Raw genomic sequence first — 56245 nt, 5'->3', positions numbered from 1 at the left:
GCGATCCGCGAAGCGCTGGGCATCATCCGCGCCGCTGGTGGCACGCCGGCCGGCATCGTGGTGGCGCTGGACCGCCAGGAGATCGCCTCGGAATCCGACCGCCGCTCCGCCGCGCAGTCGGTGGCCGAAGAAGCCGGCATTCCGGTGATCGCCGTGGCGTCGCTGGCCGACCTGCTTGATTTCGCCTCCAGCAACCCGGAACTTGTGGGTTACCGGCAGCCGCTGGAAGCCTACCGGGCCCAGTACGGCGTCCGTTCGACCCGCTGACCGACCCAGGGGAAAGGTCATGTCCCGAGTTCCTGCTGTGCTCTTTGCCGGCCTGCTGCTGGCCGTGCCGTTCACCGTTCCGGCGCAGCCGCGGGGCGGTGGCAAGGTGGAGAAGAAGCTGTACTGCTGGAACGAGGGCAAGGAGCGGATCTGCAGCGATGCGCTGCCGGCCGACGCGGTCAACCATGCCCGCGACGAGTTCAACGCAAAAAGTGGCCTGCGCAATGCGCAGGTCCAGCGCGCGTTGACCGACGAGGAACGCGCCGCCGCCAGCACGGAAGCGGCGCAGCGGCAGCTGGACCTGATGGCCGCGCAGACTCGCCAGCGCACCGAGCAGGCGATGCTGACCACCTATGGCAGCGAGGACGACCTGCGCCGGGTGTTCGCCGAACGCCAGGAAGTGCTGGACAACAACCTCAAGACCGCCGAGTACAACGTCACCAGCCTGCGTGAATCGCTGGTGGCGCTGCTGGCGGCTGCCGGCGATCGCGAACTGGCCGGCGGCAAGGTGGCCGGCAAGCAGGCCGAAGCGATCCGCCAGCGGCATGTGCAGCTGCAGGCGCAGCAGCGGCTGCAGGCCGGGTTCGTGCAACAGCAGCAGGCCCTGAAGGCCGAGATCGACAGCAGCCTGCAGCGCTATCGCGAGCTGAAGGGGCTGGCGCCGGCGGCAGCGCCGGCCGGCTGACGACGCTCCCACTGCCGGGCGTGGCCCGGCGGCTATCCGGGGGCTGGTTACGGATTGGCCCACCGAATTTATGCACTCTTTACGCGCCGGCCCGGTCCGGCGCGTAGTGCGTTTATGGGGGGCAGGACGACGATGGCGGCCTGAGGTGGAGGGGTTCCACCAGGACGCTATTGCAATGTCCCCCTGGCTGTCGTTGTTGTGTGGCGTGCTGGTGCTGGTCGCCGCCGCCTATCTTCTCTATGTCGTGCTTCGGCCCGAGTCGTTCTGACGGAGCCGGCCATGACTGAGATGCTTGTCATTATTGCCGCCAGCCTGCTGCTGGCGTGGCCGCTGGGCCTGTACCTGGCGCGGGTGATGCGCGGTGCGCCGATGAAGGTCGACGTGCTGTTCCATTGGATCGAGAAGCCGCTGTACAAGGTGTTCGGCGTCGATCCGTCGCGTTCGATGTCCTGGCGCGGCTATGCGCTGGCCTTCGTACTGAGCAACGTGGTGGTCGCGGTGCTGACCCAGGCGGTGTTCATGACCCAGGCCTGGTTGCCGTTGAATCCGGACCAGATCCCGAACATGCGCTGGGACACCGCGCTGCACACGATGATCTCGTTCCTCACCAACACCAACCAGCAGCATTACTCGGGCCAGGCGCAGTTGTCCTATCTCTCGCAGATGACCGGCATCACCGGCCTGCAGGTGGTGACGCCGATGATGGGCCTGGCGCTGGCGGTGGCGACGCTGCGCGCGTTGTTCGCGCGTGCGCCACAGGCTGCGGCTGCGACTGGTGCCGGCGATGACCGCCAAGTGGCGGTGGGCAACTACTATGTGGACGTGGTGCGCCTGTGCGTGCGCTTCCTGCTGCCGCTGTGCCTGGTCTGGACCCTGCTGCTGACCAGCCAGGGCGTACCGTCGACCCTGGCCGGCGGCCCGCAGGCCACGCCGATCGATGCCAGCGCCGGCATGGCCGGGCAGAAACTGCCGCTGGGCCCGGTCGCGGCGATGGTCGCGGCCAAGCAGCTGGGCGCCAACGGTGGCGGCTGGTATGGACCGAACAGCAGCTTCCCACTGGAAAACCCGACCCCGCTGTCGAACGCGCTGGAGGTTGTCGGCATCCTGCTGATACCGATGGCGGTGATCTTCATGATCGGTGCCTTCACCGGCCGCCGCCGCTTCGGCGCCCTGGTGTTCAGCTGCATGCTGGGCATGTCGCTGCTGTCGACCGGCGCGATGATGTGGAGCGAAGGACATAGCGCCAGCGCCGCCACTCCGCTGCTGATGGAAGGCAAGGAGGTGCGCTTCGGCGCCGATGGCACCGCGCTGTGGGCGGCGGTGACCACCCAGGTCTCCAACGGCTCGGTGAACGGCATGCACGACTCGCTGGCACCGCTGAGTGGCGGCATCGCGATGGTCAACATGCTGGTCAGCGCGATCTGGGGCGGCATCGGCTGCGGCCTGCAGCAGTTCATCGTGTACCTGCTGCTGGGCGTGTTCCTGGCCGGGTTGATGACCGGGCGTACGCCGGAACTGTTCGGCCGCAAGCTGGAGACACCGCAGGTGCGCCTGCTGGCCCTGCTGGTGCTGCTGCAGCCGATCACCCTGCTGGTGTTCACCGCGATCACCCTGGCTGTGCCCGGCCTGGCCGGCACCTCCAACCCCGGCTTCCATGGCATCAGCCAGGTCTTCTACGAGTACGTGTCGGCCTATGCCAACAACGGTTCCGGCTTCGAAGGCCTGGGTGACGCCACGCTGTGGTGGAACCTGAGCTGCTCGCTGGTACTGCTGCTGGGCCGCTTCCCGCTGCTGATCATTCCGCTGGTGGTGGCCGCACAGCTGGCTGCCAAGCGCCAGGCGCCGGAATCTGCCGGCAGCCTGCAGATCGAAACCCCGACCTTCGCCCTGACCCTGGTCTCGGTGATCGTCATCCTGACCGTGCTGCAGTTCATGCCGGCGCTGGTACTCGGCCCGATCGCCGACCACCTGAGCCTGGGACTGCACTGAGGACACCCCCATGAGTAGTCATGCAAGTTCAACCCGTAGTACCCATGCACCGCGCCCTGCCCTGCTTGATGGCGCCGGCCTGCGCCGCGCGCTGATCGAAGCGGTGCGCAAGCTGTCGCCGATGCATCTGGTGCGCAGCCCGGTGATGGCGGTGGTCATGGCCGGCACGATCGTGGCCGCCATCGTCACCCTGACCGGCAATGCGCCGCTGGGCTTCGGCCTGGCGGTGACCGCGATCCTGCTGGTGACCGTGCTGTTCGGCAATTTCGCCGAGGCCGTGGCCGAGGCACGTGGCCGCGGCCAGGCCGCCTCGCTGCGCCGGGCCCGCCAGGACCTGGTGGCGCGCCGGCGGGCGGCGCCGCAGCCGGGCGCCGCAGAAGCCCAGGTGCCGGCCGCCGAGCTGCGCCCCGGCGACCATGTGATCGTCAGTGCCGGTGAACTGGTGCCGGCCGATGGCGAGATCGTGCAGGGCCTGGCCACCATCAACGAAGCGGCGGTGACCGGCGAATCGGCACCGGTGCTGCGCGAGGCCGGCACCGACCGCTCCGGCGTGATCGGCGGTACCAAGGTGCTGTCCGACCAGATCATCGTGCGGGTGACCGCCGAGCCGGGCCACAGCTTTCTGGACCGGATGATCGCGCTGGTGGAAGGCGCCAACCGGCAGAAGACCCCGAACGAGGTCGCACTGACCCTGCTGCTGGCGGCGATGACGCTGACCTTCCTGGTGGTGGTGGCGACGCTGCCGGCGATCGGTGCTGCAGTCGGCGTCAAGGTCGATCCGCTGTTGCTGATCGCGCTGCTGGTGTGCCTGATCCCGACCACCATCGGCGGCCTGCTGCCGGCCATTGGCATCGCCGGCATGAACCGTGCGCTGGCCGCCAACGTGCTGGCCAAGTCGGGCAAGGCGGTGGAAGTGGCCGGCGACGTCGACGTGCTGCTGCTGGACAAGACCGGCACCATCACCTACGGCGACCGCCAGGCCAGCCATTTCCATCCGTTGGCCGGCATCGACGCCAGCCAGCTGCGTGAAGCGGCACTGCTGTCCTCGCTGGCCGACCCGACCCCGGAAGGCAAGTCGATCGTGCGCCTGGCCCGTGAGCAGGGTTGCGCCACCGCCGAGCCGGACCATGCCGACTACTTGGCCTTCAGTGCGCAGACCCGCATGTCCGGCGTGGACCTGGAGCATGGCCGGCAGATCCGCAAGGGCGCACTGGATGCGATCCGCAACCATGTGCAGGCGCTGGGCGGCACGGTGCCGGCCGAGCTGGCCGGCCGCGTCGAGCAGGTGGCACGCAACGGCGCCACCCCGCTGGTGGTGGCCGAGGGCCGCCACGTACTGGGCGTGATCGAGCTGTCGGACGTGGTCAAGCACGGCATGCGCGAGAAGTTCGCGCAGCTGCGCGCGATGGGCATCCGCACGGTGATGATCACCGGCGACAATCCGCTGACTGCCGCGGCCATTGCTGCCGAGGCCGGCGTGGATGACTACATCGCCGAAGCACGCCCGGAAGACAAGCTGGCACGCATCCGCCAGGAGCAGGCCGGCGGCCGCCTGGTGGCGATGGTCGGCGATGGCACCAATGACGCGCCCGCACTGGCCCAGGCCGACATCGGGCTGGCGATGAACTCCGGCACGCAGGCAGCGAAGGAGGCCGGCAACATGGTCGACCTCGATTCGGACCCGGCCAAGCTGCTGGCGGTGGTGGAAGTGGGCAAGCAGCAGCTGATCACCCGCGGCGCGCTGACCACCTTCTCGCTGGCCAACGACGTCTCCAAGTACTTCGCGATCCTGCCGGCGCTGTTCGCCGCTGCGGTGCCGACCATGGCCGCCTTGAACGTGATGCAGCTGTCGAGCCCGCGCAACGCGGTGCTGGCGGCGCTGATCTTCAACGCGCTGGTGATTCCTGCGCTGATCCCGCTCGCCCTGCGCGGCGTGCGCTTCCGCCCGGCCACGGCCACCGCGCTGCTGCGCCGGAACATGCTGGTGTACGGCCTCGGCGGCGTGCTGCTGCCGTTCGCGGCGATCAAGCTGATCGACCTCCTTCTTGTCCTGGTATTCGGCGCATGAACCGTTCTGCTTCCACTTCGTCTTCCCTTTCCCGCGAACCCAAGGCCGAGGCCCGCGTGGCCGGCCTGCAGGATGGCGCCAGCGGGCGCCCGGCCATCGGCCTGGGCCTGGCCACGCTGTTGCTGGCCGGCGCGGTCTACGCCGGCATCGCCACCGGTTTCGCCGGCCTGGCCTACCCGACCCAGGCCGAAGGCAGCCTGCTGCGTGATGGCAACGGCCAGGTACGCGGCTCGGCGTGGCTGTCGCAGCCGTTCACCGGTGACGGCTACTTCCAGGCACGCCCGTCGGCCGCCAACTACGATCCGATGGCCGCAGCGGGCTCCAACATGGCACGCAGCAACCCGGCGCTGGCCGAGCGCGTAGCCGCCAGCACCGCGGCGGTGGCCGCACGCGAAGGCGTAGCGCCGGCACAGGTGCCGGCGGACCTGGTCACCCAGTCCGCAGGTGGCCTGGACCCGCAACTGTCGCCAGAGGCGGCACAACTGCAGGTGGCGCGCGTGGCACGTGCCCGTGGCCTGCCGGTGCAGCGCGTGCAGGCGCTGGTGCAGGCGCATACCGAAGGTCGCCAGTGGGGCCTGTTCGGCCAGCCACGGGTGAACGTGGTGACGCTGAACTTCGCACTGGACCACGCCGCCAAGGCGCCGTGATGCCGGCCCGCACCCGCTGCGCGCACAATGGCGGCCATGACAGCGGCACCCATGACTGATGCACGTACCCGCCAGGCCGATGCCCTGGTCGAAGGCCTGCAACGCGAAGCCGGCGGCAAGCTGACGGTGTTCCTCGGCGCGGCGCCGGGCGTGGGCAAGACCTACACCATGCTGACCCGCGCGCAGGAGCAGCTGCGTCGCGGCGTAGATCTGGTGGTGGGCCTGGTGGAAACCCATGGCCGCGCCGATACCCAGGCGTTGCTGGAAGGCCTGCCGCAGCTGCCGCTGAAGGAAGTGGCCTACCACGGCCACACCCTGCAGGAGATGGACCTGGATGCCGTGCTGGCCCGGCATCCGGCACTGGTGCTGGTGGACGAACTGGCCCATCGCAACGCGCCGGGCAGCCGCCACGAGCGGCGCTGGCAGGATGTGATGGAACTGCTGGACGCCGGCATCGACGTCTGGACCACGGTCAACATCCAGCACCTGGAAAGCCTCAACGATGTGGTGATGCGCATCACCGGCGTGCGTGTGAGCGAGACCGTGCCGGACGGCGTGCTCGACCGCCTGCATGACATCGTGCTGGTCGACCTGCCGCCGCGCGAACTGATCGCGCGCCTGCAGCAGGGCAAGGTCTATGTGTCCGAGCAGGCCACGCAGGCGCTGCAGGCGTTCTTCTCGCCGGCCAACCTGACCGCCCTGCGCGAACTGGCAATGCAGGAAGCCGCCGACCGCGTCGACAGCAGCCTGCGCGAGACCCGCGCCGCACGCGGTGAAGGCAACCTGCCACTGCGCCGCGGCGTGCTGGTGGCCATCGATGGCGGCGGCCAGAGCGAGTACCTGGTGCGGGTGGCACGGCGCATCGCCGAACGCCGCGATGCGCCATGGACGGTGGTGACCGTGCAGGGGCGTCGCCAGGATGATGCGACCCGCCGCGAGATCGATGCGGCCTTCGCACTGGCGCGGCGCCTGGGCGGTGATGCTGAACTGCTGCATGGATCGAGCATCGCCGATGCCCTGCTCGACCATGCCGCACACAATGGCGTGTCGACCCTGGTGCTGGGCCGCACCCGCGAGCGACCGCTGGCGCGGATGTTCAACCGCACCCTGACCCAGCAGTTGATCCAGCGCGGCGCGCACTACGAGATCACCATCATCAGCACGCCGCAGGCACGTGCACGCTCGCGCCGCGAGGGGCTGATGGCACCGGTGCGTGGCTTCAGCCACGAGCCGGTGCAAGCACTGATCGCCACGGCGCTGGCATGCGTGGTGGCCTGGCTGGCCGAGCGTTGGGTGGGCATGGCCGACCTGTCGATGGTGTTCATCGTCGCGGTGGTGCTGGTCGCCGCACGCACGCGTGCCAGCGTGGCGGTGATGGCGGCGATCCTGTGCTTCCTCGCCTACAACTTCCTGTTCATCGCGCCGCGCTTCACCTTTGCCATCGGTGCGCGCCAGGGTGTGATCACCGTGTTCCTGTTCCTGGCCGCTGCCCTGGTGGCCGGGCGCCTGGCTTCACGGCTGCGCATGCAGGTGATCGCGCTGCGCGCGGCCAACCGCCATGCGCGCGCGCGCCAGCAGCTGGGCCGGCAGCTGGCCAGCGCCGCCGGCAACGGCGAGGTGGCACAGGCCGGCCGGCATGCGCTGGAACAGGCCATGGATGTGCCGGCGTGGCTGCGGATCGGCACCGATACCGCGGCCGGGGGCCGCAGCCAGCCCGGCGACACCGATCTGGCCGCCGCCGACTGGGCGCTGCGCCACGGCCAGCCCAGTGGACGCTTCACCGACACCCTCGCAGGGGCGCAATGGTGGTTCCTGCCGCTGCTGGATGGCGAAGACCATGCGATCGGCGTGGCCGGCCTGTACCTGCCCGGCGCGCAGGCACGCCTGCTGCCCGAGCAGCGGCAGCTGGCCGAAGCGATGGTCGACGACATCGCCCAGGCCGCGCTGCGCACGCGACTGGTGGCGGAACTGGAGCAGGCCCATGTGAGCAACGAGACCGAGCGGCTGCGCTCGGCGCTGCTCTCATCGGTATCGCATGACCTGCGTTCGCCACTGGCGGCGATGATCGGTTCGGCCGACAGCCTGGCCAGCTATGGCGCGGCGATGGACACGACCGATCGCCGTGCCCTGCTCGATACCATCCTGGTCGAAGGCGAACGCCTGGACCGCTACATCCAGAACCTGCTGGACATGACCCGGCTTGGCCACGAAGGGCTGAAGATCAACCGCGACTGGATCGGCGTGGACGAACTGATCGGCTCCGCCGCGCGACGCCTGCAGCGCTACCAGCCCAAGGTGCGGCTGGAGCTGGACATTCCGTCCACGCTGGCGCCGATCTGGGTGCACCCGGCGCTGGTGGAACAGGCCGTGTTCAACGTGATGGAGAACGCCGCCAAGTTCTCGCCGCCGGATGCCGCCGTGCAGGTGCAGGCGCGCGAGCTGGATGGCCAGCTGCGCATCGACGTGATCGACGCCGGCCCCGGCATTCCCGACGACGAGCGCGCGCGCATCTTCGACATGTTCTACAGCGTCGAGCGCGGCGACCGTGGCCGCCACGGCACCGGCCTGGGCCTGACCATCTGCCAGGGCATGATCGGCGCGCATGGCGGCAGCGTGCAGGCGCTGCCCGGACGCGACGGTCGCGGTACCCTGATCCGCATCACCCTGCCCCTGCTCAAGCCAGCCTCCCACGATGAGCCCGACCCCGATTGATGCCAGCGTGCCGGCCGCGCGCGTGCTGGTGATCGACGATGAAACCCAGATCCGCCGGTTCCTGGACATCAGCCTGCGCGCGCAGGGCTACCAGGTGCGGCAGGCGGCCACCGGCCAGGAAGGCCTGCAGCTGGCCGCCAGCGAGGACATGGACCTGGTGATCCTGGATATCGGCCTGCCGGACATGGAAGGCCACGAGGTGCTTGAACAGCTGCGGCAGTGGAGCCAGGTGCCAGTGATCATGCTGACCGTGCGTGCGGGCGAGGCCGAGAAGGTGCGGGCGCTGGATACCGGCGCCAATGACTATGTCACCAAGCCGTTCGGCACGCAGGAACTGATGGCACGGGTACGGGCGCTGCTGCGCACCCGCAGCGTACCCAGTGATGGCACGCCACCGGTGTTCGACGACGGCCACCTGCACGTGGACCTGGTGCGCCGCGAAGTGGCGCTGGATGGCGAGCCGGTGGCGCTGACCCGCAAGGAGTACGCGCTGCTGTCACTGCTGCTGCGCAATGCGGGGCGGGTGGTGACCCAGCCGCAGATCCTGCAGGAGATCTGGGGCCCCACCCATCAGCACGACACCCACTACCTGCGCATCCTGGTCGGCAAGCTGCGGCACAAGCTGGGCGACTCGGCACTGGATTCGCGCTACCTGTTCACCGAACCGGGCGTGGGCTTGCGGTTCAAGGGGTGAAAGCGTGTCGACCAAGGTCGACACCTACCAACAGCTCCAGGCAATTGTCAGGGGTGGGGCGGTGTCGGAGTGCGGGGTGTCAGCCGCATGGATGCGGCTGCCAAGCCTACAGGGACGTACTTGCAGCGTCCCCGCACTCCGACACCGCCCCACCATCCCACGGAATGCCAGCTTCTGCCGTTGTCGCTGAGGTTGCCGGCCAGCGGCCGGCACTACCGCGGGTGCCGGGCGCAGCCCGGCCTCGGCTCAGAACCCCAGCGGGGTGTCGCCCAGCACCGGTTGCAGCTGACTGCGGAACAACGCCTGGATGCGTTCCAGTGCGGCCTCGTCGTTGCCCTCGAAACGCAGCACCAGCACCGGCGTGGTGTTGGAGGCACGCACCAGGCCCCAGCCGTCGGGGAAGTCCACGCGCAGGCCGTCGATGGTCGACAGTCGGCCGCCCACATAGGGGTTGTCCGGCGATTGCGCCGCTGCCACCAGCATCGCCACCAGCGCGTGCGGCGTGCCCTCGGCCACCTGCACCTTCAGTTCCGGCGTGGCCACCATCTCCGGCAGCTCGCCCAGCACCTCGTCCGGCGTTTCCTCGCGCTGCGCCAGGATCTCCAGCAGGCGCGCGGCGGCGTACAGACCATCGTCGAACCCGAACCAACGCTCCTTGAAGAAGAAGTGGCCGCTCATCTCGCCGGCCAGTTCGGCATCGGTCTCGCGCATCTTCGCCTTCATCAGCGAATGACCGGTCTTCCACATCAGCGGGCTGCCGCCGTTGCGCAGCACATGGTCGGACAGCTTGCCGGTGCACTTCACATCGTAGATCACCATCGCGCCCGGGTTGCGCATCAGCACATCGGCGGCGAACAGCATCAGCAGGCGATCGGCGTAGATGATCCTGCCTTCGCCGGTGACCACGCCCAGCCGATCGCCGTCGCCATCGAATGCAACGCCGAGATCGGCGCCGAAGCGCTTGACCGTCTGCACCAGGTCTTCCAGGTTGGCCGGTTCGCTGGGGTCGGGATGATGGTTGGGGAAGCTGCCATCGACATCGCAGTACAGCGGAATCACTTCGGCACCGATCGCTTCCAGCAGCTGCGGTGCGAGCGCGCCGGCAACGCCGTTTCCGGCGTCGGCCACCACCTTCAACGGGCGATCCAGCTGCACGTCATCGGCAATGCGCTGGATGTAGTCGGCGCTGACATCGCGCTGCTGGTAGTCGCCCGGTTCAGAGGCCTGCACCAGCCGGCCTTCAATGATGCGCTGGTAGAGATCGGTGATGGCATCACCGGACAGCGTCTCGCCGCCGATGACCACCTTGAACCCGTTGTACTCGGGCGGGTTGTGGCTGCCGGTGACCGCCACGCAGGTGCCGGTACGCAGATGGAAGGCGGCGTAGTACACGAGCGGGGTCGGTGCCAGGCCGATGTCGATCACCGCGCAGCCGGCACGGCGCAGGCCTTCGGCCAGGCCGGCGGCCAGCTCCGGCCCGGACAGGCGGCCGTCGCGACCGATCACCACCTCGCGCAGGCCCTGCTCCAGCGCCGCGGTGCCGATGGCCTGGCCGATCAGCGCCGCGGTCTTCGGCGTCAGCTGGCTGCCGACCACGCCACGGATGTCGTAGGCACGGAAGATGCCGGCCGCCAGTTCCTCGGCCGGTACCGGCGGCGGCGGCGGGGGCGCGCCTTCCTCGCTGGCGGCGGCGGGGGCCGCCGGCGGCGGTGCCATCTGCAGGCTCTCGCTCAGCGTCGGACCATGATCGGCTTCGGCCGCCACGGCGCGACGCGGCAGCGGCAGACTCTTCGGCAGGCGGCCACGGCCGACCACCAGCAGCACCGCGATGAAGGCCAGCAGCAGCGCAACAATGGCACTGGCCAGAGCCCCCAGTCCCAGCGGACCCGGTTCGACATTGGGCACCGCAGCCACCAGCCGCAGCGGGGTGCCGGCCACCGGCCGCGCCAGCGCCTCGGCGCTCTCAGCCAGATGCGCGTTGCCCTGGGTCACCAGATCGTGCGAGCCCTGGCGCAGGCCGAGGAAGCCGGTGGACGGCGCACTCACCTGGTCAAGCGGCGAGGTCAGGCGCAGCAACGGTTGGCGCACATAGAGCACGGCCGGGCCCAGGTTGCCCAGCTCGACCGGTGCTGCCAGGCCAAGGCGGTTGCCACCGCCGTCGCGGACCACGCGCAGGCGCGGCTTGCCGTCGGCCAGTGCGGATTCCAGCAGTGCCAGCCGGGCATAGCCGAAGGTGGCCGGGTCGGCGTAGGCATTGGCCAGATCCGCAGCCAGCACGTCCACCTGCTCCACGCCGGTCCAGCTCTCGCGCACGGCCAGTGCTGCCGCGGCGGCATCGCCGGCCTGCAGGGCCTGCTGCAAGCGTTCATTCTTCAACTGCTGCTGCAGCTGCTTCAGCTGGCCAGCGGCGGCCTCCTGCAGCCCCTGCACGGCCTGGTCACGCGCGTGTTCCAGCGCCTGGCCGTTGGCCTCCTGCCGCCATTGCTGCACCGCGCTCCATCCGAACCAGCCGGCCAGCAGGACCAGCAGCACCCCCAGTAGTGGCGCGCTGCGTCCCAACGACCGTCCCCGCTGTCCTTCCCCGATGCCGCTCATCGATGTCCCCTGTCAACGCACCCCGGTATGGCCGAATCCACCCGTTCCCCGCACGCTGTCGGTGAAAGTATCCACCACCTGCAGGCTGACGCGGGCAATCGGCACCACCACCAGCTGAGCGATGCGATCGCCCGGCTCGATGGTGAAGGCCTCGCGGCCACGGTTCCAGACGCTGATCAGCAGCGGCCCCTGGTAGTCGGCGTCGATCAGGCCGGTACCGTTGCCGAGCACGATGCCGTGGCGGTGGCCCAGCCCCGAACGCGGCAGGATCACCGCGCACAGGTTCGGATCGGCGATGTGGATGGCCAGGCCGCTGGGGACCAGCGCGGTATCACCGGGCTGCAGGGCCAGCGCGGTATCCAGCGCGGCGCGCAGGTCCATGCCGGCGCTGGCTTCGGTGGCATAGGCCGGCAGCGGCCAGCTGTCGCCGAAGCGCGGATCGAGCAGCTTGACCTGCAGCGGTTGGGAAGTGAAAGCCTGGGTCATGCCTGGAGTCTCCGCGCGATCAGCGCCAGCAGTTGTTCGGCCAGCTCGCGCTTGGAGGTGGCCGGGAATACCTGTTCACCGTCCTGCCAGAAGGCAGTGGCGGCATTGTTGTCGCTCTCGAAGCCGCCGCCGCTGATGCCGACCTGGTTGGCGATCACCAGGTCCAGGCGCTTGTCGACCAGCTTGCCGCGCGCGTATTTCTCCACATCGTGGGTCTCGGCGGCGAAGCCGACCACCAGCTTCAGCGCCTGCGTCTGCGCGGCGACCTCGGCCAGGATGTCCGGCGTGCGCACCAGCTCGATCACCAGCGACTGGCTGTCGGCGGTCTTCTTCAGCTTCTGCGCGGCCACCTGGCGCGGCGTGTAATCGGACACCGCGGCGGCACCGATATAGATGTCGGCCGGCAGAGACTTCAGCACGGCATCGCGCATCTGCGCGGCCGAGCGCACATCGACACGCTGCACGCCGGGCGGCGTCGGCAGCTGCACCGGGCCGCTGACCAGCACCACCTGCGCCCCCATCGTCGCGGCTGCGGCGGCCAGGGCGAAGCCCATCTTGCCACTGCTGCGGTTGCCCACGTAGCGCACCGGATCGATGTCCTCGTAGGTGGGGCCGGCACTGATCAGCAGGCGCAGGCCCTGCAGCGCGCGGGTTTGCGGCGCCACCACGGGAGCCGCTGCGCCGCCGTTGGCGGCCAGCGCGGCGACGATGTCGCCCGGCTCGGCCAGCCGGCCGGGGCCGGATTCGCCTTCGGCCAGCGGACCGTCGACCGGGCCGATCACCTGCGCGCCACGCTGGCGCAGCAGGGCGATGTTGGCCTGGGTCGCCGGGTGCAGCCACATGCGGTGGTTCATGGCCGGGCAGATCGTCAGCGGCGCGGTGCTGGCCAGGCACAGGGTGCTGACCAGGTCATCGGCGTGGCCCTGGGCCAGCCGTGCCAGCAGATCGGCGGTACCCGGCGCGACCACGATGCGGTCGGCCCAGCGGGCCAGCTCGATGTGGCCCATGGCCTGTTCGGCGGCGCTGTCCCACAACGTGGTGCGGGTCGGCAGCCCGGACAGCGCCTGGAAGCTGAGCGGAGTGACGAACTGCTGGGCACCGGCGGTCATCGCCACCTGCACCTGGGCCCCCGCGTCGCGCAGGCGGCGCACCAGTTCCAGGGCCTTGTAGGCTGCGATCCCGCCTCCCACGCACAACAGCAGTTTCTGACCTTCCAGCGCACGGGCCGGCGCGGAGGAAGCGTTGGGGGAGTCAGCCACCTGGAATTCCTGTGCAAACGAGGGCATTAGCTTACCCGATGGCCGGTAATGTCCCGATGCAGGGCGCACATAGCCGACAGCTATCAGCAGATGGAGTCCTCCTGCTTCGGCCCGGGATTTACCGGCAACGCTTTCGGACCTTTCCTATACCTCTGTGGCCCTGCCCTTTTGCAGAATCAGGCGTTGGCCGCTGCGTGCAGGGGTCTGTTCGATCTCCGAGGAGCCGCGTGCATCCGCGCATCATCATCGCCGACGATCATCCCGTGGTCCTGCACGGCATCCGCATCGTGCTGCAGGCCCACCTGATGGAGATCGTCGGCAGTGCCTGCGACGGCGCCGGGCTGCTGCAGCTGCTGGCCCGCCACGACTGCGACGTGGTGCTGACCGACCTGTCGATGCCGGGGGCCGGCCCGGACGGCGCGGACCTGATCGATGCCCTGCACGCACGCCACCCCGGCCTGCCGGTGGTGGTGCTGACCGGCGTGCGCCACCCCGGGCTGCTCGATGGCCTGCTGCGTGAAGGCATCAGCGGCCTGGTGGACAAATGCGCCGATTTCGCCGAACTGCCGCAGGCGCTGAACGCGGCACTGGCCGGGCAGGTGTTCGTCTCCCAGCAGCTGCGCCACCACCTGCAGGCCCGCGACCTGCTGTTTCCTCGCGAACCGGCCCCCCTCTCGGCACGCGAGCAGGAAGTGCTGGACCTCCTCGCGGCCGGGCTCAACGTGAATGCCGTCGCCGAGCGCTGCGGGCGCAGCCCGAAGACGATCAGCCGTCAGAAGGCCGAAGCCAAGCGCAAGCTGGGCCTGCAGAACAATCAGGAGCTGTTCGACTACCTGAAGACCCGGCGCGAGTGAGGCATGCGCCGACCCGGGGCCGCGGCGTGTCCTGATGGGAGCCGCCGCCAGGGCCCGCGATGATGCCCGCATGCCCATCCACGACTGGCCCGAACAGGAACGTCCCCGCGAGAAGCTGATCGCCCGCGGGCCTGCGGCACTTTCCGATGCCGAACTGCTGGCACTGTTCCTCGGCTCCGGATTCGGTGGCCGCGATGCCGTGCAGACCGCGCGCGACCTGCTGCAGGCGCATGGCCCATTGCGGACGCTGCTCGACCGCCCCGCCGGCGAGATGGCCCGCCTGCCCGGGCTCGGCCCGGCGCGCAGCTGTACGCTGGCGGCCGGGCTGGAACTGGCCCACCGCTACCTTGCCGCCGAGCTGGAGCACGGCGAGGCGGTCGGCAACAACCCCGCCGCGGTCGGCCGCTACCTGCAGCACCGCCTGCGCGGCCAGGCACGCGAGATCTTCATGGCCCTGTTCCTGGACAACCGCCACCGGCTGATCGCCTGCGAGGAACTGTTCCACGGCACCATCAACGCCGCCCCGGTCTACCCGCGTGAAGTGGTGCGGCGCGCCCTGCTGCACAACGCGGCGGCGGTGATCCTGAGCCACAACCATCCCTCGGGCGATCCGGAACCCTCCGGTGCCGACACCCGTATCACCGATGAGCTGCAGCAGGCCCTGGCGCTGGTGGACGTACGCCTGCTGGACCACTTCGTGGTGGGCGAGGGCCGCCCCGTTTCGTTTGCTGAACGAGGCCTGCTGTCCCCGCCCCAGCCCCGCCTGTTCGGCTGAGCGCACGCCCGCCCGGGGCCACCGGCCGTCCCCGCAGGCATGTCCCGGTCAGCGTGGTCACTGGTATCTGCGCTAAAATGGGCGATTCCGCCGCTCATTCTCACAGCAGGCCTCGTGAAAAATCTCCTCCGCGCCCTGATCAGCCAAGGCATCGAAGCCTTGCGCGCCAATGGCACCCTGCCCGCCGACTCCCTGCCGCCGGACTTCGTGGTCGAGCGCCCGAAGACCCGCGACCACGGCGACTTCGCCACCAATGCCGCCATGCTGCTGGCCAAGGCCGCGCGCAGCAATCCGCGCGCACTGGCGCAGGCGCTGGTCGAGGCGCTGCCGCGCAGCGAGGACGTGAGCAAGGTCGAGATCGCCGGGCCCGGCTTCATCAACTTCCACCTGGCCCCGGCCGCGTACCAGCGCGAAGCCGCGTCGGTGATCAAGGAAGGCCATGACTACGGCCGCAACCTGTCCGGCAATGGCCGCACGGTGGGCGTGGAGTACGTGTCGGCCAACCCGACCGGCCCGCTGCACGTCGGCCACGGCCGCGCCGCGGCAATCGGCGACTGCGTGGCGCGCGTGCTCGATGCCAATGGCTGGAACGCCAAGCGCGAGTTCTACTACAACGATGCCGGCGTGCAGATCGAGAACCTGGCGCTGTCCACCCAGGCCCGGATCAAGGGCATCGCGCCGGACCAGGACGGCTGGCCGGAAGGTGGCTATCGCGGTGAATACATCGCCGACGTGGCCCGCGCCTACATGGCCGGCGCCAGCGTCGATCTGGAAGGCAGCACCGTGGTCGGTGCCAAGGACCCGGATGACATGCAGGCGATCCGCCGCTTCGCCGTGGCCTACCTGCGCAACGAGCAGAACCTGGACCTGGCCGCGTTCGGCGTCGACTTCGACATCTACTTCCTGGAAAGCTCGCTGTATGCCGACGGCAAGGTAGCCGAAGCGGTGGCCAAGCTGCAGGCCTCCGGCCACACCTATGAGGAAGGCGGCGCGCTGTGGCTGCGCAGCACCGACTTCGGTGACGACAAGGACCGCGTGATGCGCAAGTCCGACGGCACCTTCACCTACTTCGTGCCGGACGTGGCCTACCACCTGTCCAAGTGGCAGCGCGGCTACGAGCGCGCGATCACCGAACTGGGCGCCGACCACCACGGCTCGCTGGCGCGCGTGCGCGCCGGCCTGCAGGCGATGGAAGTGGGCATCCCGCAGGGCTGGCCGGAGTACGTGCTGCACCAGATGGTCACCGTGATGCGCGGCGGCGAGGAAGTGAAGCTGTCCAAGCGTGCCGGCAGCTACTTCACCCTGCGCGACCTGATCGAAGAAGCCGGCCGCGACGCGACCCGCTGGTTCCTGATCGCGCGCAAGCCCGATTCGCAGCTGACCTTCGACATCGACCTGGCCCGCCAGCAGAGCAACGACAACCCGGTGTTCTACGTGCAGTACGCGCATGCCCGCGTCTGCAGCCTGCTGCGCCAGGCGCAGGAAAAGGGCCTGGTGTACGAGCAGGCCAACGGCCTGGGCAATCTCGGCCGCCTGGCCGACGACGCCTCGCTGCTGCTGATGAACGAGATCTCGCGGTATCCGGAAGTGGTCGAAGCGGCCGGCGTGGCGCTGGAACCGCATCTGGTGGCGCAGTACCTGCGTGAATTGGCGCACGCGTTCCACACGTGGTATCACGGGACGCCGGTACTGGTGGATGACGCCGCTGATCGCAATGCCAAGCTGACCCTGGCCTGCGCGGCACGCCAGGTGCTGGCCAACGGCCTCGACCTCCTGGGCGTCAGCGCCCCGGAAAAAATGTAAGCATCAGGAGACGCAGTACTCATGGCAGCACGACGCGGCAAAAGCCAGGCACGACGCAACAGCGGCAGCCAGGGCACACCCGGATGGGTGTGGCTGGTTGCCGGTGTGGCCATTGCTGCGGTGGTGTTCCTGGCGGCGCCGAACCTGTTCAAGGGCGAAGGCGATGGTTTCCTTCGCGCCGGCCCACAGCCGAACCCGAACGCGCAACCGGCCCCGGTCGCCGATGCCGACAGCGATGTCGGCACCCAGCCCGCCGCGCAGCCCGCCACGCCGAAGCCGGCCGAAGCGGAAAAGCCCGCCGCCACCCAGTACGACTTCTACACCCTGCTGCCGGGCAAGGAAGTTGAAATGTCCGACGCCGAACTGGCCGCCAGCGCGCGCGCCGAGGACCAGCGCCGGGCCAAGGCCGAGGCGCAGCGCGCGCAGGCCGCACTGGAAGGCAAGCCGGTACCGCCGGCTGCGGCCACCGCACCTGCACCGGCAGCGACCGCCAGCGTCGCCAGCACCGCGCAGGTGACCGCCACCAACCGTTCGCTGCCAGCTCCGCTGAGCGAGCGTCCGGCTGCGGCAACGCCGCCGGCCAGCACGCCGCCGGCATCGACCAGCATCGCCGCTGCCACGCCGGCCGCGCGTGCGGAAACCGCACCGGCAGCAACCAGCACTCCGGCCGCTGCCGCACCGGCCGCCGTGGACAATGCCCGCTACATCCTGCAGGCCGGCGCGTTCGGTGCTTCCGGCGATGCCGAAGCCACCAAGGCCAAGCTGGCGATGATGGGCCTGGCCGCACGCGTGGAGTCGGCGCAGATCAACGGCAAGACCGTGTACCGCGTGCGCATGGGGCCGTATGGCAGCGCCGGCGAGCTGTCCGAGGCCAAGCAGAAGCTGGATGGCACCGGTCTGCAGGCGATGGCGATCAAGGCACAGTGACCCTTCGGGGCTGAACGGAAAAAGCCGGGCATTGCCCGGCTTTTTTGTTCCTGCAGTGTCGAGCCGTGCTCGACTGCCGTTCAAAAACAGAAGAGCAGTCGGGCATGGCTCGACTCTACAAGGGCTTCAGCCTTCGCGGGCGACCTGGAAACCGGCGAACGACTGGCTGACCGGCATCAGTTCCAGGCGATTGATGTTCAGGTGCGGCGGCAGCGTGGCCACCCAGAAGATCTGTTCGGCGATGTCCTCGGCGGTCATCGGGTTGGCGCCGGTGTAGAGCTTGTCCGAGGCAGCCTGGTCGCCATGGGTACGCACCACGGTGAACTCGGTTTCGGCCATGCCCGGTTCGATCGTGGTCACCCGCACGCCGGTGCCGTGCAGGTCCGAGCGCAGGCCCAGCGAGAACTGGCTGACGAAGGCCTTGGTGCCCCCGTAGGCATTGCCACCCGGGTACGGATAGACGCCTGCCACCGACGAGATGTTGATGATCGCGCCCTTGCGCTCCACCAGCTGCGGCAGCAGGCGATGGGTCAGGGTCACCAGCGCGGTGATGTTGGTGTCGATCATCGTGGTCCAGTCAGACAGCCTGGCGCCCTGCGCCGGCGCGGTGCCCTGCGCCAGGCCGGCGTTGTTGACCAGCAGATCGATCTCGCCGAACGCGGGCGGCAACGCCAGCAGGGCCGCTTCCATCGCCACCGGATCGCGGATGTCGAAGGCGGCGGCATGCACCACGTCCTTGCCATAGCGCTCGACCAGCGGCTGCAGGCGCTCGCTGCGACGGCCGGTGGCGATCACCTTCCAGCCGGCCTGCGCGAAGCGGTGGACGGCGGCGGCGCCGAAGCCGGAGGTGGCGCCGGTAATCAGGACGGTGCGGGTCATGCAGGCAACTCCGTGGGGAACCAGACCCCCATTCTGGCACCGTCAGCCGGGGCCTGCGTTGCCGGATCGGCCAGATCCGGCCCCACCTGTCGGGGTGACCGGTACAATTGCGCCATGATCAACAACGATGTCCTGCGCAGCGTGCGCTACTCCCTGGACCTGGGCGACCACCACGTGGTGACCTTGTGCCAGATGGCCGATCCGGCGTTCGCCGTGGATACCGAACAGGTCAAGGCCTGGTTGCGCCGCGAGGATGAATCCGGCTTCGAAGCAATGAGCGACAGCGCACTGGCGCACTTCCTCGATGGCCTGATCGTGCACCTGCGCGGCCGCGACGAGAGCCAGCCGCAGCGTGCGGTGGAAACCCGCATCGACAACAACCTGGTGCTGAAGAAGCTGCGGGTGGCCTTCCAGCTGCGTGACGTGGACCTGATGGAGATCTTCGCCAGCGCCGGATTCAAGGCATCCAAGTCGGAAGTCGGCGCGCTGTTCCGCCAACCCGGCCACGCCAACTACCGGCGCTGCCTGGACCAGATGCTGCGCAATTTCCTCAAGGGCCTGAGCCTGCGCCTGCGCGGCTGAGCACGGCTTCGACGAACGCGCGCGCCGCCGGCGTCGGCACCCGCTGCCAGACCAGGTGCACGCGGCGGGTCGGGGTCGGTTGCAGCGGAATCTGCACCACGCCCTCGAAACCGTCGGCGATCAACGCCGGCACGATGCCGACCGCCAACCCGTGGCGGACGAAACGCTCGACCAGTTCCATCAGGTTGACCTCGAAGCGCACCGTGTGCGGCAGGCCGGCGGCGGCGAACGCCTCATCGGTCTGCCGGCGTGCGCCGGTACCGCGCGGGAAGTCGACCAGCGCCTCGTCCTGCAGTTCGGCCAGGGGCAACCGCTTGCGCCTGGCCAACCGGTGCGACGGCGCCAGCACCGCCACCAGATCCTCCTCCTGCAGCATGCGGTGGCAGACACCGTCCAGCGCCGCGGACGGCGCCAGCCCGACCAGTGCCACGTCCAGCGCGCGCGACTGCACCTGCGCGATCAGCACTTCACTCTTTTCCACCCGCAGCTGGAACTCCACCTGCGGGTGCGCCTGCTGGAAGGCGGCCAGCATCGCCACCACGTCGATGTCGGTGAGCGACGAAATCTGACCGATCGCCAGCAACCCACGTACTTCACCACTGACGGCGGCCACGTCGGCGCGCAGGTGGCGCAGGCTGGCCAGCACCTGGCGTGCATGCACCAGCAGCGCCTCGCCTGCGGCGGTCGGGCGAACCTGGCGCGGCAGGCGTTCGAACAGCGGCGTGCCCAGCTCCCGCTCCAGGTAGGCAATCTGGTGGCTGAGCGCGGACTGCACCACGTGGCAGCGCTCGGCGGCACGGGTGAAGTTGCCCTCCTCGGCCAGGGCCACGGCGAATTCGAGCTGCTTGAGATTCACGCAACCATCTCATTTCCAGATGACAGGGATGATGATGATTCATTTCCATCATGACTGCAGCAGGCGGACACTGTGCACCCCGCTTTCTGGAACATCGCGTGAGCCCCACTCTCCCCCCACTGCATCGCTGGCAGGTGCTGCTGATGTCGGTCGCCACCGGTGTCGCGGTGGCCAGCAACTACTACGCGCAGCCGCTGCTGCACACCATCGCCGATGCCTTCGGCGTGCCGTTCGGCCAGGTCGGCATGGTGGTCACCGCTGCGCAGCTGAGTTATGCCGCCGGGCTGATCCTGCTGGTGCCGCTGGGAGACCTGTTCGAACGCCGCCGCCTGATCGTGGTGATGAGCCTGCTGTCGGCCGGCGGCCTGGTGATCAGCGCCTGCGCACCATCGCTGGCCTGGCTGCTGGTGGGTACCGCGATCACCGGCCTGTTTTCGGTAGTGGCGCAGGTGCTGGTGCCGTTCGCCGCCACGCTGGCCGCGCCGGAGCATCGGGGCAGGGTGGTCGGCACGCTGATGAGTGGCCTGCTGCTGGGCATCCTGCTGGCACGCACCGTGGCCGGCCTGCTTTCCAGCCTGGGCGACTGGCGCCTGGTGTATGCGATTGCCGCCGGCACGCTGGTGCTGACCGCACTGGCGCTGCAACGCGGGCTGCCGCGTTTCCATCACAGTGCCGGCCTGGGCTACTTCGCGTTGCTGCGCTCGATCGGCGTGCTGTTCGTGCAGGAACCGGTGCTTCGCCAGCGCACCCTGCTCGGTGCCTGCAGCTTCGCCATGTTCGCGATCTTCTGGACCCCGCTCGCCTTCCTGCTGGCACAACCGCCGTATGAGTACAGCGATGCCACCATCGGCCTGTTTGGACTGGTCGGTGCCGCCGGCACGCTGGCCGCGGGTCTGGCCGGGCGCATGTCCGACCGCGGGCAGACTGGCCGCGCCACCGCCATCGCACTGGTGCTGTTGCTGCTGTCATGGCTGCCGCTGGGGCTGTCTGCACATTCGCTGCTGGCGCTGCTGGTCGGCGTGGTGGTGCTGGACCTGGCCGCGCAGTTGCTGCACGTCAGCAACCAGAACCTGATCTATGCATTGCAGCCTGCCGCACGCAACCGGCTCAATGCCGGCTACATGACCGGCTACTTCATCGGCGGTTCGCTGGGCTCGCTGCTGTCGGCGCAGGTCTACCAGCACTTCGGCTGGACCGGCGTGTGCGTGGCCGGTGCCGCGGTGGCGGTGCTGGCCCTGTTGCTGTGGCTGCCCGGCGCGCTGCGCGCGCGCCAGGCTGCGGCGTCGAACTAGAAGCTGCCCTGCAGCGCCAGCTCCCAGCGTCCACCGGCATTGCCCGGGAACAGGCGCTTGGCCGCACTGTCGGTGTCGTGCACGGTGGCGCGCAGCTCCCATGCCGGCGCCAGCGTGGCAACCGCACTGAGCTGGCCATGCAGGTAATCCGGCCCCTGCGCGGTGGCCAGCCAGTACTGGCCCACCGCCGCCTCCAGGCGGAACCGCTCGTGCAGCGGCACACGCACGCCCAGCTGGGCATAGGTACCGCGATGCCTCCCGGCCAGCGCGTCGTTGGAATGCGCGACCTGCAGCCAGGCGCGCTGCTTCCAGGTCACGGTGGCATTGAGTTCGGTCCAGTCCAGCGCGCGACCGGTGCCCGGGTACACATAGCGGGTCAGGTTGGCATCCAGCGCCCAATCCGGCGCGAGCGTGCCGGACCAGCCCGCCACCAGGTCGAACTCGCTGCGCGCGCCATTGTCCGGTTTGAACGAAACGTTCGAGCCCCACACGCTGGCGTACCAGCCCGATGCGATGGCTGCTTTCGCACCGGCCTGCACCGCCGGGTCACCATCGCTCTGCGAGCTGCCACGCCACACGTAGTCGCTGGTCAACGCCGCGCTGCCGCTGACCTGTACCTGGGCCTGCGCACTGCCGATTCCGAGCAGCCCTGCCAGGGCGGCCACCATGGCCGCCGTCGTCCCCTTGCTGTTCACTGCACTGTTTTCCTCGTCGAAGGCGGTCCTGCCGCCGGGACGGCAGTGTCGAGGGCCGGGCCGTAACGGATCGAGGGCGTTGCCCGGCCCGCAGCGCAAATTCGGCGTAAATCCCGTGGAGGGGCGGCGCTTCGATACGGGCGCGTTATCATGGCGGCCTGTTTCCAGGAACCAACCGCGTGGACGCCATCCTGACCCCGGTATCGATCGGCGAGCTGATCGACAAGATCACCATTCTCGAGATCAAGGCCGAGCGCATCGACGATGCCGCCAAGCTAGCCAATGTGCGCACCGAGCTGGACGGCCTTCTGCCGCTGCAGCAGCAGCAGCTGCAGGCACAGCCGGCGCTGGCCGCGCTGAAGCAGCAGCTGAAGGTGATCAACGAACGCATGTGGGATATCCAGGACCAGCTGCGCGACAAGGAAGCGGCCCAGGTGTTCGACGAGGTGTTCATCCAGCTGGCGCGCGGCGTCTATGGCACCAACGGCGAGCGCGTGCAGGTGAAGAACGAGATCAACCGCGTGGCCGGTTCGGCGCTGGTGGAAGAGAAGCAGTACCAGGGCGAATAAGCCCTCTCACCCGCAATCGAGCAGGTGGCGGAAGCGGAACAGATCGCCGTCGCCGCGGATGCCGAGCTTGCGGTAAGCCGAGGTTTTCTGCGAGCTGATCGTGCTGGCCGAACGCCCCGATCGCAGCGCCATCTCGCTGGTGCTGACCCCTTTCAGCACCAGGCCAAGCACTTCGCGCTCGCGTCGGCTCAACGGCGCCAGCACCGGCGCCGGCGTGCTGCGCGCCCGCGACGCGTTCAGTTCCGCGCGCAGCTCCGGTGGCACGAAGCATCCTCCGCGGGCCACCACGTCGATCGCATGCAGCAACACATCCGGCGCGGTCGACTTGGACAGGAAGCCACGCGCGCCGGCACGCATGCTGCTGGTCACCGTGCTGGCGTTGCAGTGTGCCGACAACACCAGCACCGGCAGCGCCGGCCAGCGTTGCGACAAGCGGCGCAGCAGGGCCAATCCATCGCCCAGATCGCCCATCGGCAGCGCGTCGACCAGAAGCAGGTCCACACAGGTCGGGCTGCGCTCCAGCAGCTGCAGCAGATGCGCCTCGCTGGACAGGCTCACGCGGACCTGCACGCCACTCTGCTGTCGCAACAGCACTTCCACGCCCAATCGCAGTACCGGATGCGGGTCCAGCAATGCCAGGCGTTGGGGCCGGTCGGGAAGCAGGGGTGGAAGTGCGGGCGGCATGGGGGGGCATGTCCAGCAACATGGGACCGCCACGGTAGAACGGAGCCGGCAGCGGAGGAATCCAATTCCTTGCAATGCCAGGCCTGCGTGACCCGTCAGTCAGATGGCATTCCGTTTTGCGCCTTCGCAAACGCAACAGGCCCGGCAGAAGCCGGGCCTGTCGAAGCGTTTCCAGCGCGCGATCGCGCCGGGGCAGCAATTACCAGCTGAAGCGCGGGCCGACGGTGTATTCCTTGTCGCCGTGACGGTTCATCTTCAGCTCGCCGTTCAGGCCCCAGTTCTGGTTCAGCTTGACCTGACCACCCAGGCGGCCGTACCACTGGCCATCCGGATTGACGCCGTGCTTCTTGGCGTAGTCTTCGTAGCCGACCAGGCCATAGACTTCGGCGTGGGCACCGAAGGCAGTGCGGACACCGGCTTCAGCGCTGTAGCCGTTGAAGTCCAGGCCGTGCTTCTGGTCGAGCTTCTGGTAGGCAACGCGGGCAACGAAGTCGGTCGACGGAGCGATTTCAACGTTGTAGCCGGCACCGATCTTCCACTGGTCCAGCTTGACGTTGGTGTGGTCGAATTCCTGGCGGCTGTACTCACCGAAGGCGTGGAAGTTCGGCAGGAAGCCGTAGGAACCCTTCACGCCCCAACCGTCGGACTTGAACGCATCGTTGTCGGTCTTGGCGTAGTTGGCTTCGGCGTAGTTGTAGGACAGGTTCTCAGCGGCCGAAGCGGTGAACGGCAGGGCAGCGGCCAGGGCCAGAGCAATCAGCGAATTCTTCATGGGGGTACACCTTTACTTTCTTATGGTGTGCAGCAGCGCCAGGGCGCCATCGCATCGGGAATGTAAATTCTCCGTTATTCGCCACAACGCTCCCTGAAAACAGCGGTCTTCGCATTGCTGAATTTTTTGCCTTGATTCAGGCTCTCTCTGGCATACGCGCGCGCCGCGCGTGCATTTGTGATTCATCGACGATTGCAACAGGAGGTTGCCTTGCACCTGCCCGACCCGCTACAGAGGATGGTCCGCGCGACCGTCCTGGCCAGCGCTGCGCTGGTTTCATCCGCGCCTGCACATGCGCTGCAGGCCAGCGACTACCAACGCGCCGAACGCGTGCACGACAGTCATCTGCGCGGTGCACTGCGCAATGCGTCGGTGCTGCCCAACTGGCTGCCCGACGGGCGCTTCTGGTACGAACGCGAAGACGCACAGGGCCGGCGCCAGGCCGTGCTGGTCGATCCGGCAACGGCCGGTCGCCAGATCCTGTTCGAGCCGACCGCGCTGGACACAGCGGTGGCCCCCTTCGCTGCCAACGGGCCATACCTGCGCCTGGCCAGCGTGCAGGCGGTGGACGCTGGCCTGCGCCTGCGTTTCAACGGTGAGGTGCCGATCGATTGCCAGTGGCCACGCTGGCAATGCGCGCGCGCGCAGGATCCGTTGCCGCCGGCCGACGCACTGCCTTCGCCCGTTGCCGATGCGTGGCTGCAGGTGCGCGGCCACGATCTATGGCTGCACTCGCCCGGAACCGTGGCACGCGCGCTGACGGCCGGCGGTGAACCCGGGCATGGCTATGGCGTGCTGCCGGACTTCGCGCTGCGTGGCATTCCGCGCCGGCAGGGCCGGATGCCGATGCGGCCGTTCGCGGTCGGCTGGTCACAGGATGGCCGCTACGTGGCCGGCATCCGCTATGACGAGCGTGCCCTGCTGGACTATCCCTATCTGGAAAGCACGCCCGCCGACAGCGCGCGCCCGCGCGTGCATGCGGTGAAGCTGGGCGTGCTGGGTGATGCCCAGCAGGTGCGCGACAGCCTGTACGTGGTGGATACCCGCAGCGGTCAACAGCACGACATCGCGCTGCCCGAGGGCTGGAACACGCTCAGCGAAGCCGGCGTGCTGGGCTGGGACGGGGGCCGGTTGTACGCGGTGATCGCGCACTTCGGGACGCCACGGCGCCTGCGCCTGGTGGAGATCGAAGCCGGCAGCGGTGCAGTGCGCACCGTACTGGAGGAAGCCAGCGACACCCGCCTGCAGCTCAACGTGTATTCGTACAACCGACCGGCCGTGGCGATCCTGCCCGGGCGGGACACCGCCGTGTGGTTCTCGCAGCGCGACGGCCGCGGCCACCTGTACCGGGTGCGCCTGTCCGACGGCAAGGTGCTGGCCCAGCTGACCCGTGGCCCCTGGGTGGTACGCGACCTGCTGGGCGTGGACGGCGCAGGCGGTTGGGCCTACTTCAGTGCCGGCGGCGTGGACGGGGGCGACCCTTATGTGCGCGGCCTGTACCGGGTATCGCTGCAGGGCGGGCCGATCCAGCGCCTGGCCGCCGATGGCAACGACCACTTGGCCGATGCCGGCACCGGCGCGCTGTTCGGCGGACGCGCGCCGCAGGCGCTGTCGCCTGGCGGTGGCTATCTGGTGGATACCGTTTCCCGTCTCGACCAGCCACCACGCACCGTGCTGCGGGCCAGCGATGACGGCCGTGAAGTGCTGTTGCTGGAAGAAGCGGACAACCGCACAGTGGTTGCTGCCGGGTGGCGACCACCACGGCGCGAGCGGCTGCTGGCCGCCGATGGGCGCACACCGATCTTCGCCACCGTCTACCTGCCCCGTGACTATCGCGATGATGGCAGCTTCCCGGTGATCGATGCGATGTACGGCGGCGCCTTCATCAGCAATGCGCCGGTGACCTACGCCGAAGCGGTGTCCGCGTTGAACCCGGTGTCACGCGCCAGCCTGGCCGAACTCGGCTTCGTGGTGGTCAGCATCGATGCGCGCGGCACCGGTGGGCGCGACAAGGCGTTCCATGACAGCAGCTTCCTGCGCGCCGCCGATGTGCAGCTGGATGACCATGTGGCCGCGCTGCGACAGCTGGGCGAACGCTACCCGGGCATCGACCTGCAGCGGGTCGGCATCTATGGGCATTCGTTCGGTGGCTACAGCGCGGCGCGCGCCCTGCTGCGCTACCCGGCGTTCTACAAGGTGGGCGTGGCCTCGGCCGGCAGCCACAATTTCCAGGGCATGTATGGTGGCGCCCTGCACGGCATGGACCGGCTGTTCGGCGGCGTGCTGCCGGCTACGGCCATGGCCGATGGCGTGCCGGCGCCGTTTGCCGGACTCGACAATGCCGCGCTGGCCGGCAACCTGCGTGGGCATCTGCTGCTGGTCTATGGCGAACTGGACGAGAACGCGCCACCGGCGCTGACCCTGCAGCTGGCCGCCGCCCTGAACAAGGCCCAGCGCGGGTACGACCTGCTGTACCTGGCCCGCCAGGACCATGAGTTGTTCCGCAACGACGCTACCTACACGCACCGCATGTGGGACTACTTCGTGCGCCACCTGGCCGGCCGGCAACCGCCGGATACGATACTGGCGCCACTGCCCGGTGGCCCGGGCTGAACAGGCATCGCCAGGGTGTCGATCCACGCCGCCCTGGTTCGTCGGGTACTTGAAGGCCGTGCATGCGGCACGGTCCATCCGGAGGCAGGCAATGAGCTACATCGATGGTTTCGTCCTGGCGGTGCCCACCGCCAACAAGGAGAAGTTCCTCGCCCACGCGCGCGCGGGTGATCCCGTCTTCATCGAATACGGCGCGCTGCGTGTGGTCGAGTGCTGGGGTGACGACGTACCGCACGGCAAGACCACCGACTTCTTCGGCGCAGTGAAAGCCACGCCGGATGAGACGGTGGTGTTTTCCTGGATCGAATGGCCGGACAAGGCAACCCGCGACGCCGGCATGCAGAAGATGATGGAAGATCCGCGGCTGGATCCGGCGAAGAATCCGATGCCGTTCGACGGCGCGCGGATGATCTACGGCGGCTTCGTGCCGATCTACGAACTGACGCCCTGAAGCGTGCGGGCGCGCTCAGCGCGCGTCCGTGTCATCGCTGGCAGCGGCATGGCCGGCGCCCAGTGCGGCGCCGGCACCCAGGCCCATGCCGGCCCCCATTCCACCGCCGCCACCGCCGCCGCCTCCACCGGGACGACCGCCCTTGGCATCGCCATCATTGCGGCCCTTGCCGCCACCGCTGGCGCCGGGCCGGGTCGGGCCCTGCGGTGGAATCTGCAGGTCGGCCGGGATCGGCGCCAGGTCCAGTGCTTCGCGCACGAAGTCACGCAGCGAGACCACAAGGTCGTGGGTGTGCACCGGCCGCCCCTGTGCCAGTTCATGGGCGGCGCGCGCGGCCAGCCGCACCTGTTCGTCGGTGCCCAGCAGCAGGATGTCCGACAGTGCCGCCTCGACCGCATCGCGGATGCGGCGGGCGCGGTCCGAGCGCGGTTCGGCGATGCCTTCGGCATCTTCGCGCTGGCGCAGGTCGCGGCGATGGCTGGGGTCCACCCCCAGTTCGCCGGTGAACGAACCGCCCAGGGTCTTGTAGGCGGCCATCAGCGTGCGCAGCCGCTCATTGATCTGCCGGTTCTCGCGCTCGCGACGCTGCTGCAGGGTCTGCATCACCAGCAGGCGGATACCCACGCCGAGCAGGGTGATCAGGACCAGGCCGGCCAAGGTGGACAGCACGCCCTGCCAGGAACTGAAGTCGATACCGCGCATGCTCGGCACTCCGGCGGGAAGAGCCTGCATCTTGCCCCAGGCGATGTCCCAGAAACGCGAAAGGCCCCACCACCCGGAGGATGGCAGGGCCTTCGGTCATGGCGCGATTACTTGCGCTTGGCGACCTTGCGCACGGCCTTCTTGGCGGGCGCCTTCTTGGCGGCAACCTTCTTCAGCGGCGCAGCCTTCTTGGCGACCGTCTTGCGGGTGGCCGCAACCTTCTTGCCGACGGCCTTCTTGGCGACGGCGGTCTTCTTGCCAACCACCTTCTTGGCCGCAGCGGTCTTCTTGCCGACGGCCTTCTTGGCAACGGCCGCCTTCTTGCCGACAACCTTCTTGGCCGCAGCGGTCTTCTTGGTGGCGACCTTCTTGGTGGCGGCAACCTTCTTGCCGACCACCTTCTTCGCAGCCACGGCCTTCTTGGCGGCGACGGTCTTCTTGGCCACAGCCTTCTTGGCGGTGGCGACCTTCTTGCCGACCACCTTCTTGGCGGCCGCGGCCTTCTTGGCAACGGTCTTCTTGGCCACGGCAGCCTTCTTGGTGGCGGCCTTCTTCACGGTGGCGACCTTCTTGCCGGCAGCCTTGGTGGCGGCCTTGGTGGTCTTCTTGGCGGCAGCGGCCTTCTTGGTCACAGCCTTGCCCGCAGCAGCCTTCTTCTTGGCCACTTCCTTCTTCAGGGCAGCGGCTTCGGCCTTGGCGTTCTTCTTGGCCGCTTCCAGCTTCTGCTTGGCCTTGGCAACGGTCTTGCCGACCGACTTGGCAGCCTTCTCGGCCTTCTTGGCAACGGTCTTCTCGACCTTGGCCACGGCCTTCCTGGCCTTGGCAACGCGGGTACCGGCAGCCTTGGTGGCGCGCTTGACGGTCTTCTTGACCGACTTCACGGCGTCTTCGGCGGCGTGGGCGATGGTCTCGCCAACATTGGTGGCGGTTTCTTTGACGTTCTCGACGGCGTCGGTCACGACCGACACACCATTACCGTTGCTCATGTTGCCCTCCTGCGGGCCTTTAGTATCAAAACGGGGCGATGCTATACCGACATTGACGATCGTGGAACGGGGCATGCGCCACCAATCGCATCTGCTGCGACGGCAATGGTGTAGCCAGGCACGGTCGCCAGCACGACTGCTTTGCAGCAAACCCCTTTTTTTAAGGACTGCGCCACACACGCCACACGCAGGATGGGCAGCACCGCTGTGGCCGGCACCGATGCGCTGATCCGCGCAGGTTGTGGCGCATTGCGGCACCCGGTTGCGCGGAACTGCGCAGGTATCGGTCTGTGTCCAGCTAGCGGTCGGCGACCTTCGGCAGTGCACGCATCGCGGCCATGACGGTCGCTTTGGCCGCGTCGCCGCCCCATGGACACGCCGGCCGGGCACGCGGTTTTCATGGCGCATTTATCCAGATCGCGACACACTCATTCAGCTTGTTTTACCGTAGGGCCGAACCGCCCCCACCCACGCCTGCGAACCGACGCCCATGCGACCGCTCCCCACCCTGCTCACGCTCGCAATCGCCGCTGCCTTTGGTGGCTTCGTTGCCACCGGCCTCAATGCACACCTGGACAACCGCGCCGATGCCGCACCGCTGCCGACGGTGTTGCCGACCACCGCAGCATTGCCGGCCTCGGTCGCCGGACAGGCGGTGCCCTCGCTGGCGCCGATGCTGGAGAAGGCGATGCCGGCAGTGGTCAGCGTCAACACCAAGCAGGTGGTGCGCGTGCGCAACCCCTTCTTCAACGACCCGTTCTTCCGCCGCCTGTTCCCGGACATCCCGCAGGAACGCATCAATGAATCGCTGGGCTCGGGCGTGATCATCGACGCCAAGGAAGGCCTGGTGCTGACCAACCACCATGTCATCGACAATGCCGATGACGTGCAGGTGACGCTGGCCGACGGGCGCACGGTCAAGGCCGAATTCCTCGGTTCGGACCGCGATACCGACATCGCGCTGATCCGCATCCCGGCGCAGAACCTGACCGACATCAAGCTCGGCAACAGCGACCAGCTGCGGGTGGGCGACTTCGTGGTGGCCATCGGCAATCCGTTCGGCTTCAGCCAGACGGTCACCTCCGGCATCGTCTCGGCCGTGGGCCGCAGCGGCATCCGCGGCCTGGGCTACCAGAACTTCATCCAGACCGATGCGTCGATCAATCCGGGCAATTCCGGCGGCGCGCTGGTCGACCTGCAGGGCCAGCTGGTCGGCATCAATACCGCCAGCTTCAATCCGCAGGGCAGCATGGCCGGCAACATCGGCCTGGGCCTGGCGATTCCCTCCAACCTGGCGCGCAGCGTGGTCGACCAGCTGGTCAAGCATGGCGTGGTGGTGCGCGGCACGCTGGGCGTGGAGAGCCAGAACCTGACCGCGCAGATCGCGCAGGGCCTGGGCCTGGGCGAAAGCCGCGGCGCGCTGATCACCCGCGTACTGGCCGGTTCGGCCGCCGCGACCGCTGGCCTGAAGCCGGGCGACGTGGTGGTCTCGGCCAATGGCCAGCGCGTGGACAGCGCCGAGGCGCTGCACAACGTCGAAGGCCTGGCCGCGGTCGGCAGCCCGCTGACGCTGGACGTGCGCCGCGAAGGCAAGCCGCTGCAGATCAAGGCAACGCTGAAGGAGCAGGCACGTGCAGTGACCGGCGACAGCCTGGACCCGCGCCTGGGCGGCGCCACCTTCGTCGACCTGCCCGAATCGCTGCGCCAGTCGGGCGTTGGCGGCGTGCTGGTCAGCGAGGTCAAGCGCGGCAGTCGCGCGGCCAGCAACGGCCTGCAGCAGGGCGACATCATCACCGACGCCACGGTGGGTGAATTCGCCGACCTGGCCAGCTGGCGCGCCAACTTCCAGCAGCGCCCGCCGACCCTGGTGCTGCGCGTGCTGCGCAACAACGGCCAGCAGCAGGGCCAGCTCGTGATGCGCTGATCGCCCCGCCGTAACACCCCCTATACCCCGGCAATGCTATTGCTGTCAGTCCAGGTCGGCACCGCCGACACCCGTTCCCCCATCGCAACAGGAGTGATTCGATGAGCCCCACCAATACCGAGAACCTGAAGGAACACCTGGGTGAAGCCGGTTCCCACCTGAAGCAGGCCGCCACGGCTGCCGGCGGTGCGATCAAGGGCGCAACCGGTGCTGCGACCGATGAACTGCGCATCGGCAAGGCCAACGTCAAGGCCGAACTGTCCGACAGCGCGCTGTCCGGCCTGGCCGCCGCCGAGTTCGGTGGTGCCGCCGCCAAGGAACAGGTCGATGCACTGATGGACAAGGGCAAGGATCTGATCGACAGCGCCGCTGAGCTGATCCGCGAACGTCCGCTGGCCTCGTTCGGCGTCGCCTTCGCCGCCGGCTGGATCATCGCCAAGCTGGCTCGCGGCAGCAGCGACAAGTAAGCCGCAGCGTGAGCGAAGACAACGCGCAAGCGCCTGATCCGGCGGCCACCCCGCCGCTGGATGAGAGCATCCGCCAGGTCGGTGCGGCCGGCCGTGCCGCCGCCGATTCGGCCAAGCATTCGCTGCGCTCGTTGCGCCGGTTGGCTTCGGCCGACTTTGCGCTGGCACGCAGTGCGTTCGGCCGTGCGCTGGCCTGGGCCGGCGTGGCGATCGTGTTCGGTGCGTCGGCCTGGCTGCTGATGGCGGCCACCGTCATCGCCCTGCTGCAGAGCTGGGGCCTGAGCTGGCTGCAGGCCCTGCTGATCACCTCGCTGCTGAGCCTGGCCGTGACCGGCTATGCGATCTGGCGGGTGTCCTACTTCTTCCACCACACCGGCATGCACGCCACCCGGCGCCAGCTGTCACGCCTGGGCCTGTTCGACGAGCCCAGCGAAGATGACCCGGATGCCGATGTGCAGCTGCCGGAGGGCAAGCCATGAAGTTCGGTGCGCTGCAGCGGCGGGTGAAACGCTGCGAACAGGTGGTGACGGTGCGCCTGGTCGAGACCCAGGACCACTGGTCCACGCTCAGCCAGGTCTGGCGCCAGGGCTGGTCGCCGCTGCGCATCGTGGTGGTCGGCCTGGCTGGCGGCTTCATCGCCGGCAAGCTGGAAGTGCCGGGCAAGGTCAACGGCGCCCGCTGGCTGCAGATGGTGGGCTCGGTCTCGAACCTGTTCGCCAGCGCGCAGGCCGCGTTCGCTACGGCCATGGCGGCGCAGGCCGCAGCCACCGCCGACGATGCCGCCGAAGAAGCCGACGATGCCAGCGAACAGGCACAGGCGGCCGCATCGGCATCCGCCGCTCGCCCGGCAGCACAGCCGGCGGTGGAACCGGAACTGCGCGAGCCGCGTCCGGCCGAAGCGGCCACTGAGCTGTCCGAACGTTGATGGATGGAATCCGCCGCGCCGATCGCGGCCGGCGGATAATGCGCTTCCCTTCCCGGTTGATGCGTCGATGAGCGAGCCCCTCCTGTCCCCGTCAGCGGCCGGCCCCGAACTACCCGAGGCGCCGCTGCCGCCACCGTCGCGCCCGCGCGGGCCGATGTCGCTGGTGGTGCTGGCCACGCTGGCGGTGGGCTACGCCCTGTGGGCCGCACAGGACATCATCCTGCCGGTGCTGCTGGCGATGTTCTTCGCGCTGGTCGGCAACCCGATCCTGCGCCTGCTGCAGAAGCTGTGGATTCCACGTGCGCTGGGCGCTCTGCTGGTGCTCGGCGCCGGTCTCGGCGTGACCGGTGCGCTGGCGGTGCAGCTGATCGGCCCGGCGATGGAGTGGGCACAGGAAGCCCCGCAGCAGCTGCGCAAGGTCGCGCGCCAGGTACAGGACCTGACCAAGCCGGTGCAGCAGGCCAACCAGGCCGCGGAGAACTTCGCGCGTGTCGCCGGCGGTGACAGCAACCGCAAGGTGCAGGTGATCCGCACCCAGCTCGACGACCCGTACCGCATGCTGACCCGTGCACCACGGCTGGCCGCCTCGGTGCTGGCGGTGGTGCTGCTGACCCTGTTCTTCATGATCTACGGGCAGAACCTGCAGCGCGCGGCGATCGCGCTGTTCCCGAACCGCCAGCAACAGCGCTTCACCAGCGACATCCTGCGTTCGATCGAGCGCGAGGTCTCGCGCTACGTGCTGACCATCAGCGTGATCAATACCCTGGTCGGGCTGGTGTTCGCCGGTGTCCTGATGCTGTTCGGCATCAGCCTGCAGGACGCACTGCTGTGGGGCACGGTGGCGGCGCTGCTGAATTTCGCGCCCTACGTGGGCCCACTGATCGGCGTGGCCCTGATGCTGCTGATGGGCTTCGTGGAATTCAGCGACCCGCTGCAGGCGCTGCTGCCGGCGGCGGCCTACCTGGCCCTGCATACCGTGGAGGGCCAGGTGGTGACCCCGATCGTGCTGGGGCGGCGCATGAAGCTGTCACCGCTGGTGCTGATCCTGGCACTGATGGTGTTCGGCTGGGCCTGGGGCATGATCGGGCTGCTGCTGGCAGTGCCGCTGCTGGTGTGCATCAAGCTGGTGCTGGCACGGCTGGACGGCATGCAGGGCTGGGCGCGCCTGCTGGAATGAAAGCCCGCGCGGGCAGGCGTAGAATGGCGGGGTGAATTTCCCCGTCCAAGCCATCACCCTCGACCTTGACGACACGCTGTGGCCGTTCGCTCCGATCGGCGCCCGCATCGACCTGGTCCTGCACGAGTGGATGCGTGAACACAGCCCCGCCACCGCCGCGATGTATCCGGTGGCAGCGATGCGCGAACTGCGCGAGCGCCTGTACCACGCCCATCCGCACCTCCATCACGACCTGAGCGCTCTGCGCCGGCTGACCCTGCACGAAGCCCTGCACGGCAGCGGCGCCAGCCTCGACCTGCTGGAGCCGGCGTATGAAGTGTTCTACGCCGCGCGCAACCAGGTGGAGTGCTACCCCGATGCGATCGAGGCACTGGCGCGGATTGCCGCGCGGGTGCCGGTGGCGGCGCTGAGCAATGGCAATGCCGATCTGGAACGGATCGGCCTGGCCCATCATTTCGCCTTCCAGCTGGGCGCGCGCGAGCACGGCGCGGCCAAGCCCGAGGCCAGCATCTTCCACGCCGCCTGCACCCGCCTGGGTGTGGCGCCGGCACAGGTGCTGCATGTCGGCGACCATGCCGAGATGGACGTGGCCGGCGCGATCGCCGCAGGCCTGCGCGGGTGCTGGATCAACCGTGAAGCCGCCACCTGGACCCATCCGCAGCTGCAGCCGGACCTGCAGTTCGACACCCTCACCGGCCTGGCCGACTGGTTGGATGCCAACCTCGACGCTGCCGCACCCCGGAGTATCTGACGCATGAGCGAGATCACTGGTTTCACCACCGACGCCACCGCAGCGCTGCCGCTGTACGTGCTGGACCGCGAGCAGTTCGCAGCCTGGAAGGAGGGCCAGCCGGCCGCCACCCAGGCCTGGCTGGCATCGCAGGGGTTTACTGCCGGCGCCTTCAGCACCGCGCTGCTGCCCGGTGCCGACGGCCTGGCCGGTGCGGTGATCGGCGTCGGTGATCGCGCCGACGCCTACAGCTACTCGCACGCTCCGCACGCCCTGCCGGAAGGCAGCGTGTGGCAGCTGGCCAGCGAACTGCCGGCCGCCGAACAGGCGCTGATGCAGCTCGGCTGGGGCCTGGGCAGCTACCGCTTCGACCGCTACCGCAAGCGCCACCGTGCGCCGGCGCAGCTGGTGGCCACCCCCACCGGCGAAGCGGCCGACCTGATCACCGCCAGCCTGCGCGTGCGTGACTGGGTCAACACCCCGACCGAGGACATGGGTCCGCAGCAGCTGGAAGACGCCGCACGTGCGCTGGCCGACGCGCATGGCGCCGAGGTCGAGGCGATCACCGGCGATGCGCTGCTGAAGCAGAACTTCCCGGCCATCCACGCCGTGGGCCGCGCCTCGCACCGCGCTCCGCGCCTGATCGTGCTGCGCTGGGGCAAGGACACCGACCCGGCGCTGGTGCTGGTCGGCAAGGGCGTGTGCTTCGACACCGGCGGCCTGGACATCAAGCCGGCCGACGGCATGCGCAACATGAAGAAGGACATGGGCGGCGCCGCGCACGCGCTGGCCCTGGCCGGCCTGGTGATGGCCCGCGGGCTGCCGGTGCGGCTGACCCTGCTGGTGCCGGCGGTGGAAAACGCGATCGGCCCGGATGCCTTCCGCCCGGGCGAAGTCATCGCCACGCGCAAGGGCCTGAGCGTGGAGATCGACAACACCGACGCCGAAGGCCGCGTGATCCTGTGCGACGCGCTGACCTTTGCCAGCGAGCAGAAACCCGACCTGGTGCTGGACTTCGCCACCCTCACCGGTGCCGCACGCATCGCGTTGGGCCCGGACCTGCCGGCACTGTTCAGCAACGATGACAGCGTGGCCCAGCAGTGGCTGCAGGCCGGCGATGCGACCCGCGACCCGGTCTGGCGCATGCCGCTGTGGCGCCCCTACCTGCGTTACCTGACCAGTGGCATCGCGGACCTGGCCAATGCCGGTTCGCGCATGGCCGGCTCGGTCACTGCCGCGCTGTACCTGGAACGTTTCCTGGAAGACGGCCAGCGCTGGGCCCATCTGGACGTCTATGCCTGGAACGACGGCGAGCGACCGGGCCGTCCGGCCGGTGGCGAAGCGCTGGCGCTGCGCTCGGCATGGGCGATGCTGAAGGCGCGCTACAGCTGATCGGGTGGGTGCCGACCCTGGTCGGCACGCCGTCCCCGGCAAACTTGACGAAAATTTGAATACCGGGCCTGGAAGGGTTCTGCGAGGATGTGCGGGTCGACCACCCACACGCTCCGTGAAGGCAGGAACCCGACCATGTCGCTCTTCCGCTATACCCGCGCCGGCCAGGCGCCGGGCGCACCGCGCAGGCATTCGCCACTGCTCTGGATCGCACTGATCGCGCTCATCCTGGGTGCCGTCGCACTGACCTTCGCCTGGCTGGCCGGCTGGATCGGCAACCGCCTGACCGCGCAGCGCTTCACCGACACCATCGAAGCCACCGGCCCGGCGCATCCAGGCTTCCGCCGTGCGCACAGCAAGGGCATCTGCGTGAGCGGCTGGTTCGAACCGAGCGCGCAGGCGCCGACGCTGTCCAGCGCACGGATGTTCTCGCAACCGCGCGTGCCGGTGATGGGGCGGCTGTCGATCGGCGGCGGCGATCCCTACGGTGCCGACAACACCGCGCGCGTGCGCAGCCTGGCGGTGCAGTTGGTCAGCGATGACGGCCAGGAGTGGCGGATGGCGATGAACAGCTTCCCGTTCTTCGCCGTTCCCGATGCCGAGGCGTTCTTCGAGCAGACCCGCGCCTCCATTCCCGACCCGGCCACCGGCAAGCCCGACCCGCAGAAGATGGCGGCCGTGCTGGCGAAGTACCCCAGTGCACAGGCCTTCCAGCAATGGGCCAAGACCGCGCCGTGGACCAGCAGCTGGGCCGACACCACCTTCAACAGCGTCAACAGCTTCTGGTTCACCAATGCGCAGGGCCAGAAGCGCGCGGTGCGCTGGCGCTGGCAGCCGCAGGCACCGGTGGTGGAAATGGATGCCGAAACGCGCAAGCAGGCCAGCGTCGATTTCCTCAGCCAGGAACTGCAGCAGCGCCTGGCCAGTGGTCCGGTGCGCTGGAACCTGGTCGTCAGCACCGCCGAGCCCGGCGACGCCATCGATGATCCGTCGGTAGCGTGGCCCGAGTCGCGTGAACAGGTGGTGGCCGGCGTGCTCAGCCTGGACCGCATGCAGTCGCAGGAAGAAGGCGCCTGCGGACAGATCAACTTCGATCCGCTGATCCTGCCCAGCGGCGTGCGCGGCAGCGACGATCCGATCCTGGCCGCACGCTCGGCCGTGTACTCGCAGTCGTTCAACCGCCGCGAACGCGAGCGCGCCAGCGGCAACGTGGAGCAACCGAAGGAGGCCGCACGATGAGCACCGGCAATGGCCACTTCAACCTGCTGGCGCGGGTGCTGCACTGGTCGATGGCGCTGATGATCATCGCCATGCTGTTCATCGGCGTGACCATGGTCGCCTCGCTGCATCTGCGCCCCGTGCTGATCGACCTGCACCGTCCACTGGGCATCGCGATCCTGCTGCTGGTGCTGCTGCGCCTGTATAACCGGCTGCGCCATCGCCCGCCGCCGCTGCCGGCCGATCTGCCGGTGTGGCAGGTGATGGCGGCCAAGGCGTCGCATTGGATGCTGTACGCGCTGATGCTGGCGATGCCGCTGATCGGCTGGGCGATGCTGTCGGCCGGGGGTTACCCGATCGTGCTGTGGGGTGGCCTGCACCTGCCGCCGATCGTGCCGCACACCCCGGCGCTGTATGCCGCGCTGCGCAACGCGCACAGCCTGCTGGCCTATGTATTGTTCGCCACGGTGCTGATGCACGTGGGGGCGGCGCTGTTCCACCTGTGGGTGCGGCGTGACGGGGTGTTCCAGGCGATGGCGCGCGGGAAGGATTGATCGGGTTCGCCGGGAGTTCCCGGCGGATCGTTTCCGCGCCTGCGGGGAGGTGTCACTTTCTTTGCTCGTGCACCGCGCTGCAGGAGCAGCGCGGAACGGCGCAGCCGGCCCGTAGGGTGGCGCACATGGATGTGCGCCATCAAGAAAGTAACCAAAGAATCGCTCCGCCGGCCGCGAGCCGGCGTGCTTCGCACGTCGGTGCCCTGCGCTCAAGGCGGACTGGAAGGTCAAGATCAACGGCAACAGCATCCACCCATGGCGTGGTTCCACTGGGTGCAGCTGTGGCATTTGACCTTGGGTCCGCCTTGAGCGAGCCGAGCATCGCAGGGGAATCAGGGGCGAAGAGGCGCCGGTGTCTGAGCGCAGCGAGTTCGGCGCCGTCCCCTGATTTCCCGAGAAGCGCAGGGCACCGGTGCGCAGCACCGGCTCGCGGCCCGGCGGCGTGTTTCTTTGGTTACTTTCTTTGCACGAGCAAAGAAAGTGACACCCCTCCGCGGTCGCGGAAATGATCCCCTACAACCACCCCTTCTGCCGCGCCAGCCGATACGCCTCGATGCGATTGGCCACGCCCAGCTTGCCGATGCACTCGGACAGGTAATTGCGCACCGTACCGTGCGACAACCCCAGCTGCTCGGCAATCTCGCTGGCCGTACGGCCCTCGCCCGCCAGCCGCAGCACCCGGCGCTCGCGGTCGGTCAGCGGGTCGGCCTGCGACCACGCATCCAGCGCCAGCTGCGGGTCGATCGCGCGGATGCCCTGGTTCACCTTGCGCAGTGCGTCGGCCAGATTCTCGGCCGGTGCGTCCTTCAACAGGTAGCCCAGCACGCCGGCCTCCAACGCGCGGCGCAGGAAGCCGGCGCGGGCGAAGGTGGTCACGATCACCACCTTGATCGGCAACTCATGGCGGGCGATGCGCTGCGCCAGTTCCAGCCCGGACAGACCCGGCATCTCGATGTCGGTCACCAGGATGTCCGGCTTCAGCTGCTGCAGCATCCGCCATGCGGCTTCGCCGTCGGCGGCGCTGCCCAGTACCTCGATGTCAGGCTCCAGCCCCAGCAGCGCCGACAACGCACCCCGTACCATCGCCTGGTCTTCGGCCAGCAGGATGCGGATCATGCCACACCGCCCGGTGCCAAAGACGCCGGCGGCAACGGCGTGCTGGCGGCCACCAGCGGCACGCGCACGGTCAGCACCGTGCCTTCTCCGCGCGGAGACTGCAGCGTCAACTGGCCCCCCAGCGCCGCCGCCCGTTCGCGCATGCCACACAGTCCATTGCCCTCGGCCTGCACGCCACCGCGCCCGTCATCGCGTATCTGCATCGCCAACTGTCGTTCCTCAAGCATGAAATCCACCTGCACCCGGGTCGCCTGCGCATGGCGCACGATATTGGTTGCCGCTTCGCGCAGCACCAGCGCCAGTCCACGTTCCACGTCCACCGGCATCGGTGGCGGCGTCGCGTACTGCAGGTGCACCTGCTGGCATTCCAGCAGCAGGCGCGCCGAAGCCAGCTCGCCGGCCAGGTCACTGGCGCGGATGCCGGTCACCGCACTACGGACCTGTGCCAGCGCCTCGCGGGCGATCGCCTCGGCCTCGCCGATCTCCTGCCGCGCGCGCGCGTCGCCACGGTCGTGCAGCTTGCGCGCCAGCTCCAGCTTCAACGTGATCAGCGACAGGGTGTGGCCGAGCAGGTCATGCAGGTCGCGGCCGATGCGTTCGCGCTCGGCGGTGGTCGCCAGCCGCCGTACTTCGTCCTGCGACAGCTGCAGGGCAACGTCGCGCTGCTGGCTCAGGGCCTCCACGTTCACCACCAGCCCGACAATGAACGACACCGCCGGCATCCACACCATGGCCTGCCACGGATAGCCGAAGTACAGCGCGGTGCCGCAGAACAGCAGGTTCAGCCCGGTCAGCTGCAGCAGGTACGCCCACCAGCTGCTGCGCCCGCTCATGCGGATCATCACGCAGCCGAACACAAAGTAGCTCAGCCCTGAGGGGTACCAGGGCAGCAGCACCAGCGCCAGCACGATCATGCCCAGCGCATAGCGCCACCCATGGTGCCGTGGCGCCAGCATCACCCTGGCGTAGAGCAGCAGGAACAGCGGATAGCTGACCAGGGTCAGCAGCAGCCAGCGCAGCGTGAAGCCATTGCCCAGCACCGGGGTGAGGAAGATCCATACCGACCACAGCAGGTGGATCGCGCCGCTCCAGGGCGACTTGCCACGTCGCAGCAGTTCGGCCACGGCCGAATCCGGCGCAGGGCGCAGCAGGGACGCAAGCCAGCTCGACGACACGGGAGGATCCAGGCGGGGACGAACGTTGCCGATCATGCCAGTTCAGCCGATCCGGCGCAGGCGGCGGCGCGCCAGCAGCAACGCCACCACGGTCACCGCCAGCAGCACCAGCAGATGGCCGCCGATGCTGCCGGCCGACGGCAGCCCGACCACCGGCAGCGCCAGCTGCGCCAGATGCCAGGTCGGCCACAGCGGTGCCAGCGTCGAGAACAGCGCAGGCAGCGCCGACAGCGGCAGCCACAGCCCCGACAGCAGGGCCAGCGGCAGGTAGACCAGGTTGACCATCGCCGGCGCCGCACTGGCGCTGACATGGCTGCCGATCAGCAGGCCGATCGCCCCCAGCGGCAGCGCGGCCAGGCCGGCCACCGCCAGCAGCTGCAGCACCTGCGCAGGATGCAGGTGCACGCCGCCCAGCACGCGCGCCACGCCGATCAACAACGCGCCCACCAGCAGCGCGAACATCACGGCCATCGCCAGCCGTGCCAGCAATGGTGCCGCCGCCGGCATCGGCAGCGCGCGCTTGAGGGTCAGCAGGCCGCCTTCGCGGTCCAGCGCGAGCTGCACGCCGAAGCCGAACAGGGCCGGCGCCATCGCGCCGAACACGCAGTAGGTGGCCAGCAGGTACAGCGGCGCATGACCACGCCCCAGCAGCACGCCGAACAGCAGATAGAACAGCACCGGGAACAGCAGCGACGGCACCGCGAACGCGGGCGTGCGCCAGGCGCGGCGCAGCTCGGCCTGCAGTTCAGCGGCGTAGGGCCGCAGGGCGCGGCGCCATCGCGGATGCACGGCTGCAGGCGTACGGATCAGGGTGTTCATGCGACCTCCCGGGTCATGTCGAGGAAGGCGTCGGCCAGCGCCGCGCCCTGTACTTCCAGCTCGCACAGCTGTGCGTCGGCGGCCAGCAGGCGCGCCACCACCGGCTCGGCCGGGCTGGCCAGCAGCTGCAGGCGCTCGCCCTCGCGCTGCACCTGCTGCACGCCGGGCCACTGCCGCACGTCGTCGGCAAGCAGCGTGCTGCGGCAGCGGATGCGGCGCGGCCGGTCGGCCAGGCGCAGTTCGGCCAGCGGCGCGTCGGCCAGCACCCGGCCCTGCTCCAGCACCACCACCTGCTGCGCCAGCGCTTCGGCCTCCTCCAGGTAATGGGTGGTCAGCAGCACGCCGCAGCCCTCGGCCACGTGCTGCCGGATCGCCTGCCACATCCCCTGCCGCGCCTGGATGTCCAGGCCGGTGGTGGGCTCGTCCAGGAACAGCACGCGCGGGCGGCCGCAGATCGCGATGGCGAACTGCACGGCACGCTGCTGGCCACCGGACAGCTGGCCGTAACGGCGCCGCGCCAGCGCCTGCAGGCCGGCGCGCTGCAGCACCTCCGGCAAGGGCATGGGGTCGGGATAGCAGGCGCTGGCCTGCGCCACCAACTCGTCCACCTGCAGCATCGGCGGCAGGCTGGTGCTCTGCAGCATCACGCCCAGGCCCAGTCGGCTGGCGCGCTGCTGCGGGTCGCCGCCGAGCAGCTCGACCTCGCCGGCATCGGCCCGGCGCAGGCCCAACAACACGCTGATCGCGGTACTCTTGCCAGCACCGTTGCGGCCCAGCAATGCCAGCACCTGGCCAGCGCGGACCTGCAGGTCGATGCCATGCAGGGCGGTATGGTCGCGATAGCGCACCTGCACCTGCTGCAGGCGGGCCAGCGACGGGGCGATCGGATCCATGGGCGGTACCGGTAGCGGGGACGTTGCCATCCTGTGCCGCCGTGGTCACGTTTCGCAGTTGCCGCCGTCAGTGTCATCGGATGACAGCTGTCACTGCCATCATCGCCGTACCTGCCTTCATGCTGTGCCGCACGCTCCCTCGCCGGAACCGCCGCCGTCCGCGCTTCCGGCCACACCCGCCCGAACGCCTGTGATGGAACGAATGAACGCTTCTGCCGAGCTGTTGAAGGAACTCCGTATCGACCGCAAATCGCCGCCGACTGCCTCCGGCGGCAGTGGCGGTGGCCGCCGCTGGCTGTGGATCGCGATCATCGTGGCCGTGTTGCTGATCGCCGCCGCCGTCGCCTTCCTGTTCGGCCGCTCGCCGGCCGTGGAAGTCGAAACCGCGCCTGCCGTGGCCATCCAGCAGGGCAGCGCCAGCAGTTCGGTGCTCGACGCCAGCGGCTACGTGGTGGCCCGGCGCATGGCCACAGTCTCGGCCAAGATCACCGGCAAGGTACGCGAGGTGATGATCGAGGAAGGCATGCGCGTGGAGCAGGGCCAGATCATGGCCACGCTGGACCCGATCGATGCCGACGCGCAGCGCAGCCTGTATGCCTCGCAGCTGCAGGCCGCGCGCAGCCAGGTCGCCGGGCTGGAAGCGCAGCAGAAGCAGGCCGCGGCCGAAGCCAGCCGCCTGCAGGCGCTGGTCGGCCAGCAGCTGGTCTCGCGCTCGCAGTACGACCAGGCCGTGGCCCAGCGTGACAGCCTGCGCGCCCAGCTCGACACCGCCCAGCGCAACGTCAAGGTCGCCCACGACCAGTTGGCCATCGCCGACCTCGGCGTGGACAACAACGTGGTGCGCGCGCCGTTCTCCGGCGTGGTCACCGCCAAGGCGGCGCAACCGGGCGAAATCGTCTCGCCGCTGTCGGCCGGCGGTGGCTTCACCCGTACCGGCATCGGCACCATCGTCGACATGGACTCGCTGGAGATCGAGGTCGAGGTCGGCGAGGCCTTCATCGGCCGCGTGCAGCCGAAGATGCCGGTGGAAGCCACGCTCAACGCCTACCCGGAGTGGAAGATTCCGGGCGAGGTGATCGCCATCATTCCCACCGCCGACCGCGGCAAGGCCACGGTGAAGGTGCGCGTCGCGCTGAAGGTGAAGGACCCGCGCATCGTGCCGGAGATGGGCGTGCGGGTCAGCTTCCTGGAGCAGGCACAGCCGCAGGCCGCCAGCACGCCGCAGGGTGTGCGCGTGCCGGCCGGCGCGGTGGTGCAGCGTGAAAGCAGCACGGTCGCCTTCGTGCTGGGCGATGACAGCCGCGTGCAGCAGCGCACGGTCGAGGCCGGCCAGGCGATGGGCAAGGACCGCCAGATCCTCAAGGGCGTGAGCGCGGGCGAGTCGGTGGTGGTCAATCCACCGGAGACCCTGCGCGATGGCGCCAAGGTGCAACAGAAACAAGCGCAGTAACGGCCTGGCGCCCCCGCGCGCCGCCGGCAGCACCGCTCGACGCACGCCCGCGGCCACCGCGGGCGCATTGCCCCGTTTCCCGCCTTCCGTGGAGAACCACCCATGTCGACCCTGGTTTCACTGCGCAACATCACCAAGACCTACCAGCGTGGCCCCGAGAAAGTGCAGGTGCTGCACGGCATCGACCTGGACATCGCGCGCGGCGACTTCGTCGCACTGATGGGTCCGTCCGGTTCGGGCAAGACCACCCTGCTCAACCTGATTGGCGGCCTGGACAACCCCAGCGGCGGCGAGATCAGCATCGAAGGCGAGCGCATCGACCAGATGAGCGGCGGCCAGCTGTCGACCTGGCGCAGCCACCACGTCGGCTTCGTGTTCCAGTTCTACAACCTGATGCCGATGCTGACCGCGCAGAAGAACGTCGAGCTGCCGCTGCTGCTGACCCACCTCAGCGCCGCGCAGCGCAAGCGCAATGCGGAGATCGCGCTGACCCTGGTCGGCCTGGCCGACCGCCGCAGCCACCGCCCGAATGAACTGTCCGGCGGCCAGCAGCAGCGCGTGGCGATTGCCCGCGCGATCGTCTCCGACCCCACCTTCCTGATCTGCGACGAACCCACCGGCGATCTCGACCGCCAGTCCGCCGAAGAGATCCTGGGCCTGCTGCAGCAGCTCAACCGCGAGCACGGCAAGACCATCATCATGGTCACCCATGACCCGAAGGCGGCCGAGTACGCCACCCACACGGTGCACCTGGACAAGGGCGAGCTGGCCGACGCCCCGCTGGCCCACTGACGGAGGCCACCGCGATGAAATACTTCTCACTAGTGTGGGCGCAGCTGTTCCGCAGCCGCACACGTACCTTGCTGACCCTGCTCTCGGTGGTGGCCGCGTTCCTGCTGTTCGGCATGCTCGACTCGGTACGCGTGGCCTTCAATTCCGGCGGCAGCGTGGAAGGGGCCAACCGGCTGGTGGTGGCCTCGCGGCTGTCGATCACCCAGTCGCTGCCGATCCGCCTGGAGACCCAGATCCGCCAGGTCGCCGGCGTGCGTGATGTGGCCTATGGCATGTGGTTCGGCGGCATCTACCAGGACCCGAAGAACTTCTTTCCGAACTTCTCGGTGTCGCCCAACTACTTCGATGTCTACCGCGAGCTGCAGATCGACCCGGCGCAGCTGGAAGACTGGAAGCAGACCCGCACCGGCGCCATCGTCGGCGAAACCCTGGCCAAGCAGTTCGGCTGGAAGATCGGTGACACCATCCCGCTGCAGGCCACGATCTTCCCGCGCGGCGGCAGCAACGACTGGCCGCTGGAACTGAAGGGCATCTACCGCTCCAAGGACCGTGCGCTGGCCGCCAACGAAGAACGCCAGTTGATGATGAACTGGAAGTACTTCGATGAATCCAACGACTACATCAAGAACCAGGTGAGCTGGTACACGGTGACGCTGGACAATCCCGACCACTCTTCGCGGGTGGCGCAGGCCATCGATGCGATCTCGGCCAACTCCGACCACGAGACCAAGACCCAGACCGAGTCGGCGTTCCAGCAGGCCTTCGTCAAGCAGTTCGCCGACATCGGCATGATCGTCACCTCGATCATGGGTGCGGTGTTCTTCACCCTGCTGCTGCTGACCGGCAACACCATGGCGCAGGCGGTGCGCGAGCGCGTGCCGGAACTGGCCACGCTGAAGACGCTGGGCTTCAGGGACAGCACCGTGCTGACCCTGGTGATGGTGGAGTCGGTGCTGCTGATCGGCCTGGGCGGCCTGATCGGCATGGGCCTGGCCGCACTGGTGCTGCCCGCGATCAGCCCGAAGAGCATGGGCATGCTGCCACCGCACGTGCCGACGCCGACCTGGCTGATGGGGCTGGGCCTGATCGTGGTGATCGGCATCATCGTCGGGCTGTTGCCGGCGCTGCGTGCCAAGCGCCTGAAGATCGTCGACGCACTGGCCGGCCGCTGAGGAGGACACCGACATGTTCAAGAGCAAACTCAAGAAGTGGCTGGGCAACGCGCTGACCGTGCTGCTGCTGGTGATCGGCCTGGTACTGTGGATCAGCCTGCCGTGGATCGGCGTACTGGCCGTGGCGGTACTGGTGGCGCTGTGGCTGCTGCTGACCCGCGGCGGACGGCTGGCGCTGGCCGCCACCCGCATCGGTGTGGCCAGCCTGCCGCAGCGCTGGGGCGCCTCCTCGGTGATCGTGGTCGGCATCGCCGGCGTGGTCGGCGTGCTGGTGGCGATGCTGGCGATGGGCGAAGGCTTCCAGGCCACGCTCAACAACACCGGCGATGACACCACTGCCATCGTGCTGCGCGGCGGTTCGCAGGCCGAGACCAACTCGGTGATCACCCGCGAGCAGGTGCCCACGCTGTCCACCCTGCCCGGCATCAGCCGTGATGCGCAGGGCCGGCCACTGCTGTCGCCGGAGCTGTCGCAGGTGGTCAACCTGGTCTCGAAGGCCGATGGCACCGACGTCAACGCGCAGTTCCGTGGTGTCGGCCCGCAGGCGTGGGCCGTGCATGACAAGGTCAAGATCATCGAAGGGCGCCGGTTCGCCGCCGGCCTGCGCGAGATCGTGGTCGGCCAGGGCGCACGCGGCCAGTTCCGCGATATGGATGTCGGCAGGACGCTGACGCTGGGCAACCAGACCTGGACCGTGGTCGGCGTGTTCGCCACCGGCGATGCGCATGATTCGGAACTGTGGACCGATGCCGATACGCTGGCCACCACCTATCAGCGCAGTGCCTGGCAGTCGATCAGCGTGCGTACCGATGGCAAGGCCGGCTTCGAGCAGTTCAAGGCCGCCGTCGCCGCCGACCCGCGGCTGAAGCTGGACGTGGAAACCACCCGCGTCTACTACAGCAAGCAGGGCGGCGGGCTGACCAAGCTGATCGACATCCTCGGCAAGGTGATCGGCACGATCATGGCGGTGGGTGCGGTGTTTGGTGCACTCAACACCATGTATGCCGCGGTGGCCACGCGTGCGCGCGAGATCGCCACCATGCGCGCGATCGGTTTCCGCGGCCTGCCGGTAGTGACCGCGGTGATGCTGGAGACGATGCTGCTGGCGCTGCTCGGCGGCCTGCTCGGTTGCGCGGTGGCGTGGCTGCTGTTCAACGGCTACAGCGTGTCCACCATCGGCAGCAATTTCAGCGCGGTGGTGTTCAAGTTCCATGTGTCGCCGGAACTGCTGTGGACGGGCCTGAAATGGGCATTGGGCATCGGCCTGGTCGGCGGCCTGTTCCCGGCGCTGCGCGCGGCGCGATTGCCGATCACCACCGCACTGCGCGAAACCTGAGCATCACGCAGCGATACAACGCGCATCACGCAGGGGGACGGAGCGAAGGCTCCGTCCCTTTTTCGTTTGCCGAACTCAGAAATCTGCCGCTGCGGCATCAGACGGCAGGGCGCGCGAGGCCAGATGCTGGCGAAGGACCTCCTCCGGCGGATCCGCCGTGCCCAGCGCGTGCTGCTCGCCCGTATGCCGGTCGACGAAGATCGGTCCATTGCCGGCCAACGCATCCGAGATTTCGCCGGATTGCAGGTATCGCAGCGACTGGAAGCAGAACAGCCAGCCTTCGACCACTTCCTGCTCGTGCGTGATGGCAACCGGCTCATCATCTCTTGCAAGCGCAGCCTGCACGCGACGGCGAGCTTCTTCGAGCTGGATCATTCCTTCATCTCCCACTTTCGACGACAACGCGAAGAGCATTTCATGCAGGAAGATGCATCGCAACGGATGTGCGCCTGCATGCAAGCGCGCGCTGCGGCGTGTTGTCGCAACCCCTCAAGCGTGCCGGGTTGGTGCCGCTATCGATGCCTCTGCCCATTGCAAACGCAGCACGCGTGACGTTGCGCACAGTGCATCTGTGGATTGTTGGTTGCGATTCATTTTCGCACGCATGCAGCAGCACGGAGGCAAACAGTTACCGATGGAAACACTCTAGAATCCGGCCCCCCACGTTGGTTTGCAGCACCCCACGCGCCCACAGAACGGGCGCTTGTTTTTCCTGAAACACGAGATGTCACGGATGTCCCTGAAAACCACTCCGCTGCGCAACGCGATCGTGATCGCGCTGGCCGCCAGCTGCACCACCCCCGCCTTTGCGCAGAGCGCCGGCGATACCACCACCAACCTCGACCGCATCGAAATCACCGGCTCGCGCATCCGCCAGGCCAGTGTCGAAACCGCACAGCCGGTGATCGCGCTCAGCCGCGCCGATATCGACAAGAAGGGCTACGTCAACGTCGCCGACATCCTGCAGGACATTCCTGCAGCAGGCGCGCCCAGCATGAGCCGCGCCTCGTCGCTGACCTCCTCGCGCGACTTCGGCGGCATGTACGTCAGCCTGCGCAACCTGGGCCCGGAACGCAGCCTGGTGCTGATCGACGGCCGACGCATGGGCGTCAGCGCCGGCGGTTATTCCGACCTGGCCTCGATCCCGTCGGCGATTGTCGAGCGCGTGGAAGTGCTGACCGACGGTGCCTCCGCGCTGTACGGCTCGGACGCCATCGCCGGCGTGGTCAACATCATCACCCGCAGGAACTTCGATGGCGGCCAGGCCAGTGCCTACGTCGGCCAGTACGGCGAAGGCGACGGCCAGAAGCGCTCCTACAGCGCCACCTTCGGCAAGACCTTCGACCGCGGCTGGTTCAGCATCGGCGCCGAGCGCACCAAGGAAGAGGAGGTGCTGGGCAAGGACCGCGAGTTCAGCCGTTACCCGAATGGCCCGCGCCACCCCAATGACGGCCTGAACGGCAACACGCCGTGGGGCTACGTCGCCGTGGGTGGCAAGAACCTGACCGTGGGCCCGGGCGGCGACCCGAGCAAGGCGGGCAACTTCCACGCGCCGGACCCGGCCGACGGTGCCAACACCAAGTCGAACATGAGCCTGCAGACCGGCCTGGAGCGCACCTCGGTGTTCGCCAACGGTGGCTTCTCCATCACCGACGACCTGCGCATCGTCGCCGACGCGCTGTACAGCAAGCGCGAGTCGATCAAGCACCTGGCCGGTTACCCGTACTCGGTGAGCGCCGCGCAGGCACGCAGCGGCAGCCGCGCCGCGCTGTCCAAGGACAGCGCATTCAACCTGTGGGGCCAGGATGTGCTGTTCGCACACCGCACCGAGGAACTGCCGCGCGGCACCGAGAACAACCTGGAAACCAAGCGCGCCAGCATTGGCCTGGAAGGCAGCTTCGAAACCGGTTCGCGGTACTGGGACTGGAACGTCAGCTACATGTACAACCGCAATGAAGGCGAGCGCATCGGTACCGGCAGCATGTACCAGCCGCACGTCAACCTGGCCGTCGGCCCGTCCTTCATGGATGGCGACGTGGCCCGTTGCGGTACGCCGGGCGCGGTGATCGCCGGCTGCGTGCCGTGGAACCCGGCAGCACCGATGGGCTACACCGGCCCGGGCTCGCTGAGCAACCAGGACGTGCAGGACTACCTGTTCACCCGCTTCGTCGACAAGATGCAGAGCACCACCAAGGTCGCCAGCGGCAACATCTCCGGCTCGCTGTTCACCCTGCCGGCCGGCGACATCCTGGCCGCGCTGGGCGTCGAACACCGCAGCGAAGAAGCCAGCTACACCCCGGATGCGAAGGTGCAGAAGGGCGAGATCGCCGGTACCAGTGGGCAGCCGACCCGTGGCAACTACTCGCTCAACGAGGTCTACCTGGAACTGCAGGTGCCGCTGCTGGCCGACCTGCCGTTCGCCCGCGAACTGTCGCTGGACGTGGCTGGTCGCTACTCGGATTACAACAACTTCGGTTCGACCACCAACAGCAAGTTCGGGCTGAAGTGGAAGCCGATCGACAGCCTGCTGGTGCGCGCCACCTACGGCACCGGCTTCCGTGCGCCCACCGTGGACGACCTGTACGGTGGCACCGTCAGCAGCCGCGACGCGTTCACCGATCCGTGCGATACCTCCTTCGGTACCGCCGCCACCAGCGCTGCCGTCGCCGCCCGCTGCCAGGCGCTGAAGGTGCCGGCCAACTTCCGCCAGCTCAACAGCGATGGCAGCGTGGCCACCAAGCCCGGCCAGCAGGCCACCACCGATTTCAGCTCCGGTTCCAACCCGGAACTGAAGCCGGAAACCGCCAAGACCTGGACCGTGGGCCTGGTGTACAGCCCGGACTTCGTGCCAGGCCTGGACGTCAGCCTGGACTGGTGGAAGATCCGCATCAACAACGCCATCGTCGGCGAGTCGGCCACCAACCTGCTGGAACAGTGCTACGTGCAGGGTTCGGACGCCGCCTGCGGCCGCTTCACCCGCGGCAGCAACGGCCAGGTCAACAGCCTGGACCGCTCGCTGGTCAACGCCGGTTTCCGCGAGACCGCCGGCTATGACATCAACCTGCGCTACCGCCTGCCGGACACCACGTTCGGCAAGTTCGCCGTCAACTGGAACACCACCTACACCGACTACCTGGAGCAGCGCAACGACAACGCCGTCACCACTCCGGTGGAACAGCGTACGGGTTGGGGCGGCGACTTCCGCGTGCGCTCCACCTTCAACCTGGATTGGCAGTACGGCGACTTCGGCATCGGCTGGACCGCGCGCTACTACTCCAGCATGAAGGAGAAGTGCTCGTACATGGACGAGTGCAACCTGCCGGACTTCAACTCGCCGTACACCAGCACCTCGCCGACCAACAAGGTGGGCTCCAACACCTTCCACGACCTGCAGGTGCGTTACAGCCTGCCGTGGGATGGCACCGTGTCGCTGGGCGTGAACAACGTGTTCAACCACCAGGGTCCGACCATGTACAGCCAGCCGAACAGCAGCTTCACCTACTACGGTGGCTTCGACATCGGCCGCTTCATGTACATGAAGTACCAGCAGCGCTTCTAAGCCTGCACCCGCGTTCCCGCCACCGCCATCTCTCTCTCCTGGCGGTGGATGGAAGCAGAACGGCGCCCTTCGGGGCGCCGTTCTTTTTCCTGCATCGTGTTCGCCGGGCCTGGCCCGGCGCTATCGTTTCGCAACGCGCATCGTGCGGATGTTGTCGCCGACAAACAGCACCAGGCCGGCCCAGATCGCCGCAAAGCCGATCGCCTTGCCGGTATCGAATCCTTCGTGGAAGAAGAACACGCCCAGCAGCAGCTGCAGGCTCGGCGCGATGTACTGCAGGATGCCGACCAATGACAGCGGGATGCGCTTCACGCCGTAGGCAAAGCCGATCAGCGGTACCGCAGTGACCGCACCGCCGAAGATCAGCAGCAGGTCGTTGCGCCAGCCCCAGCCATGGAAGAAGGCACCGCCGTGGCCGTTCTCGGCCCAGATCGCGAACGCCAGCGCCGGCAGGAACAGGTACAGGCTTTCCACGCCCAGGCCAGCCACCGGATCGACCGAGACCAGCTTGCGCAACAGCCCGTACAGGCCGAATGAACAGGCCAGGCCCAGCGCGATCCACGGCGGCGTGCCGGCATCGATGGTCAGCCAGGCCACGCCCACCGCCGCCATCGCCACCGCCACCCACTGCAGGCGGCGCAGGCGTTCCTTCAGTACCAGCACGCCCAGCAGCACGTTCACCAGCGGATTGATGAAGTAGCCCAGGCTGGTCTCGATCACATGCCCGGCATTGACTGCCCAGATGTACAGGCCCCAGTTGAAGGCAATGGTCAGGCTGGACACCAGCAGGATCGGCAGCGCGCGCGGCTGCGCCGCGATCTTCTTCCACCACCCCAGGCGCGAGCTGATCAGCAGCCAGCCCAGCACCATCACCGTGCTCCAGATGATGCGGTGGGCGATGATCTGGAACGAGGGCACCTCGTTGAGCAGGTGCCAGTACACCGGCACCAGCCCCCAGATCACGAAGGTGGACGCGGTGACCAGCAGGCCCCGGCGTTGTTCTTTCTCGTCCATGCTCATTGCTTTCGCGTCCTTGCCATCGTCAACACCACCACGCCCAGAAGAATCACCGCCATGGCCAGCAGGTCGCGCCAGCCGAACCGTTCACCGTTGAGCAGCGCGCCCAGCAGCACCGCGATCACCGGGTTGACGTACGCGTAGCTGCCCGCGAGCGCCGGGCGCACGTTCTGCAGCAGCCATACATAAGCGGTGAACGCGACGATGGAACCGAACACGCACAGGTAGGCCATCGCCAGCAGGCCGCTGGTGTCGGGCAACGTGGTCGGGCGCTCGCCCACCACCAGGCCGATCAGCACCAGCAGCACGCCGCCGCAGATCATCTGCCCGGCCGCGGTCATGAACGGGCCCGGCAGGTCCAGGCCGCGCGCCCACACCGAACCGAACGCCCAGCCGACCGGTGCGATCAGCAGCAGCACCAGCCCGGTTGGCGATGCGGTCAGGCTGCTGCCGGCATTGAGCCAGACCACGCCCAGGAAGCCGATGGCGATACCCAGCCACTCGCCCCGGCTGGCATGCTGGCCGCGCAGCGCCGAGAACAGCGCCATCCACAGCGGCACCGAGGCCACCGCCGTGGCGGCCAGGCCCGAGGACACCTCGCGCTCGGCCAGCACCACCATGCCATTGCCCAGCACCAGCATGGTCACGCCCATGATGACCAGGTTGCGCCACTGCCGCAGGGTCGGCCTGGGCAGCTTCCAGAACACGCGCAGCGCCAGGTACATCACCCCGCCGGCAATGATGAAGCGGCTGCCGGAGACCATCGTCAGCGGCAGCGCGCCGCCGTGCAGGGCCTTGGCGATGCCCAGGTAGGTCGAGCCCCAGACCACATAGACCAGCAGCAGTGCCAGCGCGACAAGGCCACCCCGGGGGGCAGCCGCAGACGGAGAGGGGGGAGCCGACATGACGCACCAAGGAGCCGGGGGAAGGCGGATTCTAGGACGTTTTGAGTATGGTCCGGGACCCCGGACGATGGCACGCTGTCATCCATCCATGCACCCTGCTCTGGTCTGCTACCCCGTGTTGACGGTCGATGCAGTACCAAGAGGGCTGCCCGGCCGCGCCGCCCCAAGGCCGGGCGCCGTTTTCCCTGCGCACGGACGCGCCGCATCGAGGATTCCCACCCAGATGAGCACCACGCCCCAACCTGCTGTTCCCGCGAACGACCGGGCCGCCCTGCGGCGGTCGATCTCCAACACCCTCAAAGGCTCCGCCGGCAACCTGGTGGAGTGGTACGACGTCTACGTGTACTCGGTGTTCGCCGTGTACTTCGAATCGCAGTTCTTCTCGCCGGACGACAAGAACTCCACCATGTACGTGTGGGCGATCTTCGCCGCCACGTTCCTGATGCGCCCGATCGGCGCCTGGTTCTTCGGCCGCTTCGCCGACCGCCACGGCCGCCGCCTGGCGTTGACCGTCTCGGTCACCCTGATGGCCGTCTGTTCCTTCCTCATCGCCATCACGCCCACCGCGGCCAGCATCGGCATCTGGGCGGCGGTCATCCTGCTGTTCGCACGCCTGCTGCAGGGCTTCGCTACCGGCGGTGAGTACGGTGCCAGTGCCACCTACATGTCCGAGGCCGCCATTCCCGGCCGTCGCGGCTTCCTGTCCTCGTTCCACTACGTCACCCTGGTCGGTGGCCATGTGCTGGCCCAGCTGACCCTGCTGCTGATGCTGACCTTCTGGGGCAAGCCGGAAATCTCCGAGTGGGGCTGGCGCATCGCCTTCGGCATCGGTGGCATCGCCGCGGTGGTAGTGTTCTGGCTGCGCCGGGGCATGGACGAGTCGCTGTCGGAGTCGTCCATCGAGGCCGCGCGCGAAGGCAAGGCACAGAAGTCCGGCTCGATGTACGAACTGTTCGTGCACCAGTGGCGGCCGCTGCTGCTGTGCTTCCTGATCACCGCCGGTGGCACCGTGGCGTTCTACACCTACTCGGTGAACGGCCCGAAGATGATCCAGAGCGCCTTCGCCGGCAACGACCCGATGACCGGCACCCTGATCAACCTGGGCGTGCTGACGTTCCTGATGGTGCTGCAGCCGGTCGGTGGCTGGCTGTCGGACATCATCGGCCGCAAGACCCTGCTGGTGTTCTTCGGCGTCGGCGGCGTGCTGTACAGCTGGTACCTGATCACCCAGCTGCCGCACCAGCATGACGCCACCCTGGCCTTCCTGACCCTGGCCATGGCGTTCGTCATCCTCACCGGCTACACCTCGATCAACGCGGTGGTGAAGGCCGAACTGTTCCCCACCCACGTGCGTGCACTGGGCGTGGGCCTGGGCTATGCGCTGGCCAACTCGCTGTTCGGTGGCACCGCCCCGCTGCTGTACCAGGGCGCGCTGAAGACCGGCCACGTCGACTGGTTCGCCATCTACGTGACCGCGACGATCGCGGTATCGTTGGTGGTCTATGTGTTCTTCCTCACCAACAAGGGCCCGAACTGGCTCGACGGCACCCGCAAGTAAGGGCGCTGTAGTGATCGCGGCCACCGGTGCAATGCCGGTGGCCGCTGCGTCTGCCGCGTCGCCACTGATGTGGATCGCGGCGGCGCTGGCGGCCGCCACGGCACTGGCCTGGCTGCTGCGCCGTCCCGGCGCGCAGGCAGCGTGGCCGCGCATCGGCTTCGGGATTGCCCTGCTGGTGTTCTGTGCCGCGCTGGCGTTGCGGCTGGCGGTAGACCTGGGCAGCGGCCACAGCTCACTGCAGCTGCGCCTGCATCGCGGCATCAACGCAGGGTCGCCGGTTGGCCTGCGCACGATGGTGGCGTGTTATCTGGCAGCGCTCGCCGTCAGTGGCTGGGGCGCATGGAAGCTGCTGCGCCAGCGACGGTAGTGCCGGCCGCTGGCCGGCAACCACGCCGTCTTTCCGAAGGTTCATGAGGTTGCCGGCCAGCGGCCGGCACTACCTCAGCGGCGGGCGGCTTCGCTCTTGTCGCGCGCGCCGCGGAACTCCGATTCCTTTTCCCAGGTCGGCCAACGGCGGCTGTTGGCCAGCTCGGCGCCCAGGTCGTAGACCAGCAGGGTATCGGCGGCGTGGCCACTCGGGTCCCAGCTCGGGGTCCAGGCATCGCAGGCCTGGTGGTAGCAGTCGGCGAAGTACTTCTCGCGCAGCGCGCGGCCGGCTTCCACGCCACCGTCCAGCTTGTCCAGGCCCGGGCCGATGGTGATCGCCGGCACGCCCAGGCGGGCGAACGCGAAGTGGTCGGCGCGGTAGAAGAATCCCGCCTCCAGGTTCGGGTCCGGGCTGTAGCTGCGGCCGCGGGCCTTGGCCACGCGCTCCAGGTCGCCTTCCAGCGACACCCGGCCCTTGCCCCACGACGCGATGTCGCGGGTCGGGCCGTCCGGGCTGAACATCTCAATGTTCAGCACCGCGGCGGTCTTGTCCAGCGGCGCCAGCGGATGCGCGGCGTAGTAGCTGGCACCCAGCAGGCCCTTCTCTTCGGCAGTCAGCGCCACGAAGTACAGCGTGCGCTGCGGCTGCGGGCCGGCGGCAAACACGCGGCCCAGCTCCAGCACGGTGGCCACGCCGGTGGCGTTGTCGATCGCACCGCGGCGGATGCGGTCGCCCTTGGCATCGGGCTGGCCGATGCCGAAGGCATCCCAATGCGCCGAGAAGATCACCGCCTCGTCGCCGTGCTCGCCGCCGGGCAGCTTGGCCACCACGTTGCGGGTCACCACCTGCTCGCGCTTCAGCGCGAAATCCACGCTCAGCTTGGCGTTGTCCAGCGCCACCGGACGGAAGTCGGCGCGCATCGCCTTGCGCTTCTCGGCATCGAAGTCGAGACCGGCGTCGGCGAAGATCGCCTCTGCCAGCCCGCGCTGCATCCAGCCACGCAGCGGCGTGTGCTGGGCCATCGCCTCGGCCTGGCCGCGCTCGATGTCGAACAGCGGCGAGGTGCCCGAGCTCTTCACCGTGGCCCAGCCGTAGGCGGCCGGCGCGGTCTCGTGCACGATCAGCACGCCTTCGGCGCCACGGCGTGCAGCTTCCTCGAACTTGTAGGTCCAGCGGCCGTAGTAGGTCACCGCCTTGCCATCGAACGCACCCGGCACATCGGCCTCGAAATCGGCATCGTTGATCAGCACCACGGCGATCTTGCCGTGCAGGTCCACGTCCTTGTAGTCATTCCAGTGGCGTTCCGGCGCGTCGATGCCGTAGCCGACGAACACCAGCGGCGCGTCCTCGATCTGCACGCGCTTGCGCGGCTGCAGGCTCTGCAGGGTCACGTCCTCGCCGTTCACCAGTGCACGCTTGCCGCCCTTCAGCGACAGGCTGGCCTTGGCAGCGCCGTCCAGCTGCGCACGCACCAGCGGCACCGGCTGCACCCAGCTGCCGTCCACGCCGCCCGGCTGCAGGCCGTAGCTGCGGAACTGCTCGATCAGGTACTGCACCGTGCGCTCTTCGCCTTCGGTGGCCGGCGCGCGGCCCTCGAATTCATCCGATGCCAGCACGCGCACATGGCGCGACAGCGCCTGCGGATCGATGCCGCCGCCGGGCAGGTCATTGGCCGCCTGGGCCAGGCCACCCACGAACAGGCAGGACGACAGCAGCAACACGCGCATCGGATTCACGGCAATACCACGGCAGGCTTGGAAGTCACCAGAGTGTAACGTGGTCATGACGTCGCAGCGCAGCGTGGGCTCGCCCCATCCACGCATGGCGTGGATCTACCTGCGGACGCGGTCCAGCCAGCAGGCCAGGCCCTGCGCGTTGAGCTCGATGTCCATCGCCAGCACCGCCGTCACCGCGGCCTGGTCCAGCGCGCAGCCATGCTGCTGCGCGCGCTCCAGGTACAGCGCCTGCAGCGCGGCCAGCAGGCAGCGATGGCGATCGGGCCGGCCATCGCACTGGCGGCCGATGGTGGCCATCGCATCGATCTGCTCGAACAGATCGTCGGCCAGCTTCTGCACCTGCTCGACGCGGCCATAGTGGGTCAGGTACATCGCCTGCGGCGCGTAGTCGAGCATGCGCCGGATCGAGGCCTTCATCGCCTCCGGGTCGAACTGCACCGGCGACGAGGTGGGGAAGATGAAAGCGCCCTGCGCGCTGTCCAGCTCGCGGTAGGAGATGCCGAACGTATCACCGGTGAACCAGCTGCGGCTGCGCGCGTCCCACACGCAGTAGTGGTGCAGCGCATGGCCCGGCGTGTGCAACAGCACCAGCTCGCGGCCGGCCAGATCGATGCGGTGCCCGTCTTCGGCCACCACCACGCGCGTCTCCGGAATCGCCTCGATGCGGCCGTAGCTGCGCGCTATTTCCACGGCGCCGTACACCGCCGTGGCACCGGCAATCAGCCGGGTCGGGTCGATCATGTGCGGCGCACCGCGCGGGTGCAGTACCGCCCTGGCGTTCGGCAGCTGCTGCATCAGCAGGCCGGCGCCCCCGGCGTGGTCAAGATGCACGTGGGTGAGCAGCAGCCAGTCCACCGCTTCCACGCCCAGGCCGGCGTCCGCCAGCGCCTGCAGCATCGCCGGCACCGACAGGCCGGTGCCGCAGTCGACGAACGCGGCGCGGCCGTTTTCGACGATGAGGTAGGCCGCGTCGAAGTCGGGACGCTGGAAGCCGGTATCGATGGTGTGGATGCTGGGATCGGCGGTCATCGGCACGCACCTGGCAGGATCAGGAACAGACCCCCATGGTAGGCGCCAGCGCGGGCCCGGTTCGATGCGGCTTTGGTCGGGTAGTGCCGGCC

General features: G+C 68.4%; 52 protein-coding genes (1 of these 52 cut by a window edge). 33 read left to right on the top strand and 19 right to left on the bottom strand.

Features of this window, described 5'->3' with window-relative positions; genetic code table 11:
* From pyrE to O0J73_RS03920, 8 genes are all read left to right on the top strand, one after another.
* Window positions 1-267, top strand: the final stretch of a protein-coding gene (gene pyrE, locus O0J73_RS03955) for an orotate phosphoribosyltransferase (RefSeq protein ID WP_308308065.1). The gene continues 393 nt to the left of window position 1, outside the view; the window shows 267 of its 660 coding nt (coding positions 394-660); its start codon lies off the left edge, out of view; it ends in the stop codon at window positions 265-267.
* 19 nt (window positions 268-286) lie between these two features.
* Window positions 287-952, top strand: a complete 666-nt coding sequence (locus O0J73_RS03950) for a hypothetical protein (RefSeq protein WP_308308064.1) — start codon at window positions 287-289, stop codon at window positions 950-952.
* Window positions 953-1127: 175 nt separating this feature from the next.
* Entirely contained in the window at window positions 1128-1220 is a 93-nt protein-coding gene (locus tag O0J73_RS03945) for a potassium-transporting ATPase subunit F (protein WP_005407770.1), read from the top strand.
* Window positions 1221-1231: 11 nt separating this feature from the next.
* Window positions 1232-2941, top strand: coding sequence for a potassium-transporting ATPase subunit KdpA (kdpA, locus tag O0J73_RS03940; protein WP_308308063.1), 1710 nt, complete (start codon window positions 1232-1234; stop codon window positions 2939-2941).
* Between the two features lie 10 nt (window positions 2942-2951).
* On the top strand, window positions 2952-5009 hold the full coding sequence (kdpB, locus tag O0J73_RS03935) for a potassium-transporting ATPase subunit KdpB (RefSeq protein WP_308308062.1): 2058 nt from the start codon (window positions 2952-2954) through the stop codon (window positions 5007-5009).
* A complete protein-coding gene (kdpC, locus tag O0J73_RS03930; RefSeq protein WP_308308061.1) occupies window positions 5006-5656 on the top strand; it encodes a potassium-transporting ATPase subunit KdpC in 651 nt (216 codons plus the stop codon). The genes kdpB and kdpC overlap by 4 nt, the downstream gene beginning before the upstream one ends.
* A gap of 51 nt (window positions 5657-5707) precedes the next feature.
* Window positions 5708-8368, top strand: a complete 2661-nt coding sequence (locus O0J73_RS03925) for a sensor histidine kinase KdpD (RefSeq protein ID WP_308308060.1) — start codon at window positions 5708-5710, stop codon at window positions 8366-8368.
* On the top strand, window positions 8349-9062 hold the full coding sequence (locus tag O0J73_RS03920) for a response regulator transcription factor (RefSeq protein ID WP_004153862.1): 714 nt from the start codon (window positions 8349-8351) through the stop codon (window positions 9060-9062). The genes O0J73_RS03925 and O0J73_RS03920 overlap by 20 nt, the downstream gene beginning before the upstream one ends.
* Window positions 9063-9308: 246 nt before the next feature.
* Here the strand turns inward: O0J73_RS03920 and O0J73_RS03915 are convergent, their stop codons facing one another.
* Genes O0J73_RS03915 through coaBC form a run of 3 tightly spaced genes read right to left on the bottom strand, consistent with a single transcriptional unit; the run spans window position 9309 to window position 13429 of the window.
* Window positions 9309-11657: a phosphomannomutase/phosphoglucomutase gene (locus O0J73_RS03915; protein WP_308308059.1), complete on the bottom strand. Its 2349-nt coding sequence runs from the start codon at window positions 11655-11657 to the stop codon at window positions 9309-9311.
* Window positions 11658-11669: 12 nt separating this feature from the next.
* On the bottom strand, window positions 11670-12143 hold the full coding sequence (gene dut / locus O0J73_RS03910) for a dUTP diphosphatase (RefSeq protein WP_004153859.1): 474 nt from the start codon (window positions 12141-12143) through the stop codon (window positions 11670-11672).
* Window positions 12140-13429, bottom strand: coding sequence for a bifunctional phosphopantothenoylcysteine decarboxylase/phosphopantothenate--cysteine ligase CoaBC (gene coaBC, locus O0J73_RS03905; protein WP_308308058.1), 1290 nt, complete (start codon window positions 13427-13429; stop codon window positions 12140-12142). Before coaBC ends, dut begins: the two co-directional genes overlap by 4 nt.
* Window positions 13430-13629: 200 nt before the next feature.
* Between coaBC and O0J73_RS03900 the strand changes: the two genes are divergently transcribed.
* The 4 genes from O0J73_RS03900 to O0J73_RS03885 all read left to right on the top strand — a co-directional run bounded on the left by O0J73_RS03900 (window position 13630) and on the right by O0J73_RS03885 (window position 17761).
* Entirely contained in the window at window positions 13630-14256 is a 627-nt protein-coding gene (locus tag O0J73_RS03900) for a response regulator transcription factor (protein ID WP_308308057.1), read from the top strand.
* A 70-nt stretch (window positions 14257-14326) separates the two neighbouring features.
* Window positions 14327-15031 carry a DNA repair protein RadC gene (gene radC, locus O0J73_RS03895; protein ID WP_049457357.1) on the top strand — a complete coding sequence of 235 codons (705 nt, stop codon included), beginning with the start codon at window positions 14327-14329 and terminating at the stop codon, window positions 15029-15031.
* A gap of 114 nt (window positions 15032-15145) precedes the next feature.
* Window positions 15146-16834 carry an arginine--tRNA ligase gene (gene argS / locus O0J73_RS03890; protein WP_308308056.1) on the top strand — a complete coding sequence of 563 codons (1689 nt, stop codon included), beginning with the start codon at window positions 15146-15148 and terminating at the stop codon, window positions 16832-16834.
* 21 nt (window positions 16835-16855) lie between these two features.
* A complete protein-coding gene (locus O0J73_RS03885; RefSeq protein WP_308308055.1) occupies window positions 16856-17761 on the top strand; it encodes an SPOR domain-containing protein in 906 nt (301 codons plus the stop codon).
* Between the two features lie 126 nt (window positions 17762-17887).
* Here O0J73_RS03885 and O0J73_RS03880 read toward each other — a convergent pair whose 3' ends face one another.
* On the bottom strand, window positions 17888-18640 hold the full coding sequence (locus tag O0J73_RS03880) for an SDR family NAD(P)-dependent oxidoreductase (protein WP_308308054.1): 753 nt from the start codon (window positions 18638-18640) through the stop codon (window positions 17888-17890).
* Window positions 18641-18754: 114 nt separating this feature from the next.
* Between O0J73_RS03880 and O0J73_RS03875 the strand changes: the two genes are divergently transcribed.
* Entirely contained in the window at window positions 18755-19222 is a 468-nt protein-coding gene (locus O0J73_RS03875) for a DUF1456 family protein (protein ID WP_308308053.1), read from the top strand.
* Here O0J73_RS03875 and O0J73_RS03870 read toward each other — a convergent pair.
* The gene (locus O0J73_RS03870) at window positions 19191-20078 is read right to left on the bottom strand and encodes a LysR family transcriptional regulator (RefSeq protein ID WP_004153848.1); all 888 of its coding nucleotides are present in this window, start codon (window positions 20076-20078) and stop codon (window positions 19191-19193) included. The genes O0J73_RS03875 and O0J73_RS03870 overlap by 32 nt on opposite strands.
* A 143-nt stretch (window positions 20079-20221) precedes the next feature.
* Here O0J73_RS03870 and O0J73_RS03865 point away from each other — a divergent pair, with 143 nt between their 5' ends.
* Entirely contained in the window at window positions 20222-21370 is a 1149-nt protein-coding gene (locus O0J73_RS03865) for an MFS transporter (RefSeq protein ID WP_345784120.1), read from the top strand.
* Here the strand turns inward: O0J73_RS03865 and O0J73_RS03860 are convergent.
* A complete protein-coding gene (locus O0J73_RS03860) occupies window positions 21367-22065 on the bottom strand; it encodes a TorF family putative porin (protein ID WP_308308051.1) in 699 nt (232 codons plus the stop codon). The two genes, O0J73_RS03865 and O0J73_RS03860, sit on opposite strands and share 4 nt — an antisense overlap.
* Before the next feature lie 179 nt (window positions 22066-22244).
* Here O0J73_RS03860 and O0J73_RS03855 point away from each other — a divergent pair, with 179 nt between their 5' ends.
* Complete coding sequence (locus tag O0J73_RS03855) at window positions 22245-22634, top strand: DUF6165 family protein (protein ID WP_004153844.1); 390 nt, start codon at window positions 22245-22247, stop codon at window positions 22632-22634.
* A 6-nt stretch (window positions 22635-22640) separates the two neighbouring features.
* On the opposite strand, the gene O0J73_RS03850 is transcribed toward O0J73_RS03855, so the two are convergent.
* On the bottom strand, window positions 22641-23318 hold the full coding sequence (locus O0J73_RS03850) for a response regulator transcription factor (protein ID WP_004153843.1): 678 nt from the start codon (window positions 23316-23318) through the stop codon (window positions 22641-22643).
* A 199-nt stretch (window positions 23319-23517) separates the two neighbouring features.
* Complete coding sequence (locus O0J73_RS03845) at window positions 23518-24090, bottom strand: Ax21 family protein (protein ID WP_004153841.1); 573 nt, start codon at window positions 24088-24090, stop codon at window positions 23518-23520.
* Window positions 24091-24300: 210 nt separating this feature from the next.
* Between O0J73_RS03845 and O0J73_RS03840 the strand changes: the two genes are divergently transcribed.
* Window positions 24301-26703 (top strand): prolyl oligopeptidase family serine peptidase, encoded by a 2403-nt coding sequence (locus tag O0J73_RS03840; RefSeq protein WP_308308050.1) that lies wholly within the window; start codon window positions 24301-24303, stop codon window positions 26701-26703.
* Between the two features lie 91 nt (window positions 26704-26794).
* Complete coding sequence (locus O0J73_RS03835; protein ID WP_004153839.1) at window positions 26795-27154, top strand: DUF1428 domain-containing protein; 360 nt, start codon at window positions 26795-26797, stop codon at window positions 27152-27154.
* Window positions 27155-27169: 15 nt separating this feature from the next.
* Here the strand turns inward: O0J73_RS03835 and O0J73_RS03830 are convergent, their stop codons facing one another.
* Both O0J73_RS03830 and O0J73_RS03825 read right to left on the bottom strand, forming a co-directional pair.
* Entirely contained in the window at window positions 27170-27856 is a 687-nt protein-coding gene (locus O0J73_RS03830; protein ID WP_308308049.1) for a hypothetical protein, read from the bottom strand.
* A 107-nt stretch (window positions 27857-27963) separates the two neighbouring features.
* A complete protein-coding gene (locus O0J73_RS03825; RefSeq protein WP_308308048.1) occupies window positions 27964-28842 on the bottom strand; it encodes a histone in 879 nt (292 codons plus the stop codon).
* Between the two features lie 490 nt (window positions 28843-29332).
* Between O0J73_RS03825 and O0J73_RS03820 the strand changes: the two genes are divergently transcribed.
* The 9 genes from O0J73_RS03820 (at window position 29333) to O0J73_RS03780 (ending at window position 37229) form a co-directional block, all read left to right on the top strand.
* On the top strand, window positions 29333-30766 hold the full coding sequence (locus tag O0J73_RS03820; RefSeq protein ID WP_004153836.1) for a Do family serine endopeptidase: 1434 nt from the start codon (window positions 29333-29335) through the stop codon (window positions 30764-30766).
* A 101-nt stretch (window positions 30767-30867) separates the two neighbouring features.
* Complete coding sequence (locus O0J73_RS03815) at window positions 30868-31233, top strand: hypothetical protein (protein WP_004153835.1); 366 nt, start codon at window positions 30868-30870, stop codon at window positions 31231-31233.
* An 8-nt stretch (window positions 31234-31241) separates the two neighbouring features.
* Window positions 31242-31712 carry a phage holin family protein gene (locus O0J73_RS03810; RefSeq protein ID WP_308308047.1) on the top strand — a complete coding sequence of 157 codons (471 nt, stop codon included), beginning with the start codon at window positions 31242-31244 and terminating at the stop codon, window positions 31710-31712.
* A complete protein-coding gene (locus O0J73_RS03805; RefSeq protein WP_049457344.1) occupies window positions 31709-32158 on the top strand; it encodes a hypothetical protein in 450 nt (149 codons plus the stop codon). The genes O0J73_RS03810 and O0J73_RS03805 overlap by 4 nt, the downstream gene beginning before the upstream one ends.
* Before the next feature lie 67 nt (window positions 32159-32225).
* Window positions 32226-33335 (top strand): AI-2E family transporter, encoded by a 1110-nt coding sequence (locus tag O0J73_RS03800; RefSeq protein WP_308308046.1) that lies wholly within the window; start codon window positions 32226-32228, stop codon window positions 33333-33335.
* A gap of 31 nt (window positions 33336-33366) precedes the next feature.
* Complete coding sequence (locus tag O0J73_RS03795) at window positions 33367-34086, top strand: HAD-IA family hydrolase (RefSeq protein WP_004153832.1); 720 nt, start codon at window positions 33367-33369, stop codon at window positions 34084-34086.
* Between the two features lie 3 nt (window positions 34087-34089).
* A complete protein-coding gene (locus O0J73_RS03790; protein WP_308308045.1) occupies window positions 34090-35457 on the top strand; it encodes a M17 family metallopeptidase in 1368 nt (455 codons plus the stop codon).
* A gap of 135 nt (window positions 35458-35592) precedes the next feature.
* Window positions 35593-36696: a catalase family peroxidase gene (locus O0J73_RS03785; protein ID WP_197563512.1), complete on the top strand. Its 1104-nt coding sequence runs from the start codon at window positions 35593-35595 to the stop codon at window positions 36694-36696.
* Window positions 36693-37229, top strand: coding sequence for a cytochrome b (locus O0J73_RS03780; RefSeq protein WP_004153827.1), 537 nt, complete (start codon window positions 36693-36695; stop codon window positions 37227-37229). The genes O0J73_RS03785 and O0J73_RS03780 overlap by 4 nt, the downstream gene beginning before the upstream one ends.
* Window positions 37230-37742: 513 nt before the next feature.
* Here O0J73_RS03780 and O0J73_RS03775 read toward each other — a convergent pair.
* From O0J73_RS03775 to O0J73_RS03760, 4 genes are read right to left on the bottom strand one after another with little or no spacing between them, the layout of a single operon-like run.
* On the bottom strand, window positions 37743-38345 hold the full coding sequence (locus O0J73_RS03775; protein WP_008268231.1) for a response regulator: 603 nt from the start codon (window positions 38343-38345) through the stop codon (window positions 37743-37745).
* Window positions 38342-39556: a sensor histidine kinase gene (locus O0J73_RS03770; RefSeq protein WP_049456604.1), complete on the bottom strand. Its 1215-nt coding sequence runs from the start codon at window positions 39554-39556 to the stop codon at window positions 38342-38344. Before O0J73_RS03770 ends, O0J73_RS03775 begins: the two co-directional genes overlap by 4 nt.
* A gap of 6 nt (window positions 39557-39562) precedes the next feature.
* Complete coding sequence (locus tag O0J73_RS03765) at window positions 39563-40339, bottom strand: ABC transporter permease (protein ID WP_197563508.1); 777 nt, start codon at window positions 40337-40339, stop codon at window positions 39563-39565.
* Window positions 40336-41232, bottom strand: coding sequence for an ABC transporter ATP-binding protein (locus O0J73_RS03760; protein WP_308308044.1), 897 nt, complete (start codon window positions 41230-41232; stop codon window positions 40336-40338). Before O0J73_RS03760 ends, O0J73_RS03765 begins: the two co-directional genes overlap by 4 nt.
* Window positions 41233-41434: 202 nt before the next feature.
* On the opposite strand from O0J73_RS03760, the gene O0J73_RS03755 reads away from it, so the two are divergent.
* From O0J73_RS03755 to O0J73_RS03740, 4 genes are all read left to right on the top strand, one after another.
* On the top strand, window positions 41435-42682 hold the full coding sequence (locus tag O0J73_RS03755; RefSeq protein WP_308308043.1) for an efflux RND transporter periplasmic adaptor subunit: 1248 nt from the start codon (window positions 41435-41437) through the stop codon (window positions 42680-42682).
* Window positions 42683-42784: 102 nt separating this feature from the next.
* A complete protein-coding gene (locus O0J73_RS03750; protein WP_004153799.1) occupies window positions 42785-43474 on the top strand; it encodes an ABC transporter ATP-binding protein in 690 nt (229 codons plus the stop codon).
* A 14-nt stretch (window positions 43475-43488) separates the two neighbouring features.
* Window positions 43489-44646: an ABC transporter permease gene (locus O0J73_RS03745; protein WP_004153798.1), complete on the top strand. Its 1158-nt coding sequence runs from the start codon at window positions 43489-43491 to the stop codon at window positions 44644-44646.
* A 13-nt stretch (window positions 44647-44659) separates the two neighbouring features.
* Window positions 44660-45982, top strand: coding sequence for an ABC transporter permease (locus tag O0J73_RS03740; RefSeq protein WP_004153797.1), 1323 nt, complete (start codon window positions 44660-44662; stop codon window positions 45980-45982).
* A gap of 75 nt (window positions 45983-46057) precedes the next feature.
* Here O0J73_RS03740 and O0J73_RS03735 read toward each other — a convergent pair whose 3' ends face one another.
* Window positions 46058-46357: a YrhB domain-containing protein gene (locus O0J73_RS03735; protein WP_197563500.1), complete on the bottom strand. Its 300-nt coding sequence runs from the start codon at window positions 46355-46357 to the stop codon at window positions 46058-46060.
* 358 nt (window positions 46358-46715) lie between these two features.
* On the opposite strand from O0J73_RS03735, the gene O0J73_RS03730 reads away from it, so the two are divergent.
* Entirely contained in the window at window positions 46716-49541 is a 2826-nt protein-coding gene (locus tag O0J73_RS03730; protein WP_308308042.1) for a TonB-dependent receptor, read from the top strand.
* A 120-nt stretch (window positions 49542-49661) separates the two neighbouring features.
* On the opposite strand, the gene rarD is transcribed toward O0J73_RS03730, so the two are convergent.
* Both rarD and yedA read right to left on the bottom strand, forming a co-directional pair.
* Window positions 49662-50561 carry an EamA family transporter RarD gene (gene rarD, locus O0J73_RS03725; RefSeq protein WP_308308041.1) on the bottom strand — a complete coding sequence of 300 codons (900 nt, stop codon included), beginning with the start codon at window positions 50559-50561 and terminating at the stop codon, window positions 49662-49664.
* Window positions 50558-51463 (bottom strand): drug/metabolite exporter YedA, encoded by a 906-nt coding sequence (gene yedA / locus O0J73_RS03720; protein WP_197563496.1) that lies wholly within the window; start codon window positions 51461-51463, stop codon window positions 50558-50560. Before yedA ends, rarD begins: the two co-directional genes overlap by 4 nt.
* 223 nt (window positions 51464-51686) lie before the next feature.
* Between yedA and O0J73_RS03715 the strand changes: the two genes are divergently transcribed.
* Window positions 51687-53021, top strand: coding sequence for an MFS transporter (locus O0J73_RS03715; protein WP_308308040.1), 1335 nt, complete (start codon window positions 51687-51689; stop codon window positions 53019-53021).
* Window positions 53022-53088: 67 nt separating this feature from the next.
* Entirely contained in the window at window positions 53089-53388 is a 300-nt protein-coding gene (locus tag O0J73_RS03710) for a hypothetical protein (protein WP_308308068.1), read from the top strand.
* 74 nt (window positions 53389-53462) lie between these two features.
* Here the strand turns inward: O0J73_RS03710 and O0J73_RS03705 are convergent, their stop codons facing one another.
* Window positions 53463-55115 (bottom strand): M28 family metallopeptidase, encoded by a 1653-nt coding sequence (locus O0J73_RS03705; protein ID WP_308308067.1) that lies wholly within the window; start codon window positions 55113-55115, stop codon window positions 53463-53465.
* Window positions 55116-55220: 105 nt separating this feature from the next.
* Window positions 55221-56153 (bottom strand): MBL fold metallo-hydrolase, encoded by a 933-nt coding sequence (locus tag O0J73_RS03700; protein ID WP_308308039.1) that lies wholly within the window; start codon window positions 56151-56153, stop codon window positions 55221-55223.
* Window positions 56154-56245: the final 92 nt, after the last annotated feature.

It is taken from the genome of Stenotrophomonas sp. Sm6012 (genome assembly GCF_030985895.1).
GTDB lineage: Bacteria > Pseudomonadota > Gammaproteobacteria > Xanthomonadales > Xanthomonadaceae > Stenotrophomonas > Stenotrophomonas forensis.
The sequence above is the reverse complement of the archived record's forward strand: the minus strand, read 5'-3'. Positions and strand labels throughout refer to the sequence as shown.

Bases quoted from the DNA above. Each gene is read 5' to 3' on its own strand.
- O0J73_RS03770 (WP_049456604.1), bottom strand. From the start codon at position 39,556: ATGATCGGCAACGTTCGTCCCCGCCTGGATCCTCCCGTGTCGTCGAGC.
- O0J73_RS03845 (WP_004153841.1), bottom strand. From the start codon at position 24,090: ATGAAGAATTCGCTGATTGCTCTGGCCCTGGCCGCTGCCCTGCCGTTC.
- kdpB (WP_308308062.1), top strand. From the start codon at position 2,952: ATGAGTAGTCATGCAAGTTCAACCCGTAGTACCCATGCACCGCGCCCT.
- O0J73_RS03710 (WP_308308068.1), top strand. From the start codon at position 53,089: ATGTGGATCGCGGCGGCGCTGGCGGCCGCCACGGCACTGGCCTGGCTG.
- O0J73_RS03820 (WP_004153836.1), top strand. From the start codon at position 29,333: ATGCGACCGCTCCCCACCCTGCTCACGCTCGCAATCGCCGCTGCCTTT.
- yedA (WP_197563496.1), bottom strand. From the start codon at position 51,463: ATGTCGGCTCCCCCCTCTCCGTCTGCGGCTGCCCCCCGGGGTGGCCTT.
- O0J73_RS03830 (WP_308308049.1), bottom strand. From the start codon at position 27,856: ATGCGCGGTATCGACTTCAGTTCCTGGCAGGGCGTGCTGTCCACCTTG.
- O0J73_RS03775 (WP_008268231.1), bottom strand. From the start codon at position 38,345: ATGATCCGCATCCTGCTGGCCGAAGACCAGGCGATGGTACGGGGTGCG.
- O0J73_RS03815 (WP_004153835.1), top strand. From the start codon at position 30,868: ATGAGCCCCACCAATACCGAGAACCTGAAGGAACACCTGGGTGAAGCC.
- O0J73_RS03950 (WP_308308064.1), top strand. From the start codon at position 287: ATGTCCCGAGTTCCTGCTGTGCTCTTTGCCGGCCTGCTGCTGGCCGTG.
- radC (WP_049457357.1), top strand. From the start codon at position 14,327: ATGCCCATCCACGACTGGCCCGAACAGGAACGTCCCCGCGAGAAGCTG.
- O0J73_RS03745 (WP_004153798.1), top strand. From the start codon at position 43,489: ATGAAATACTTCTCACTAGTGTGGGCGCAGCTGTTCCGCAGCCGCACA.
- O0J73_RS03925 (WP_308308060.1), top strand. From the start codon at position 5,708: ATGACTGATGCACGTACCCGCCAGGCCGATGCCCTGGTCGAAGGCCTG.
- dut (WP_004153859.1), bottom strand. From the start codon at position 12,143: ATGACCCAGGCTTTCACTTCCCAACCGCTGCAGGTCAAGCTGCTCGAT.
- kdpC (WP_308308061.1), top strand. From the start codon at position 5,006: ATGAACCGTTCTGCTTCCACTTCGTCTTCCCTTTCCCGCGAACCCAAG.
- O0J73_RS03785 (WP_197563512.1), top strand. From the start codon at position 35,593: ATGTCGCTCTTCCGCTATACCCGCGCCGGCCAGGCGCCGGGCGCACCG.
- O0J73_RS03765 (WP_197563508.1), bottom strand. From the start codon at position 40,339: ATGAACACCCTGATCCGTACGCCTGCAGCCGTGCATCCGCGATGGCGC.
- coaBC (WP_308308058.1), bottom strand. From the start codon at position 13,429: ATGCCCTCGTTTGCACAGGAATTCCAGGTGGCTGACTCCCCCAACGCT.
- O0J73_RS03875 (WP_308308053.1), top strand. From the start codon at position 18,755: ATGATCAACAACGATGTCCTGCGCAGCGTGCGCTACTCCCTGGACCTG.
- O0J73_RS03800 (WP_308308046.1), top strand. From the start codon at position 32,226: ATGAGCGAGCCCCTCCTGTCCCCGTCAGCGGCCGGCCCCGAACTACCC.
- O0J73_RS03750 (WP_004153799.1), top strand. From the start codon at position 42,785: ATGTCGACCCTGGTTTCACTGCGCAACATCACCAAGACCTACCAGCGT.
- O0J73_RS03945 (WP_005407770.1), top strand. From the start codon at position 1,128: ATGTCCCCCTGGCTGTCGTTGTTGTGTGGCGTGCTGGTGCTGGTCGCC.
- O0J73_RS03920 (WP_004153862.1), top strand. From the start codon at position 8,349: ATGAGCCCGACCCCGATTGATGCCAGCGTGCCGGCCGCGCGCGTGCTG.
- O0J73_RS03790 (WP_308308045.1), top strand. From the start codon at position 34,090: ATGAGCGAGATCACTGGTTTCACCACCGACGCCACCGCAGCGCTGCCG.
- O0J73_RS03700 (WP_308308039.1), bottom strand. From the start codon at position 56,153: ATGACCGCCGATCCCAGCATCCACACCATCGATACCGGCTTCCAGCGT.
- O0J73_RS03735 (WP_197563500.1), bottom strand. From the start codon at position 46,357: ATGATCCAGCTCGAAGAAGCTCGCCGTCGCGTGCAGGCTGCGCTTGCA.
- O0J73_RS03780 (WP_004153827.1), top strand. From the start codon at position 36,693: ATGAGCACCGGCAATGGCCACTTCAACCTGCTGGCGCGGGTGCTGCAC.
- rarD (WP_308308041.1), bottom strand. From the start codon at position 50,561: ATGAGCATGGACGAGAAAGAACAACGCCGGGGCCTGCTGGTCACCGCG.
- O0J73_RS03740 (WP_004153797.1), top strand. From the start codon at position 44,660: ATGTTCAAGAGCAAACTCAAGAAGTGGCTGGGCAACGCGCTGACCGTG.
- O0J73_RS03705 (WP_308308067.1), bottom strand. From the start codon at position 55,115: ATGCGCGTGTTGCTGCTGTCGTCCTGCCTGTTCGTGGGTGGCCTGGCC.
- O0J73_RS03825 (WP_308308048.1), bottom strand. From the start codon at position 28,842: ATGAGCAACGGTAATGGTGTGTCGGTCGTGACCGACGCCGTCGAGAAC.
- O0J73_RS03880 (WP_308308054.1), bottom strand. From the start codon at position 18,640: ATGACCCGCACCGTCCTGATTACCGGCGCCACCTCCGGCTTCGGCGCC.
- O0J73_RS03865 (WP_345784120.1), top strand. From the start codon at position 20,222: ATGTCGGTCGCCACCGGTGTCGCGGTGGCCAGCAACTACTACGCGCAG.
- O0J73_RS03885 (WP_308308055.1), top strand. From the start codon at position 16,856: ATGGCAGCACGACGCGGCAAAAGCCAGGCACGACGCAACAGCGGCAGC.
- O0J73_RS03805 (WP_049457344.1), top strand. From the start codon at position 31,709: ATGAAGTTCGGTGCGCTGCAGCGGCGGGTGAAACGCTGCGAACAGGTG.
- O0J73_RS03755 (WP_308308043.1), top strand. From the start codon at position 41,435: ATGAACGCTTCTGCCGAGCTGTTGAAGGAACTCCGTATCGACCGCAAA.
- O0J73_RS03915 (WP_308308059.1), bottom strand. From the start codon at position 11,657: ATGAGCGGCATCGGGGAAGGACAGCGGGGACGGTCGTTGGGACGCAGC.
- O0J73_RS03730 (WP_308308042.1), top strand. From the start codon at position 46,716: ATGTCCCTGAAAACCACTCCGCTGCGCAACGCGATCGTGATCGCGCTG.
- O0J73_RS03850 (WP_004153843.1), bottom strand. From the start codon at position 23,318: ATGCCGCCCGCACTTCCACCCCTGCTTCCCGACCGGCCCCAACGCCTG.
- kdpA (WP_308308063.1), top strand. From the start codon at position 1,232: ATGACTGAGATGCTTGTCATTATTGCCGCCAGCCTGCTGCTGGCGTGG.
- O0J73_RS03760 (WP_308308044.1), bottom strand. From the start codon at position 41,232: ATGGATCCGATCGCCCCGTCGCTGGCCCGCCTGCAGCAGGTGCAGGTG.
- O0J73_RS03715 (WP_308308040.1), top strand. From the start codon at position 51,687: ATGAGCACCACGCCCCAACCTGCTGTTCCCGCGAACGACCGGGCCGCC.
- O0J73_RS03835 (WP_004153839.1), top strand. From the start codon at position 26,795: ATGAGCTACATCGATGGTTTCGTCCTGGCGGTGCCCACCGCCAACAAG.